Source organism: Ancylobacter crimeensis (assembly GCF_023016805.1).
GTDB classification, from domain to species: domain Bacteria; phylum Pseudomonadota; class Alphaproteobacteria; order Rhizobiales; family Xanthobacteraceae; genus Ancylobacter; species Ancylobacter crimeensis.
In genome coordinates this window covers 57,142-112,780 of record NZ_JALKCH010000012.1, presented here as the reverse complement: position 1 = coordinate 112,780, position 55,639 = coordinate 57,142, and the positions used below count along the sequence as shown (strand labels likewise).

Here is a 55,639-nt window from a genome sequence, read left to right as displayed (position 1 = left end):
GTTATCTGGTGCCGTTCGACTGGGGCACCGAAGGCATCACCTGGGATTCGACCAAGTTCGACAAGAAGTCGGGCGAGATTTCCTATGGCGACCTCTGGCTCCCCGGCCATGACAAGCAGACCGCGATCCGCCAGAAGTCGGTCTTCAACGGCGTGGCGCTTTATCTCGACTCGACCGGCGAGCTGAAGTCCAATCGCGGCCTCGACCTCTACAAGTCGGAAGCCGATGCCCGCCGCGTCTTCGATGGTTGCCTGAAGTTCATCACCGCTCACAAGGGCAATATCGGCGCCTTCTGGAACAACGCCACCGAGGCGACCGCCGCCTTCACCGACGCCGGCTGCACCATCGGCCAGACCTGGGACACCACCGGCATCCTGCTGAACCGGAAGACCGACAAGAAGTGGTCCTACGGCATGCCCAAGGAAGGCGGCCTTGCCTGGACCGACACCTTCGGCATCCCCTCGGGCGCCGAGAATGTCGAGCAGGCCTATGCGCTGATGAACTTCCTCTACGAGGCGCCGAACGGTGCGAAGTTCGCCAACACAACGGGCTACAACACCTGCGCGAACGGCGCCGAGAAGTATCTCTCCGACGAGGCCCGCACCGCCTTCGAGGCGGCCTATCCGGCCGGCACCATCGACAACCTGTTCTGGTGGCCGATGCAGACCGACTTCTATGCCAAGCTCCGCGGCGAATATGTCGAGAAGCTGACAAACGCCTGACGATGAAGGCGGGGTCCGTGCCCCGCCGCCCCTGACGTTCCGGCCCATTGCGGGCCGCCATCGCCCGTCTTCGGCGCATCCCGCGATGCGCCGAAGACGGGATCCCTGACGCGACAGCGTGGCCGCGTCGGCCCATGGCGCCGCTGCACCTTTCAGGATCTCACCTTCATGCGCGGCAAGGACGTCAGGCTCGACAAGGTCGCCATCCGCTTCGGCGGCACTACGGCCGTGCAACCCACCGACCTCGCGATCGAGGCGGGCGAGTTCTTCTCCATCCTCGGCCCGTCCGGTTGCGGGAAGACCACCCTGCTGCGCACCATCTCCGGCTTCATCGAGCCATCCGACGGACGGGTGCTGATCGGCGGCGAGGATATGGCCGGCAAGGGTCCGAACGAGCGTCCCACCGCGCTGATCTTCCAGAATCTCGCGCTTTTCCCGCTCATGAGCGTCGCCGAGAATGTCGCCTTCGGCCTGGAAGCGCGCGGCGTTCGCAAGCGTCAGCGGCTCGCCAGGGCGGAGGAACTGCTCGCCCTCGTGGCGCTGGAGGGTTATGGCGGCAAGATGCCCTCCGACCTTTCCGGCGGCCAACGCCAGCGTGTCGCGATCGCCCGTGCGCTGGCGGTCGAGCCCTCCGTGCTGCTGCTTGACGAGCCGCTCTCGGCGCTCGACCTGAAGCTGCGCCAGCACATGCGCGCGGAGCTGCGCGCTATTCAGAAGCGCGTCGGCATCACCTTCATCTACATCACCCACGACCAGGGCGAAGCGCTCACCATGTCTGACCGCGTCGCGGTGATGAGCCGGGGACGGATCGAACAGGTCGCTAGCGCGGATTCGATCTATGCCGACCCCGCGACACCCTTTGTCTCCACTTTCGTCGGCGAGCAGAACGTGTTCCCCGGAACCGTGGTGTCGGCGAACGCCAATGAGGCCGTGGTCGAAACCCCGGTCGGCAAGGTGTCCGGTCGGCCCAAGGGCGCGCTGGCACCCGGCGCTCCGGTGCTGGTGATGGTACGCCCGGAACGGCTCGCCCTCGACGGAAGGCGCGAGAACAGCTTTCCCGCCCGCCTCGCCGAACGCCATCTGGAAGGCGCCAGCGTCAACCTCGTCTTCGAGGCCAAGGAGCGCCGCATCCTCGCCGTGGTGCCGAACGGACCTGCCGCGCGCGACCTGCCGGAAGAGATGACGCTCAGCTTCGGACGCAGCGACGCCATGGTCTATCCGGAAGGGCCGCTCGCCAATGGGTAGCCTCGCCCGCGCCTATGGCCGCCCGCTGGCCGCGCTAATCATCGGCATCACGGTGCTCTGGATCCTGGCGCTGATCGTCGTGCCGCTCGGCGCGATGGTGGAACAATCGCTGTGGTGGAAGGAATCGGCGGGCGAAACCTCGCTCACCATCGACCGGCTCTACAACGACATCGCAACCCTGCAGCTCGACCGCGACAGCGCGACCGACACCGAAAAGCAGGCCGCGCTCGACGCCGAGATCGTCGCCAAGCAGGCGCAGGCGACCGAGCTGGAGGCGAGCGAGAAGAATCCGCGCAAGATCTATGGCCTCGCCAATTTCACCCGAATGAGCGAGCTGCACATCTACATCTTCGTGCGCACCATCTTCTATGCGCTCTTGGTGACGCTGCTCGCCCTCGTCGTCTGCTACCCGCTGGCCTATGCGGTCGCGCTGGCGAGCGGTCCGCGCAAGACCGTCGTACTCACGGTCGCGCTCATCGTGCCCTATGCGATCAACGAATTGCTGCGGGTCTATGCGTGGCTGATGATCCTCGACTATCGCGGCGTCATCAACGGCGTGCTGGGCTGGCTCGGTGTCGTCGATCTCGACAATCGCGGCTGGATTCCCTTCCTCGAGAACCCGTCCGCCGTCTTCGTCGCGATGATCTACACCTATGTGCTCTTCATGGTGTTCCCGATGGTGAACACGCTGGAGACGCTGGACCGCAACCAGATCGAGGCGGCCCGCGATCTCGGCGCGACGAGCTGGCGCATCCATCGCCGCGTCATCATCCCCCATGCCAAACCGGGAATCGCGGTCGGCTGCATCATGACGTTCATGCTCTCCGCCGGCTCCTATTCGGTGCCGCAGATCATGACCCGCGGCCAGGGCGGCGACTGGTTCAGCCAGCTCGTCTACCGGCAGTTCTACGAGAGCAACAACTGGAATATGGGGTCCGCCTATGCGGTGTCGCTTCTGGTGGTCTGCACCCTCTTCATCCTCCTCATGATGCGCCTCTTCGGCGTCGGCCTGCGGGACATCGCGAAATGAGTGCCGCCTCGACCGAAAGCCGCGGCGCGCAGCTCGTGCTCAACATCTATGTCGGGCTGTTCGTGCTCTATCTCTTCCTGCCGCTCGCGGTCATGTCGGCAGCGGCCTTCAACGCGTATGACTATCCCTCGGTCACCCAGTGGCAGGGATTCACGCTGAAATGGTTCGTGGCGCTCGCCCATGACCAGCGGCTGCTGCAGGGACTGTGGAACTCGCTGCTCGTAGCGCTCGGTGTGATCGTGGTGTCGATCCCGGCCGGGCTGTGCGGAGCGCTCATCCTGACCCGGCTGCAGGCGAAGACAGGAACCGCGCTCTATTCCGTGCTGGTGTCGCCGGTGCTGACGCCGGGCATCATCCTCGGCATTTCCAGCCTCATCTTCTGGCGCCGCTTCGGCGTGCCGGGCGGGCTGTTCGTGGCGGTGATGGCGCAATCGAGCTTCATCGCCTCCTATGCGATGCTGCTTTTCCTCGCCCGCCTCCAGCGGCAGGACCGGACGCAGGAAGAAGCCGCGCTTGATCTCGGCGCCGGCCACTTCATGGTGTTCCGCCGCATCACCTTGCCTTTCCTCGCGCCCACTGCCTTCACCGCGGCTGTGGTGGCGTTCCTCCAGTCCTTCGAGAACTACAACACCACGGTCTTCGCCATTGGCGGCGAATGGACGCTCGTCACCGAGATCGCCTCGCGGCTGCGCTTCGGACTGTCACCTGTCATCAATGTTGTGGGTGTCATCTTCGTCGCCCTCACGGTCGCAGCCGCTGTCACCTATGTTCTGCTGAACAGCCGGAAAAAGCAGGCCTGAGCGCCGAGCCTCTCGGCATAGGCTCTCACTCGATCGTGAAAGCCGTGCGCGGTGACCCGATGGGGCCCCGGCTCTAGCCTGCGGACGCGTAAACAGAGGTACGACATGACGGATTTTTCCCGCCGCACGCTCTTCGCCGCCGCTGCGGCCCTTCCGGCCTATGGCGCGCTGTCCTCGATGCTGCCGGCGCCAGCCTTCGCGAGCCTGTCGCAGTCCGGCCAGCAAGTGCCGAGCCTCTACCGCTACAAGGTCGGCGACCTCGAGGTCACCGCGGTCAGCGACGGCGCGCGCGTTTCCCCGCTTGCGGAAGGCTTCGTCAAGAATGCGAGCCTTGCCGACGTGAATGCGGCATTGAAGGCAGCCTTCCTGCCCGAAGGCCAGATCGTCTCGCAGTTCAATCCTCTGCTGGTGAACACCGGCGAGAAGCTGATCCTGATCGACACCGGCAACGGACCGCAGGCCGGCACGGCGAGCGTCGGCAAGCTCATGCAGAATCTGAGTTGGGCCGGGGTCAAGCCGATCGACATCGACACCATCATCATCACCCATTTCCACGCCGACCACATCAACGGCCTGCGCGACGACGATGGTGGCCTTGCCTTCCCCAATGCGGAAGTCATGGTGCCGGCGGCGGAATGGGCGTTCTGGATGGATGACGGCCAGATGAGCCGGGCTCCGGAAGGCCAGCAGGCCGGCTTCAAGAATGTGCGCCGGGTGTTCAAGGATATCGAGACCAAGGTGAACCGCTTCGAGGCGGACAAGGAGATCGCGCCGGGCATCACCTCCATGGCCACCTATGGCCATACACCCGGCCACACCTCGCTGGTGGTCGCCTCGGGCAAGGAGAAGCTGCTGGTGCAGGGCGACGTCACCAACCTGCCGGCGCTGTTCGTCACTCACCCGGAATGGCAGGTGCAGTACGACATGGACCCGGCGAAGGCGACGGAAACCCGCCGCAAGGTCTATGACATGCTGGCCGCGGAGCGCATGGCGGTCACCGGCTATCACTTCCCCTTCCCGGCGCTCGGCTTCGTCGCGAAGGACGGTGACGGCTACCGCCTCGTTCCCGCGGCGTGGAACCCGGTGCTCTGACGCTCGAAGCCCTGCGCGCAAGCGGGAGGTTGGCTTACGGACCGGAGCCTATTATGTCTCCGGTCCCTTCCCGCGCCGGCGCGCGGGTATCGATGCCAAGGAGCCGAGCCGATGGCGCAGACCCTTCCCGACCGTCTCTCAACCGACCCTGCCAGCCCGTTCTACGATGCGAAGCTGCTGGAACAGGGCATCGGGATCAAGTTCAAGGGTGCCGAGAAGACGAATGTCGAGGAATATTGCGTCAGCGAAGGCTGGATCCGCGTCTCCGTCGGCAAGGCGAAGGACCGCGCCGGCAACCCGATGACGGTGAAGCTGAAAGGCCCGGTCGAGCCCTATCTCAAGGGCGCGGAAGGCTGATCCTTCTGGGGCAGTTTCTCACTCGTCGGTCGCCGCGTCGATCCAGTCGAGATAGGCCGGATCCCCTCCATCGACCGGCAATATGAGAATCGCCGGCGTCTCGTAGGGATGGCGCGCCCGCACCGCCTGCGCGACCGGCTCGGCGAGGTCGGCCCGGGTCTTGAGGAACATCACCGCTTCCTCCGCCCGCTCGATCTCCCCCTGCCACCGATAGAGCGAAACCGCGCCGGGCAGGATGTTCACCGCGGCGGCGAGCCCGTCGGCCACGATCGCCCGCCCCGCCGCCTCGGCGTCGAGCATGGATGGCCACGTCGTATACACGACGATTGTGCTATATGCGTTGTCCGGCGCCGCCATTTGTTCCTCGTGCTCCGGGCCTGTCCGATGACCAACGCCGCCCGCCCCCGTTTCACCACCCATTCCGGCGACGGCCGATTCGTTGCGGACGTGGCGGGAACCGAAATGCCAGCATATGGCCGAATCGCCTTCGTCGCGAGCGAGGCGCAGGACGCCGGCGAGGCCCGCACCGTTCTGGCCGCGCGCTATGGCGGCGTGCCGCCCGATGATGCCGACGTGGTGGTCGCGCTTGGCGGCGACGGCTTCATGCTGCAGACCCTGCATCGCTTCCGCGACACCGGCATCCCGATCTACGGCATGAACCGCGGCTCGGTGGGCTTTCTGATGAACGCCTATCACGCCGAAGACCTGCCCGCGCGCATCGCCGCCGCGCAGCGCGTGGTGATCCATCCGCTGATGATGGAGGCCACCGACAGCAAGGGGGCGATCCACCGCGCTCCGGCGATCAACGAAGTGTCGCTGATCCGCCAGTCCTACCAGGCCTCGAAGCTGCGCATCGCGATCGACGGCAAGGTGCGGCTGGAGGAGCTCATTTGCGACGGCGTGCTGGTTGCTACTCCGGCCGGATCGACCGCCTACAACCTCTCGGCCCAGGGCCCCATCCTGCCGATCGGCACGCCCCTTCTCGCGGTCACGCCGATCTCGGCCTTCCGCCCCCGCCGCTGGCGCGGGGCGCTGGTGCCGGACCATTGTTCGGTCGAGATTTCGGTGCTGGAGGTGGAGAAGCGCCCGGTCAACGCCACCGCCGATCACTACGAGGTGCTCGGCGTCGTCTCGGTCCGCGCGCAGCTCGACCCGACCTCGTCCATGACGATGCTGTTCGACCCGGACCATTCCAGTGATGAACGCATCCTGCGCGAGCAGTTCGACTATTGCTGACTTCGCCCGGCCGGCTCAGTCCTGCCCGCCGCTATCCGAGCCGCCGCCATCGCCCGAGGAGTCGCCGGAGGGCTGCTGCGGCAGGCCCTCATTGGCGGTCAGCGTGAGCTCGACTGACTGGTCCTTGCCGGCCTCGACGTCGAACTCCTTGCTGTAGGTCTTGCCGTCATGGCGGGCGATAGCGATGTAGCCGCCTTCCGCCAGCACGAAGGCCGGGGTCGATCCGCCGGCTTCCTTGATGGAATCGCCGCCGGGGGAAAGGATCGACCACTGGGTGTCGCCCAGCGGCGTGGTCCCGGCCTGCGAAACCAGTTTCAGCGTGATCTCGGCGGCGCGCTGGTGGATCGTGGCGTCCGTCAGCTTTCCGTCCTGAACGGATAGGTCCGCCTGGATGACGGCATTGCCGTCACCATAGGTGGCCACGACATGGTAGTTGCCGGATGGCAGGATCAGAACCTCGCCCGAGCCGATGCCCCGAAAATAGGGTCGGCTCGACGGCTTGCCCTGCAGGAAGCTGCCTTCGAAGAGATCGAAGCTGATCTTCTGGGCGGGAATCAGCTTGTCGTTGACGTCGGCCTGCAGCTTCATGGCGCCGGCGTCGAGCACGAGCTGCTCGCGTCGCGAGCTGGCTCCCACGATGATGCGCTGCGCGGCACTCGCGAGGCCATAGGCGACGTGCACCACATAGCCGCCCGGCGACAGGAAGAAGACCGGCGAGGGATCGACCGCCTCCGCGACCAGCGGATAGGCGCCCGAGGCCTCGGGCTTGTCGGCGAAGACCCGCCACACCAACCCCCGCGGAATGACTGCGCCATCTGCGCCGAAACGCGCGCTCACACCGATCGCCGCCTTGCCGGACGGGGGTTGCGGCAGCACCGTGTGCGGATCGCGGCCCGGCGCGTCGGGCGCGGCCGGCGGCCCGTTCGGGTTGAGCACCGGCACCTGCGACATGCCGGGCATCGCCCGCAGCCCGCCAGCACCGCCGGTCGCGCCGGAAAACGGCATCGCCTGCGGCAAGCCGGGCAGCGGACTCATATTGACCGAGCTGTTGAAAGAATTGTCCTGCGCGAAGGCCGGCACGGCGCTGGCCAGAACCAGCCCGACCACCGCAAGGCGACGACCCCGCGGCGCGCGGCAAGAGGCCGTAAGGGAACAGGCCACGCGGGCAGAGGCTACGCGGGACGACATCACGGAAAAGCTCTGGTCATCGGACGGCATAGGCGATGTCGTGCCTCCAAACCCGGGCGAATTCAAGTCGCGCCGGCATACGCCCTCACCGTTCCGCGCCTTGGATGCGGCGCATCCCCGTGCTACCGCGACAGCAAATGAGGAACCGATCATGACCGATGCCCGTGCTTTGCTCGAAACCCGCAAGAGCCCGAAAGTCTTCGACCTCACCACCCCGGGCCCGACTCCCGCGCAGATCGACGAAATCCTCACCATCGCATCCCGCGTGCCGGACCATGGCAAGCTCGCGCCGTGGCGCTTTATCGTGTTCGAAGGCGAGGGCCGCCAGCGCGCCGGCGAGCTCATCGCCGGCATCTTCGCGCAGGACAACCCGGACGCCGATTCGCAGCGCGTCGAGATCGAACGCACCCGCCTCTCCCATGCACCTGTGGTGATCGCGGTGGTTTCCCGCGCCACCCCGCATGCGAAGATTCCCGAGTGGGAGCAGCTCCTGTCGGGCGCCGCCGCCTGCACGCTGCTCCTGCTCGCCGCCCATGCGCTGGGCTATGCCGGCACCTGGCTGACCCAGTGGTACGCCTATGATGCACGGGTGCGCGCGGCCTTCGGCCTTTCGGAGAACGAGCGCATCGTAGGCTTCGTCCATATCGGCACGCTGGCCCGCCCGCAGGAGGATCGCCCCCGGCCCGCCCTTACCGATATCGTTACCCGCTTCTGAGGAGGAACGATGTTCTACGAGCCGCGCCTCGACAATCACGGCCTGCCGCACCGCCCGCTCAAGGCCATCGTCACTCCGCGCCCGATCGGCTGGATCTCCACCCTCGCCCCGGACGGCACGGCGAACCTCGCGCCCTATTCCTTCTTCAACCTGTTGAGCGAGGAGCCCGACATCGTCGGCTTTTCGAGTTCTGGCGCCAAGCATTCGATGCGCAATGCCGAAGCGAGCGGGGAGTTCGTCTGCAACCTCGCAACGCTGCCGCTGCTCGAACAGGTGAACCTCACCTCGAAGCCGATCCCGGCCAGCGCCAGCGAGTTCGACCTCGCCGGGCTGGAACAGGCGCCCTCCCGGCTGGTGAAAGCGCCGCGCGTCGCCGCCGCCCCCTGCGCGCTGGAATGCCGCTATATCGAGACGATCCGGCTGAAGGGTGCGGACGGGCGCGAGGCCGGCACCTTCCTCGTGCTCGGCGAGGTGATCGGCGTGCATATCGACGAGCGCTTCATCGAGGACGGGCTGCTGAAAGCAGAGCGGATGCAGCCGATCGCTCGTGGCGGCTATTTCGACTATTCGTGGGTCGATCGGGTGAAATCTCTCCCACGCCCCGCAGGGGGTGAATGAATGGGTACCAAGACACCTCTGCGCCGCAGACTGTGATCGCCGAACCGGCTTTTGCACGCACACGAAAGGCGCTGCGTGTCGCCGGTGCAATATCGGGCGGGCCCCGGAACGTTTAACATCGCGTAACGTCCTGATTCCGGAGCCTTTCCCGTCCATGTCCCATTTCAGCCGCCGCTCGTTCCTTACCGGTGTTTCGATTGCCGGAATCGGGTTTGCCCTCGCCGGGTGCCAAACCACCTCCACCGCGACGCCGACCGCCTATATGCCGACCGCCCAGCCGCTCTCGGGATGGATGGATTCGCCCGTCACCTCGTCTCCCCTCGACACGACCGGCCCGCTCGGCTTCGTCGCGGCGGATTACGGTCCGGTGCAGGACAAGTTCCCGATCGCGGCGGTCGACACCAAGAGGATCAACCCGAAATACCAGCGGCAGGAGGTGAGCTACATCACCACCGAGCCGGCCGGCACCATCGTCGTCGATCCCCAGAACAAGTTCCTTTATTACGTGGAAGGCGGCGGACGGGCCATCCGCTATGGCGTCGGCGTCGGCAAGCAGGGCTTTTCCTGGTCCGGCGTCGCGACGATCAACTCCAAGCAGGAATGGCCGGACTGGTATCCGCCCAAGGAGATGATCGAGCGCCGCCCCGACATCAAGCCGGCCCTCACCCAGTTGCAGAGCGGCACCGGCATGCATGGCGGCCCTGGCAATCCGCTCGGCGCGCGCGCCATGTATCTGTGGCAGAACAACAAGGACACGCTGTACCGCATCCACGGCACGGTTGAGCCCTATTCCATCGGCTCGAACGTGTCCTCCGGCTGCATCCGCATGATCAACCAGGATGCGATCGACCTCTACAGCCGCGTCACCCCCGGCACTCGCGTCGTAGTGCTGGGTCCGAACGCCAAGACCTCCTGACCGAACGCGCGAACGCCCTGACGTTTCAAGCCTTCCCGGAACGGGGCCCGGTCCCGTTCCGACCTCCTGCGAGATCTTGCAGGCACCGCGGCACGATGCCAGCCTGACGCCCTGCGGCAACGCCTCCGGGCTGTTGCGCCTGGCGTTATTCGAAAACGGGGCGGAGCGTGGCGGGCAAGGTCATCACCATCGCACAGCAGAAGGGCGGCTCCGGCAAGACCACGCTGGCCGCCCATCTCGCCGTTGCCCTCGCCCGCGCCGGCATGGGCACGCGGGTCGCGCTTCTGGACTGCGATCCGCAGGGCAGCCTCGGCGAATGGTTCGAAAGACGCGAGACGGCGCTCGGCGAAGACGGCACGGGGCTCGATTTCCGCACCGCCAGTGGCTGGGGCGCCCGCCGCGAAGCCCGCAGCCTCGCTCGCGACTATGATGTCGTGGTCATCGACACCCCGCCGAAATCCGATATCGAATCCCGTCCGGCGATCGAGGCGGCGAGCCTCGTCGCGGTGCCGGTGCAGCCGACCCCGATCGACCTCTGGGCCACGGCTCCCACGCTGGAGATGATCGCGAAGGAAGGCACGCCCTCCCTCATCGTCATCAATCGCGCGCTCTCGCGCGTCGGACTGACCGAGGAGATGAGCACGGCCATCCGCGAACTCGGCCACCCGGCCGCGCAGACCCGGCTCGGCAATCGCGTCGGCTTCGCCGCCAGCATGGGGCAGGGCCGAGCCATTCAGGAAACCGAGCCCGGCTCGAAAGGCGCGCAGGAAATCACGGCGCTGGCCGAGGAAATCCGCCTGCTGCTGGGTTGAAACGCTGAATCAGTTTGCGCAGAAAGGCCCTCAAGACCTTGAAGAGACAGCAGAAAGGGCGACGCTGAATACGCCGCCCTTCGCCTTTGTCACGCCGCGCCGCGCACCAGATCCGGCGCCACGGCCTCGGCCGTGAGGCTCATCATTGCCTCGTCCAACGTCATCGCCGTCTGGTTCGGGCTGCCGAGGCGGCGGATTGAGACGGTGCGCTCGGCCGCTTCCTTGCGCCCGACCACGATCAGCGCCGGCACCTTGGCCAGAGAGTGCTCGCGGACCTTGTAGTTGATCTTCTCGTTGCGCAAGTCGAGTTCCACCCGCAGCCCCGCCTTGCGCGCCAGCGCGGCGATCTCGGCGGCGTAGTCGTCACCCTCGGAGGTGATGGTCGCCACCACTGCCTGCACCGGTGCCAGCCAGAGCGGGAAATGCCCGGCGAAGTGCTCGATCAGGATACCGGTGAAGCGCTCCATCGAACCGCAGATGGCGCGGTGGATCATCACCGGCGTCTTCTTGCTGCCGTCGGCGTCGACATAGAAGGCACCGAAGCGCTCCGGCAGGTTGAAGTCCACCTGCGTGGTGCCGCACTGCCATTCGCGGCCGATGGCATCGCGCAGGGTGTATTCGAACTTCGGCCCGTAGAACGCGCCTTCGCCCGGCAGGATACCGGTCTTGATCTTGCTGCCCGACTGCTCCTCGATCTGCTTGAGCACGCGGCCCATCACCTCTTCGGCATGGTCCCACACGGCATCGGAGCCGACCCGCTTTTCGGGCCGGGTCGAGAGCTTCACTACGATCTCCTCGAAGCCGAAATCGGCATAGGTCGAGAGGATCAGGTCGTTGATCTTCAGGCACTCGGCCGCCATCTGCTCCTCGGTGCAGAAGATGTGGGCGTCGTCCTGGGTGAAGCCGCGCACGCGCATCAGCCCATGCAGCGCGCCGGAAGGCTCATAGCGATGCACTGCGCCGAATTCGGCAAGCCGCATCGGCAGATCGCGGTACGACTTCAACCCATGCTTGAAGATCTGGACATGGCCGGGGCAGTTCATCGGCTTCAGCGCATAGACGCGGTCATTGTCGTCCGCATCGCCGGCCGGCTGAACCTTGAACATGTTCTCCTTGTACCAGCCCCAATGGCCGGAGATCTCCCACAGCGACTTGTCGAGCACCTGCGGGGCGTTCACCTCGCTGTAATCCGCCGCAAGGCGCCGGCGCATATAGGCGACGAGGCCCTGGAACAGGCTCCAGCCTTTCGGGTGCCAGAACACGACGCCCGGCCCCTCCTCCTGGAAGTGGAAGAGGTCCATCTCCCGGCCGAGCCGGCGATGGTCACGCTTCTCGGCTTCCTCGAGCTGGTGCAGATAGGCGTCGAGCTCTTCCTGCGTGCGCCACGCCGTCCCGTAGATGCGGGTCAGCATCGGGTTCTTCGCGTCGCCGCGCCAATAGGCGCCGGCCACCTTCATCAGCTTGAAGGCGTTGCCGATCCTGCCGACGCTCGGCATGTGCGGGCCGCGGCAGAGGTCGAACCACTCGCCCTGTCGGTAGATCTTGATCGACTGGTCGGCGGGGATGGCATCCACCAGCTCGACCTTGAACGCCTCGCCCTTCTCGGCGAAGACGCGCTTGGTCTCGTCGCGGGTCCACACCTCCTTGGTGAAGGGCGCGTCGCGGGCGATGATCTCGCGCATCTTCTTCTCGATCGCGGCGAAATCCTCCGGGGTGAAGGGCTCGTTGCGGAAGAAGTCGTAATAGAAGCCGTTCTCGATGACCGGGCCGATCGTCACCTGCGTGCCGGGCCACAGGGCCTGCACCGCCTCGGCGAGCACATGGGCGGTGTCGTGGCGGATCAGCTCCAGCGCCTCGGGGCTTTCCCGGGTCACGAGCTCGAAACGCGCATCGGTGGTGATGGGGTCGGCAAGGTCGCTCAGCACGCCGTCGAGCTTCATTGCGATCGACTTCTTGGCGAGCGACTTGGCGATGGAGGCCGCAACCTCGGCACCCGTGGTGCCCGGAGCATAGTCGCGGACGGCGCCATCGGGGAATGTCAGGTGGATCATCGTCTTCTCTCCGGCCCACTCCTGCGAACCACGCAGGTAGGCGTGTTGGTCAGGCACCCGTATGTATGGGGATACATACTACTCTTCGCGCGGCCTATTCTTCGCGGGTCTTCGGCCGCCGCGCATAGCGCCACGGCATATACCAGCGGGCATCGCGCGGCAATTCCACCGGGACCGCCTCGAAGCCCGAGCCGCCCCAGGGATGGCAGCGGCACACCCGGCCCGCCGCCATCCAGCCGCCCGCCCAGGCCCCATGCCGGCCGAGCGCCTGCTCCGCGAATTCCGAGCAGCTCGGCAGATAGCGGCATTGCCGGCCCATCACCGAGGACAGGGTGTAGCGATAAGCCAGCACCAGGCCGCGCAGCGCATATTCCGGAAGACGGGAAAGCTGCGCCCTCATCTGAAGCATCGCTGCACCCATGCGCGCGAAACCGTCGCCGGTCGCCCTCCCCTTCGGGAACCACGTACCGGCCGGCGCATTGACGCTGGCCAGACCGGAACGGTCGACACAGGATCGAAGGAGCCCATCATGCCGAACCGCATCACCGCGTCGCTGCCGCGCCCCTCCGCTCCGGCCTGCCGGGCGCTCCTGACGGCGGTCCTGCTCTCGGGTGTGACCATGCCCGCGCTGGCACAGACCGCGGCCCCGGTTCCTCCGCCCGCTCCCGCCCCGCAGGTCGCCCCGGCGCCCCCCGCCAAGCCCGACGCCGCCAAGGTGCCGGAAAAGGCTCCTGCCCCGCCCGTGAAGCCCGCCGAGGCCGAAGCGCCGAAGCCCGTGGGGGGTATGCAGCCGGAGGTCGAGGACGCGGCCATGACGCGCGACATGCAGCGGGTCGCCGCCTGCAAGGAACAGGCGCTGGCCCGGCTGAAGCAGAAGTCGCCCTCGATCGCGGATATCTTCATTGATGTCGACGGGCTCACCATTGCGGAGGCCAACCAGAAGCTCGGGGATACGGAGGTGAAAGGCGTTCTGATGGGCGAGGCCTATATCCAGCGCGACCGCACGGACCACGCCAACCGCTTCCTCTGCCTCACCGGCGCGGACGGCAAGGTCCTCTTTACCTTCTTCACCGAACGCTGAGCAGCCTCAACACTGGACAGCTTCACTCGGCGGCGTCGGCCTCCACGTGGGCCGTGCCGCGCCTCTCGATCTGGTCGATGGCGTCGACCACCGCGTCGAAGGTCAGCAGCGTGGACGCGTGGCGCGCCTTGTAGTCGCGCACCGGCTCCAGCACCGCAAGCTCCGCCCAGCGCCCGGCCGGGGGGGTGCCGTTCTCCTTCAACATGCGGCGCATGGTCTCGCGTACCTCGCGCAGTTCGGCGGCCGTCGAACCTACGACGAGGTCGCCCATGACCGAGGACGAGGCCTGCCCGAGCGCGCAGGCGCGCACCTCATGGGCGAAATCGGTCACCACACCGTTCTGCATCGCGAGGTCGATGGTGACTGTGGAACCGCAAAGCCTGGAATGCGCCGTTGCAGTGGCATCCGGCGCCGCAAGACGACCCAGCCGCGGAATATCTGCGGCAAGCTCGAGAATCCGGCGGTTATAGACATCGTTGATCATCGTTCGGCTCGTTCAACGCAGATCAGCTACGTATAAGGGTAGGTTGCGGGGCCCCGCCGGTCCCTTATATAGGAAAGCGTAACCGGGGACGAAAGACGCCGTGCGTTCGCGCATACGGCAACCTTCCGGCTTCGGGCGGGTTTACGGCCTAGTCAGGTGGCGCGGCCGGCATATGCCGGTACTGCCTCCACAGGACGACCAAACCGGTGACACCCCGGCGCTCCGGTTGGATAACGCGCCGTCGAACGGAGTTCGTCATGGATGCAGTGCTGAAGTCGCTGATGGAGCGTGCGAAGAACGAAGCCGAGGCCCGTACGGCCAATCGCGTCGGCGACCGGCCGAGCCGGGAGGACGCCGAGGCGGCCGTGCGCACCCTTATCGCCTGGGCCGGCGACGACCCGAGCCGTGAAGGCCTGCTCGACACGCCGAAGCGCGTGGTGAAGGCCTATGAGGAACTTTTCAGCGGCTACCGCATCCCGACCGAGAGCGTGCTGGACCGCACCTTCGGAGAGATCGGCAATTTCGACGACATGGTGCTGGTGAAGGACATCACCTTCCACTCGCATTGCGAGCACCACATGGTGCCGTTCGTCGGCAAGGCACATGTCGCCTATTTCCCGGTCGAGCGCGTGGTCGGCCTCTCCAAGATCGCTCGCGTGGTCGATATGTTCGCCCGCCGCCTGCAGACGCAGGAACACATGACCTCGCAGATCATCAGCACGATCGACGAGGCGCTGAAGCCGCGCGGCGTCGCCGTCATGGTCGAGGCCGAGCACATGTGCATGGCGATGCGCGGCATCCAGAAGCAGGGCGCCTCCACCATCACCACGCAGTTCACCGGGCTTTTCCGCGACGACCCGCAGGAGCAGATCCGCTTCCTGAGCCTGGTGCGCGGCGTATCGCTGAGGTGATGGTGTCCGACGCCCCGTATTTCGCCCCGGCCGCGGACACGCGCGAGACCGAGGAAGGCGACCGCCTGCGCCCGAAATTCGACGCCAGCGGCTTGGTCACCGCCGTCGCCGTCGCCGCGAGCGATGGCGAGGTGCTGATGGTCGCGCACATGAACGCAGAAGCGCTGGCGCTCACCATCGAGACCGGCGAAGCGCATTATTACAGCCGCTCGCGCGGGAAGCTCTGGAAGAAGGGCGAGAGCAGCGGCCACACCCAGCGCGTGATCGAGCTGCGGGTGGATTGCGACCAGGACGCTGTGGTGATGCGTGTCGAGATGGCCGGAACCGGCGCGGCCTGCCACACCGGACACCGCTCCTGCTTCTTCCGGTCCGTGCCGCTCGGCGCGCGCCCGACGCCGGAACTGGCGCTCACGGTCAACGACGCCGGCAAGCTGTTCGACCCGCAAGCGGTCTACGGCACGCCCGCCCCGAGCGATACGCCGCGCTTCTGAGCGTCACCGTCGAGCCGCGAATGTGCCGGGCGGAGCCTCCGCCCGGCACATTCTCATGCCGTCAGGATATATTCGCGCAGCGCGTGGCTCTCCCGCTCCATCTCCGCCACGCGATGCTTCACCACGTCGCCGATCGAGATGATGCCGACAAGCCGGGCATTCTCCACCACCGGGATATGACGGAAGCGTCCGGCCGTCATGGTTCCCATGATCTCCTGAACCGTGTCGTTGCCGCTGCAGGTCACGACCTTGCGGGTCATCACCTGTTCCACCGGGTCATCGAGCCGTGCAGGTCCGTCAAGGCCGACGACGCGCACCACGTCGCGCTCGGACAGGATGCCGACGACGCGCCGCATGGCGTCCACCACCACGATCGCGCCGATCCGATGTTCGCCGAGCAGGCGTGCGGCTTCCCGCAGCGGCGTTTCCGGCACGATGGTGAGCACGTCATGGCCCTTCGCGTCGATGATCGATCGCACCGTCATGGTCTTCCTCCTTGAAAGGCGCGCGATCATGAAGGCGTCGCACGCTCATCCCGGCACGGCGACCGGCCGTACCTTGGAAGAATGATTGATCCATATGGACGCGAGGGCAAGTCTGACGCGGAGGAAGCGGTATCCCGAGCCTGGAGGTGCGGCAGGCTTACGCGGCTCTGCAACGCCTCAATGCGGCTCGCGGCTGACGAAGGGATCCTCGAAATCGTCGCTCATCCGCGGCACGGGGTCGAACAGCGGGAACAGAAGCAGGCCGGCGAGAAAACCGCCGATATGCGCCTCCCACGCAACGGTGCCGCCCTCGCCGAGCCCCGAGGGCATCCCGAACCCGAAGGCGAGGTTCACGAAGAACCACACCGCGAGGAAGCCGATCACCCGCCGGTCGCGCAGCACCAGCGAGAGCGGCGGCGCGGGCTGACGCACTGCCATCTCGAAACCATGCGGCCCAAGCCCGAAGCCGGGATGGCTGAAGATGAACCGCACCGCTGCGGCCATACAGCCGCTGATTGCTGCGGAAGCGCCCACCATGGGCAGCATCTCGCCCCAGTGCCCCGCCAGATGGGCGAACGCCCCCGCCACCGCCGTCACGGCGAAGAAGACGAGGAATCGCACCGTGCCGAAGCGCCGGGCGACCGGACTGCCGAAAGCCAGCATCCACAGCACGTTCACCCCGATATGGGTGAGGTTGGCGTGGAGAAAGGCATAGGTCAGGAAGGTCCAGATATCGGCGCCGATCGACTCGCCGATGAAATTCGCCTCGTAGCGCGCCGGAATGAAGGCAAACCGCACAAGGAGTTCGGCATCGAGCTCCGGTCCCATCAGCGCCCGCGCGCCATGGATGAGGAGCATCGCAGCGCCCAGCGCGGCGATCACCGCTGGCACGTTGAGAATGGGCTGGCGCCGCGGCCGGTGAAGCGAGCTGGTATCGAGCACAAGGCTGACATAGGCGCCCATCGCGCCGACCGCAAGCGACAGCGTTACGCCGACCGCTCGAATATGCGCCAGCGCGGTAAGGATGCGTTGATATCTTGGAAAGAACTTCGCAACATTAACGCAATCCTATTGGTTAACGTCAAGCAAAACAGGAATTAACAAGTCCTGTCTCAGGTATCTTCGAATTGCCGTATCAGCTTAGATCAAGATAAAAACCGACGTGCAAATATGTCCTCATCGACAGGGATGGGGTACGCGATGAAGAAGAGGCTTGAACTGGCCCTGATCGCAGCACTGGCGGGAATCGTCCTGGGGGGCGCTTTCGCCGTCAATGCCGCGAACGCCGCAACAACCTCCGGCACGCCGGGCACGCAGCAGCGCAGCGCCGCCACACGGGCACAGGGCATGCACCTTGCCATGCTGCCGCCGGCGCAGGCGGCCGTTGCCAGCATGTCCACCGGCCGGGAAACCGGAGCGCCGATCGGCTATGCCAATTTCTGCCGCGCCCAGCCCGGCGAATGCGGCCCCGGCAATGGCCATGGCGGCCAGGTGGTGCTGGATGAGGAAACCTATGCGCAGCTCTCCTCGGTGAACGAGGACATCAACACGCGCATCAAGCCGCTCTCCGACCTCGAGCATTACGGGGTCGAGGAGCTGTGGACCTATCCCGACGACGGCTATGGCGATTGCGAGGACTATGTGCTGCTGAAGCGCCGCACGCTCATCGGCCTAGGCTGGCCGGCGGAGACGCTCCTCATCACCGTGGTGCGTGACCAGCATGGCGACGGCCATTCGGTGCTCACGGTCGTGACCGACCATGGCGACCTCGTGCTCGACAACCAGGACAGCCGCATCCTGCCCTGGTTCCAGACGCCCTATCGTTATGTGAAGCGTCAGGTGCAGGGCGAGCCGGACCGCTGGGTCTCGCTCGGCAACGTGATTGCGCCGGCCATTGTCGGCGGCAACTGAAACGAATGTGCCGGCCTTCAGCCTATGGCGGCGAGACCGGTGGAGAAGCGCCGCCAGTTGCGGACGTAATGGGCGGCAGTACGCCGCATCCGGGCGCGGGCTTCGTCGTCGAGTTCCCGCACGACCCGCGCCGGTGAACCGACGATCAGAACGTTGTCCGGGAATTCCTTGCCCTCGGTGACCAGCGCCCCGGCGCCGACAAGGCACCCCGCCCCGATCCGTGCGCCGTTCAGCACGGTCGCACCCATGCCGACGAGGCTTCCCGCGCCAATGGTACAGCCATGCAGGATCGCCTTATGGCCGATGGTGCAGTCGCCCCCGATCGTCATGGGAAATCCCGGATCGGTGTGGAGCATGGACAGCTCCTGCACATTCGCCCGGGCGCCGAGCGCGATGCGCTCATTGTCGCCGCGCAGCACCGCGCCGAACCACACGCTCGCTTCCTCGCCGAGCCGCACATTGCCGATCACCACCGCATCGGGGGCGACCCAGTAGCGGCCGGGGGCGGGAAGCTCCGGCGCGATGCCGTCGAGCGCGTAGATCGTCACGATGGGCCTTTCGGGCTCAGTCTTCGAGATCGGTGTCGAGGATCGCCATCTGGAAGTTGTAGGACAGGTCGCCGTCTTCCTTGTCCTCGAACATCACGCCGATGAACTCGTCGCCGATATACACCTCGGCGGAATCCTTCTTCTTCGGACGCGCGACGACCTTGATCTGCGAATTGGCGAAAAGCCGCCGCATATAGGTCTGGACGCGCTCGAGGTCCTTCTTCTCCAAAGCCGTGCTCCTGAAATGATGGCGTGGACGGGCGCAGGCTTGCCAGCTTTGCCGCCCCCGCGCAAGCGAAGAGGACGGCAGGACCGGCCCCCGCACCGATATGGTGGATGACGGGGATTCTTCTCCGTCTTGCCCGATTCGGGCCCGGATGCCGGGCGGGAATCGGTGTTCGCAGGGCGTGCGAAAAGGGCGGCAGGCCGCCCGTGCCGCTCAGGTCAGATCGCCTCGCCGAGGAACGGCAGGTCGTAGATGTCGAACATCTGGTTCATCTGCCGGGACGGCTCGCTACAGCCTGCCTCCCCGACCACCTTGGCCGGAACGCCCGCGACCGTGGTGCAGGGCGGCACCGCCTTCAGCACCACCGAGCCGGCGGCAACGCGAGCGCAATGGCCGACCTCGATATTGCCGAGCACCTTGGCCCCGGCGCCGATCAGCACGCCGCGGCGGATCTTCGGGTGGCGGTCGCCATGCTCCTTGCCCGTGCCGCCGAGCGTGACGCCCTGGAGGATCGAGACGTCGTCCTCGATCACCGCGGTCTCGCCGATGACGATGCCGGTGGCATGGTCGAAGAACAGCCCCCGCCCCAGCCGCGCCGCCGGATTGATGTCGACCTGATGGATCGAGGAGGAGCGGCTCTGCAGATAGAGTGCGAAGTCGCGGCGCCCGTTGCTCCACAGCCAGTGCGCCAGGCGGTGGGTCTGGATCGCGTGGAAACCCTTGAAATAGAGCAGCGGCTCCAGCGCCCGCGTGGTGGCGGGGTCGCGGTCGCACACCGCCATCAGGTCGGCGCGAATGGCATGGCCGATATCGGGATCGTCGGCGAAGGCCTCGTCGAAGGCCTGCCGGATCAGCTCGCCCGGCACGTCGACATTGTGCAGCCGCTGCGAAATGCGGTGCGCGACCGCGCGCTCGAGCGTCTGGTGATAGAGCACGGTCGAGAAGATGAAGCTGACCAGCGCCGGCTCGCGCGCCGCCATCTCCTCGGCCTCGGCCCGAATGCGGGCCCAGACCGGGTCGATCTTGTCGAGCGGACGTGACGGGATTTCCGCCACCTGAAGGGAATTCTGCGCCATGAGTCACCCGTGCAGAGAACGGGAAGGGTGCCGTCGCCGGCGCGCCGTCCCGCAAGTTGCGTCCGTCTTAACACAGCTGGGCAGTGCTGCCCAAAGCGTCCACCCGCGAAACCGTTGCGACAGCCATGCGGAAGACCGATGCCTCACGGCCGACGGTCGAGGAAGTCCAGCACCGCCGCCTTGAACACCTTGTCGCCCACCGCGACCATATGGTCCCGGTTCGGGATGTCGACAACCTCGGCACCGGGGATGAGCGCGGCGAGTTCCGCGGCCGAGCCGGCGACCGTGTCCTTCGTGCCGACCGCGATCAGCGTCGGGACGAGGATCGCGGCGACATCGGCGGGTGCCAGCTTGCGCCGCGACCCGATGATGCAGGCCGCGAGCGCGGGGCGATCGCTCTTCGTCTGGTCGGCGAAGGCGCGAAAGGTACGCCCGACCGGATCGGTGATGCTTGCCGGATCCTCGGCCAACAGCGCGTCGGCGATGCTGGTCGGCAGGCTGACGCCCTCCACCAGATGAATGCCGATGCCGCCGAGAACGAGCGAGCGCAGCCGCTCCGGCGCCATCACCGCCATGCAGGCGCCGATGCGCCCGCCCATCGAGTAGCCCAGCACATCGGCCCGCGCGATGCCGAGATGGTCGAGCAAGGCGAGCGCGTCCCGGGCCATGATGTCGGGGTCGTAGGCGTCCGCCTCATAGACCTTGCCCGACGCGCCATGGCCGCGATTGTCGAGCGCGATCACCCGCCGTCCGGCGCGCACCAGCGTCGAGACCCAGCCCGGCCCGACCCAGTTCGTCTCCTTGTTGGAGCCAAAGCCGTGCACCAGCAGCACCGGATCGCCGTCGCCCTCGTCGAGATAGGCGAAGTCGAGGCCGTCATGGTGAAAGGTGGGCATCGGCAGGCTCCCTCGGACATGTCGTCCCCGGCGTAAAGGAGCCGCCTGCCCGCGGCAAGAAGCCGGCGGCGCCGCAGGCGCATAAGAGCAATGCGTGGACGAGGGATCGAACTGTCTCAGGGAAGGCCCGCCGGTCCCAGCCCCGGCACCGCTGCGGCGAAGCCCGCCCGGCGCCGGCGCCAGAGCGGACGCACCATCTCGACGATGAAACGGTTCAGCGCCGCGACGAGGCCGACGAGGTTGACCAGCGCGGCGATGATCAAGAAGCCCAGCTTCATCGCCATCTCGGAAAGGAACAGCGCCCCGCGTCCGAGCTTGGTGAGGATGGCGAGAGTCGCCGGTCCCTTCTTTTCCGCCAGTCGGGCGAGGCGCGTCGTGTCGCCGGCGCTATCGAGCACCTTGATGCCCTGAAGCGTCGCGCGGGTGCCGGCCTTCGCCTGCACCATGCCAAGGTCGCCGGCCATGCGGACCAGCGAGCGACCTGCGGCGCCGGCGGTGGCGCCGGCCTTCGCGCCCGTCTTGGCCCCGATGCGGGCGATATCCGCGCCCTCAGCGGCAACCGGCAGTGCCGGGCGCGCCTCGCGCAGCAGACGCGCGACGTCGCCGACGAAGCCGGCCCCCATCACCCCCGCCCGCCGTGCCACCTTGAAGGTCGTCAGCCCCGCGCGCATGGGCGCGAGCACCAGCCCGCTTCCGAAGGTCGCGGCGGTCGCGGCAAGGCCGACCCCGGCAAGGCCGACCACCAGCGGATCGACCGGCACGCCGGTTGCGGCGTGGTAGCCCTCGCGGGTCAGGTCGCGCACGTCGCCCCAGCCGATGAGATCGCCGGCGGCCGAACCCGCGAGGCTCGCCCCACCATCGACCTCGCCAGTCAGGAAGCCGTGCCCCGCGCTCAATGCCGTGGCTAGCATCGAATGGGCCTGTGCCGATTCGTCCGCGACACGCGCCCTGACCGCGGGATCGACCGCAAGGCCGCGATCATCCGCCAGCGCGACGAAGCTCGCCGCAAGCTCGGTATCCCCGCCCGCGAGCGCGCTTTCGATGTCCTGCGCGAGGTTGTCCGGCGTCAGCGTGGCCGCGAGGCGCGCATCGGCGATCCGCGCCGGATCGTCCCGCGAGGCCACCAGCTCGAACGCGCTGCGTCCCAGCGGCAGCAGCCAGTTGGCGCAGGCGGCAAAGGCGAGCACGAGGCCGAAGCTGGCAGCGAGGCGGCGCATGATCGTTCGGGGAAACCTCATCCGCGCTCCATGCGGCATGCCGGAGCGTCAGCATCACGCGCTCCATATGGTGCGGCATTGTGGCGGGCAAAAGGGCGCGCGGCCCTTTGACCCGCCGGCCGGAACCGCTATGTTCGCGACCGGCGCCGGCCGGGCGCCATCCGGCTGCACCGCGCCGCCGGACACGGGCACACCGCACCGGGGCGACCCGGTTCGAACGAGAACAGAGCGCATCATGGCGGGCCACGTCGTTCCTCACTTCCACAATTCGGCGGGCGTTCCGATCATCCGTATCGGCGCGAAGGAATTCATGTGCGTCGGGGCCAAGCCGCCTTACGACCATCCGCATGTCTTCCTCGACATGGGCTCGGACGACGAGATCATCTGCCCCTATTGCTCGACGCTCTACCGTTTCGACCACGCGCTGCACGGCACCGACACCGTGCCCGCCGGCTGCGCCCTCGACATGACCGACGCCGCGGCCTGACCGTCTCGTCGCCTCCGGGCGGCATCTGGATGCAATTCATCGTTTCACGGAATCGATGAATCGCTCCACTTCGCTCGAAAATGCTCTAGCGGGAGCCGCAATGGCGTCGAACCGCATCGTCATCGCCGGGGCCGGCATTGGTGGGCTCGCGGCGGCCCTCGCCGTCGCCCGCACCGGACGGCCGGTCACCGTGCTGGAGCGCGCCGTGGCGCTGGAAGAAGCCGGCGCCGGCGTCCAGCTCGCCGCCAATGCCACGCGCTGCCTCGCCGCGCTCGGCGTGCTGGATCGGCTGCGCGACGCTGCGGTCCATCCCCGCGCCTTCCGCATCTGTGACGGCATCAGCGGCAGGTTGCTGGCAGAGGCCGACACCGCCCGCGACGCCGAGGCCCATTATGGCGGCCCCTTTCTCGTGGTGCATCGTGCCGACCTGCAGCGCGCGCTGCTTGAGAAAGCGGCGGAGATACCGGAGATCGAGCTGAAGCTCGGACGCACCGTCGAGGATTTCTCCGACCCCGAAGGCAAGCCCTTCCTCACCGTCTCGGTCTCCCATGAGGGCGAGCGGGAGGCGATCCGTTGCGCCGCCCTCATCGGGGCGGACGGCCTGCGTTCCACCATCCGTGCCCGCCTCTCCCCCTCCGCGATCCCGGTGTTCCGCAAGCGCGCCGCCTGGCGCGCCACGCTGCCGGTGGACGAGGTGCCCGGCGCCTTTGTCGAGGGCGGGCTGGTGGCGCCGGTGGTGCGCCTGTGGATGGGACCCGGCGCCCATATGGTCGCCTATCCGGTGAAGGCCGGGCGCGCGCTCAATCTCGTGGTGGTGACCGCCGACGAGCGCGCCGCCCATGGCTGGGGCTTCGGCGCGGCACGCGAGGAACTCGTCGCACTGTTCCGGCGATGGCATCCGGAACCGCGCAATCTTCTCGCGGAACCCGATGCGTGGCTGCGCTGGGCGCTGTGCGATCTCGAACCGCTGCACCAATGGGGTCTCGGCCGGGTCACCCTGCTCGGCGACGCCGCCCATGCCATGCTGCCGTTCCTCGCGCAGGGCGCGGCACAGGCGATCGAGGATGCCTGCGTGCTCGGCGCCTGCCTCGCGGTGAAAGGGCGCGACGAGCATGTCGCGCTGCGCGCCTATGAGCAGGCCCGCAAGGCGCGCACCCGCCGGGTGCAGAAGGCGGCGCTCGGCATGGACCGCATCTACCACCTCGGCGGGCCGGCGCGGCTGGCGCGCGATTTCGTCATCAGGAACCAGTCCGGCGCCTCGCTCTATCGCCGCTATGGCTGGATCTATGGCTGGACCCCGCCGCCGCTGCCCTGACGCGCTTACGCCATCTGCATCTTGAGGCCGACGATGCCGGCAAGGATGGCGAGCACGCACACGACCTTCATCACCGACAGCGCCTCGCCGAACAGCATCGCGCCCAACAGGACGGTACCCACCGTGCCGACCGCCGCCCACGCCGGATAGGCGATGCTGACGGGTATCGAGCGCATCGCGAAGGTGAGGAAGGCAAGGCTCGCCGCGCCCGCCGCGAGGGTGATGAGGCTCGGCACCAGGCGGGTGAAGCCGTCGGCTTCCTTCAGCCCACCGGCAAAAACGATCTCGAACGCAGCGGCGATGGCGAGATAAAGCCAGGCCATTGTAACCTCCGGGCGCCGCCTCCGGACGACGCTTTTGCATGAGAAAAACAAGGATCGTCGCTGGCACGCGCCAGCCGTTTTGCCTTATAGTTTCTTATGATAGGCGACGACAAACGCGGAGTTCTCACCTGATGGATGAAACAGCCTCATCCATAGCCGCATTCCGGCGCGGCTCGTGACCGCCCTGCCCGCGCTCGGTGCGCTGCGCGCCTTCGAGGCCGCCGCGCGGCTCGGCAGCTTCAAGCGGGCCAGCGTCGAGCTGGCCGTCACCCCCACCGCGATCAGCCACCAGATCCGCCAGCTCGAGGCCGATCTCGGCGTGGCGCTGTTCCTGCGCCAGACGCGGAAGGTGGTGCTGACCGAGGAAGGCCGCGCCCTCTACGAGCCCGTCCATGCCGGTTTCACCGGCATCGCCGCGGTGGTGGGGCGGCTGCGCGCCGGGCGCGGCCGCAAGGTGGCGACGCTGTCCGCCACGCTGTCCTTCACCGCCCGATTGCTGGTGCCGCGTGCCGCCCGTTTCCGCGCCCGATTCCCGGACTGGGACCTCCGGCTGAACGCCGCGGACGCCAATGTCGATCTCGCCGCCGGCGAGGCCGATGCCGCCATCCGCTATGGCGCCGGTCCCTGGCCCGGCCTCGACGCGGTCGAGCTGATGCCGGAGAGTTTCGCCCCGGTCTGCGCGCCGCAGCTCGGCATCAGGACGCCGCGCGATCTCGCCCGCGCCACGCTGATCCATATCGAGCCGCTGTCCTTCGCGCCCGACGCCAGCGCCCCGAGCTGGCGCGCCTATGCCGAGGCGTCCGACCTGCCCGGGATCGAGGGTGCCGCCGGCGTCACGGTGAATGACGAGAACAGCGCGATCCAGGCGGTGCTGCTCGGCCAGGGCGTCGCGCTGCTGAGCCTTGCCCTGATGAGCGCCGAACTGGCTGCCGGCACGCTGGTCGAACCCTTCGGCTGCGTCATGCCGGGCCTCGCCTACCATTTCGTCGCCCCTGCCGGAGCCGCGGCCCGCCCCGGCGCGGCGGTGCTGCGCGACTGGGTGGTGGCGGAATTCGGCGAACACAGAAGCATCGACCACAATTGACCCTAGGGAAAGACAATCGGATCATTTAGCGAACGAAGGAAGTACATGAAGGCAACCTCGCCGCGTATTGGCAGCAGGAATGCTTCTTCGGCTGAACGCTAAGGCTCTCCTCGGCTCCTCCACCTGCTCGCCGCTCAGGAGCCGCGGGCGGTGGCCGATCCGCAGGAACAAGCTGGCGGTCTCCTCGTGTTCCCCGGCCGCATACCGCGCCTCCGCCGGCGAGGCGCCGACTCCCATCGGCCGTGACTTGGCAAACAGTATCGCCTCGGGCCCTTCCGCAACCGAGCCGACCACCTCTACCAGCCGGCGATCCTCGGGCGGAAAGCATCGCCTCTCGCGCCTGTCCTCCAGCCGCAACCGCGCGCGTGCATCTGCCCCCCGTTTCGGCAGCAGCCCCAAGCTCAGAAGATGCTGCCCGCCACCTCTCCAACGGCCATGTCCGGCTGTTGCGCGCCTGCTGGCAGGCTGGAGCGAAAGAGTTTGCCGGCCTGCCCTCGGGAGAGTGCGGGCGCCGCCTCTCGCCGCGCGCAGGGGAGAGCTAACCGATCCGCACCGGCGGCACCCGGCCGGCGACCAGCAGGTCGTCGCTCTCGTCCTTCAGGTTCACGCCGGTCAGGCGGCGCGCCAGCGCCTCCTTCAGCAGCCAGCTCAGCTTGAAGGCGGCGTGCGCGTGGGACAGCCCCTCCCCGCGCACATTTGAGATGCAGTTGCGCTCCGCGTCGGTGCGCCCGACCTTCGGGTCGAAGGTGAGATAGAGGCCGAGACTGTCCGGCGAAGAGAGGCCCGGCCGCTCGCCAACCAGTACCACCACCGCCCGAGCGCCAAGCAGCGCACCCACTTCGTCGCCGAGCGCCACCCGCGCCTGGCTCGCCACCACGACCGGCGCGACGCGCCAGCCATGCTCGGCGATGCGGGCACGGAACGCTTGGAGGAACGGCACCACCTGCACATGGATGGCGGTGGAGGACAGCCCGTCCGCCACCACGATGGCGAGATCGGGGGCGAGGTCCGGCGCATTCTCAGGCGCCCCCCGTCCGGCCAGCGCGCGCCAGTCGGCCAGCGCGGCCCGGCTCTCGTCGGAAAGCCGGCGCCCGAGATCAGGCCGACGCAGATAGATGTCGCGCCCGCTCGCCGCCGAGGTGACCGCCAGCGTCGGAAAGCCGAGCCCCGCGAGGCCGGCCTCCACCTCGGACGCATCGAAGGGCGCGTGCACCGCATCGCGCGCCTGCGCGTGGGCCAGCGAGAAGCGCAGCACTTCGGAGGTCGGCAGCCCCGCGCCGGCCCGCCCGAGCGCGATGCGCGCCGGCGTCATCGCCGCCAGCCGCCGCCAGCTGTCGCGCTGCACCGAAGGCTGGTCCGCATCGGCGGCGGAAACCTCTGCGGCATTCGCCTCCATGCCCTTCGCCTCTATGCCCTTCGCCTCCATGCCCTTCGCCTCCGTCACGCCGCCATCCCCGGCGCGGCGGCGAGCAGCGGATGGTTGGCGCCCTGCGGCCGCAGCTTCCCGTCGAGATCGGTGATGCCCATCTCGGCCAGCCAGCGGGCGAATTCCGGCGCACGCTTCAGGCCCAGCACCTCGCGCAGATAGAGCTGGTCGTGGAACGAGGTGGACTGGTAGTTCAGCATCACGTCGTCCGAACCGGGAATGCCCATGATGTAGGTGACGCCCGCCGCACCGAGCAGCGTCATCAGCGTGTCCATGTCGTCCTGGTCGGCCTCGGCATGGTTGGTGTAGCAGACGTCGCAGCCCAGCGGCACGCCCATCAGCTTGCCGCAGAAATGGTCCTCCAGCCCGGCACGGATGATCTGCTTGCCGTCATAGAGATATTCCGGCCCGATGAAACCGACGACGGTGTTCACCAGCAGCGGCTGGAACGGCCGGCACACCGCATAGGCGCGGGCCTCCAGCGTCTGCTGGTCGACGCCGTGATGGGCGCCGGCCGAGAGCGCCGAGCCCTGCCCGGTCTCGAAATACATCACATTGTCGCCGAGCGTGCCGCGCTTCAGCGAGAGCGCCGCCTCGCGGCCTTCCTTCAGCACCGCGAGGTCGATACCGAACGAGGCGTTCGCCGCCTCAGTTCCCGCCACCGACTGGAACACCAGATCCACCGGCACGCCGCGATTGATCACTTCGATCGAGGTGGTCACATGGGTGAGCACGCAGCCTTGGGTCGGGATGTCGAAACGCTGGATGATGCCGTCGATCAGCTTCAGCAGGTCGGACAGCACGGGCAGACTATCCGAGGCCGGGTTGATGCCGATCACTGCATCCCCGCAGCCATAGAGCAGCCCGTCGAGGATCGCCGCGGTGATGCCGGCGGCATCATCGGTCGGGTGGTTGGGCTGGAGCCGCACCGCCATCGTGCCCGGCAAGCCGATCGTGTTGCGGAAGCGGGTCACCACCCGGCATTTGCGCGCGACCATGATAAGGTCCTGGTTGCGCATCAGCTTGCAGACCGCCGCCGCCATCTCCGGGGTGATCCCCGGCGCCAGCGCCGCCAGCACCGCCGAGCTCGCCCGCTCGGAGAGCAGGAAGTCGCGGAAATCGCCCACCGTCATGTGCGACAGCGGGCGGAAAGCGGCGGCATCGTGGGTGTCGATGATGAGGCGGGTAACCTCGTCGCCCTCGTAAGGAACCAGCGCCTCGCTGAGGAACGTCGAAAGCGGCACCTCGGCGAGGCACATGCGGGCGGCGACGTTCTCCTCCGCCGAGGTCGCGGCGATGCCGGCCAGCATGTCGCCGGAGCGCGGAGGCGTCGCCTTGGCCATCAGCTCGCGCAGATCGGCGAAGACATGGCTGCGCGTCCCGATCATGTGGCGATAGGCCATTGGCATCTCCCGGCGAGAAGGCGGGGGCGAAGCCTCATTCGCAGGCAAGCCTCCTTCGCGGGCATTGTGACCGCGAGGCACCGCGCTGCCAAGCCTGATTGCCGGCGGCAGCGGACTGGACGAGCCGGCGCGCGAAAGCTACCAACCGGCCAGACTCGCGCGGCGACACTCGCACGGCATGACACGGAGCAGACCCATGGCGACCTTCATCCTTATCCACGGTTCCTGGCATTGGGGCGGTTGCTTCGTGAAGGTGGCGAACCTGCTCGCCGCACAGGGCCATGCCGTCATCATGCCGGACCTCGCCAGCCACGGGTTCAACCCCACCCCGACCGCCGCCGTCACCGACATCGCGATCTATGCCGCGCCGGTGAAGGCCGCCCTGGAGCGGGTCGAGGGCAAGGCCATACTGGTCGGCCATTCGGTCGGCGGCGCGACCTGCACATGGCTCGGCGAGCTGATGGCGGAGAAGATCGAGGCGCTCGTCTACCTCACCGGCTTCATGGCGCCGGCCGGCAAAAGCGCGCGCGATTTCGTCATGACGCCGGCCTATCTCAAGGATCCCGCCATCGTCGCGACGCAGGGCATGCTGCGCATGGGCCGGGAGGGGCTCGGCATCGACCTGTCCAAGCGCGACCTCATCGTGCGCTCGCTCTATTCGGATTGCACGGAGCGCGACATCGAGGTGGCGCTCGCCAATCTGGTGAAGGTCACCCCGCACGCGCCCTTCGCCGCGGTTTCCGCCATCACGCCCGGCCGCTATGGCAGCCTGCCGCGCCATTATGTCGAGTGCCTGCACGATCAGGCCCTGCCCCTTCCCGTGCAGCGGGAGATGCAATCGGCGGTGCCGGGGGCGGCGATCCACCAGATCAATTCCGGCCACTCGCCCTTCCTTAGCGAGCCGGCCGAGATGGCGGACATCCTCGGCCGGATCGCCGGCGCCTGACGCGGCTCAGCGCGCGGAGCCGGCCTTCAGACGCAGCGCCGCTAACGCAAAGGCGGCGCAGGCCATGGCGACGAACAGCACCAGCCCATGCGTCGTCACCTGCATCGCCGCGCCCGCCAGCGTCGGGCCGATCAGCGCGCCGACGCCCCAGAACACGCCCATGCCGGCGTAGATGCCGATGATCTCGCTGCCCGAAAACCGGCTGCCGACGATGGTGAGCATGATCGTGTAGATGCCCACGAACAGCCCGCCCCACACGAAGAGCAGCGGGTAGATCGCCCAAACCGAGCCCAGCGCGAAGGGCCACGCCAGCGCGCTCGCCGCCGAGAGCACGGCGAGCCAGATGATGAGGCGCTCGCGGTCCATCTTGTCGCCGAGCCAGCCAATCGGAAGCTGCAGCACGATGGCGCCGAACATCATGCAGGTCATGAGCTGGGTGGCCTGCGTCTCCGCCCAGCCGAGCGACATCGCATAAAGGGTGAGGAAGGTGAGGCCCGCCGTCTCCACCGCCGCGTTCAGCGCCGTCGCCGCCATCGCCACCGGGGCGAGGCCGACATAGCGCAACGGATTGGAGTGGGCGTGCCCCTCGATACGCGGCGCCACCACCGCCGGCGAAACCACGAGGCCCGCCGCCCCCGCCGCAAGGCCCGCGCCGATGAGATAAGGCAGGAAGCCGTCCGAGCCGGCGAAGGACAGGATCAGCGGTCCCAGCGCGAAGCCCACCGAGAGCGCTGCCGTATAGGCGCCCATGGTGCGGGCGCGCGACTGTTCCGAGGACAGGGCGTTCAGCCACGTCTCCGACAGCACGAACAGCACCTCGGACGCCATGCCCAGCATGAGCCGCAGCGGGAACCAGAGCCACACCAGCGGGAAGGACGGAAACAGGCACAGCAGCACCGCGGCGCTGAGGAGCGCGCCGATCACCGTCGGTCGCAACCCGAAGCGCGCGGTGATGTGCGGCAGCAGCACCGCCGTCACCAGAACGCCCACGGCGTGCATGGCCGCATTTGCACCGATCAATGCCTCGCTGAGCCCGCGCTCGGCGAGATCGAGCGCGATCAGCGCCGCGCTGAGGCTGTAGGTCAGTCCGAAGATGGTCGCGGTGGCGATGACCGCGGCCCGCGCCAGAAGGGTGTGGCCGGCGAGCGGGGCGGTTCCCTCATGCAGGGTCATGGGCGGGCCTCGCGGGGGTGGGAGGTGGTCGCAGCGGGGCGCGGCGTCAGTTCCATGATGCCGGAAATGGCCCGCGCATAATCCAGCACCATGCCCGGCGTCCATGCCATGGCGGCGGCGCGGCGGCGCATCAGCCCCCCGGCCCACAATTCGGGCATCAGCACGAGGCGCGCCACGAACCAGGGCGAGCGGCCCTCCCGCTCGAACAGGCCTTCGACCGCCGAATCGACCGCCTTCGCCACCGCGCTTGAACAGTTGCGGTTGGTGAGGTTGTAAGTGGTGTCCGTGCTGTACTCCGCCCAGAAGCCGCGCAGCGCCTCGACATTGACGCCGGCAAGTTCGACCTGCCGGGTCGAGGGACACCATTCCGCGCTCTCGATCGCGTAGCTCGGCTGAAACTTGCCGGGCACGTCATTGTCCTGTGTCGCGCGCAGGGTACGGGTGAACTGCGACTGGTCGCGCTCGATCTCCACCGCCGGGTAGTGGCTTACATAGACATCCCCGCCCGCCTCCAGCGCCGCATGACCGGTGGAGACGACGCCCTTCGCGTCCAGCGCGGCGACATAGCGGGAGACGCCTATATTGGCGAGCGTGCCGGTCGGGGTCCATACATGGACGGTCAGCGTGCCGGACGGATTGAACGGATGCTCCTCGCCGAGGACGGTGCCGGAGCGCGGCCAGCCGTCGCTGAACAGCGTCGCCATCCGCACGCCATGCGGCAGCCGACGGATGCGCAGCGCCAGCACGATCATGCTGACGGCCATGACCGCTATCAGCGTTCCCACGTCGATGCCGACCGAGCCGCGCCACTGGGTCGGCCAGGGCACGAAGGACCAGATGCCGAACGCGAACTCGAACCCGGCCAGCACGATCTGCCGTCGCCACTTCGAGAAGCGCACCACCCAAGCGCTCGCCGCGCGCCAGGCACCATCGGCGATGATCACGATACCGGTCAGGATGCCGATGATCATGTCGCTGTGCGGCGTGTGCGCCATGATGAGCGCGCAAATCGCCAGAAGGAACGCCGCCTTGACGAGGCGCATCGTGCGTCGCGTGCCCTGTGAGGCAATGCCGGCAATGACAGAAACCGTCGCGTCGATCAGGAGAGGCACCGCGAACAGGCTCGGCGAGATCCGGTATTCGTCATAAAGCGCGTTGACGACGAAGAAGAGCCCGATTGCCAGCCAGATCACGCCCAGCGCCGCCAGCACCCACCATTTGCGGCGGATGAGGCGGGCACCGAGCAGCACCATCAGGAATTCGATCATCGGCATGCCCATGCTGAACCCGCCTGCCGGACAGGTCGGCGGCGAACGATAGGCCCGCAAGGCAGGCCATGCGAGACACCATGCGACGGTGTTTGACCCAATGCCGCAGGGGCAGCAACCGTTTTATGGTCGCACTGGCATGATTTTGGTTGAGGTATCGCGTGCCGGCGTCAGGAGGTCCATCGCCGGCATCGGCTTTCCTCATGGGGCGCATCGAAACATCGCGTTTCACCCCGCGCCGGTTCTGCGCCTATGGTCCGCGCCCCGAGCCAAGGCCCCGCAGATGAGCGAACCGACCACATCCGGCCCAGCCGCCACTCGACCGGCCGCCACCGCCGCCACGCCCTTGGCCGCACCCATGGCCGCAGCCGCGCCGGCGCCACGCACCTTCCTGCCGCTGCCGCTGCTGGTCGGGCTGTTCTGCATCCTGTGGTCGTCGGCCTTTGCCGGGGCGAAGCTGGCGCTTTCCGCGAGCCCGCCGCTCATCCTGCTCACCGCCCGCTTCGTGTTGGCCGGCGTGCTGATGCTGGGTCTCGCGCGGCTCGTGGACGGCCCGCTGCGGCTGCGGCGGCGTGACCTCTATGCGCTCGCCTTCATCGGTGCGCTCAACAATGCGCTCTATCTCGGCTTCAACTGGGTGGGACTGACCTACGCTTCCTCCGCCTATGTCGCGGTGCTGACCAGTTGCTTGCCGCTGGTCGTCGCCTTCGCCGCCGGCCCGGTGCTCGGCGAGCGCCTGACGCTGGCGAAATGGCTCGGCATCGGGCTCGGCCTGGCCGGCGTCGCCATCGTGCTGCGCTCGCGCCTTGCCGGCGGGCATGAGAGCCTGTTCGGCACGCTGCTCATCGCCTGCGGCTGCCTCTCGCTCGCCGCCGGCACCATCGCCTTCAAATATCTGAAGCCGCAGGGCGGCGTCTGGCTCGGAACGGCGATACAGAGCCTTTCCGGCGCCGTCCTCCTGCTGCCCGTGGCGCTTGCGAGCGAGAATCTGCACGAGGTGCGGCTCACGGCCGATCTGCTCTACGGCCTCGCCTATCTGGTCGTCGCGGTGTCGATCGGCGGTTACGGGCTGTGGTTCTACCTGCTCACCCGCTCCAGCGCGACGGCGGCCTCCAGCCTGCACTTCCTCATGCCGCCGCTCGGTTTGTTCTTCGGTTGGCTGCTGCTGGGCGAGGCGATCCCCCCGCTCGACATCGTCGGCATCGTGCCGATCGCCGCCGGCATCTGGCTGGTGACGCGGCCGGGCAGGCCCGCCGCGTCCTAGCGCATTTTCAAGCGAAGCGGATACCGGTTCGCGTGAAGAAAATTCGTTCTATCAATAGCTTAGAACCATTCATCGATTCCGTGAAACGATGAATGGCTCTAGCCGGAGACCGGCACGCCCGAGACCAGCGAGTCGCGCATCTGCGCCAGCAGGTCGTAGGAGCGCTTCTTGGCCGCGAGGTCGTGAACCGGGGTCGCGATCATCAACTCGTCTGCCAGCGTGGTGGCGAGAAAGCGGTTGAGCCCCTCCGCCACCTTTTCCGGGCCGCCGACCAGAACCCGGTCGCGGTTGCGGTCGAGGAAGCGGCGGTCGGCCTCGGTGTAGGGGTAGGCGGCCGCCTCCTCCGGCGTCGGGATCGGGGCGAAGACGCCGCGCTGCCGGTTGAGATGCGACAGGTCGATGGAGCCCGCGAGATACTCCGCCTCCGCATCGGTGTCCGCGCAGACCACCGAAAGCGCCAATATCGCATGCGGCTTCATGAGCCGGCCCTGATGGGGCTGGAAGCCGGAGCGATAGCTCAGCATGGCGTCCAACACGTCATGGGTGGCGAAGTGGTGGGCGAAGGCGAATCCCACCCCGATCTGCGCCGCCAGACGCGCGCTGTAGCCGCTGGAGCCCAGCAGCCAGATCGGCGGCAGTTCCACATCCACCGGCATCACCCCGATGTTGCGGAAGGGATGGTCGCTCGGGAAGGTGTGCTCGTCATAGGCCATGAGTTCGCGGAGCCGATCGAGGAAATCGTCCTCGGGCTCGACATTCTGGCGCCGCCGCAAGGCGATGGAGGTGAGGTGATCGGTGCCGGGCGCCCGGCCGAGGCCGAGATCCACGCGGTCCGGGTAGAGTGCCTCAAGCACCTTGAACCGCTCTGCAACCATCAGCGGCGCATGGTTCGGCAGCATCACCCCGCCGGAGCCGACCCGGATGCGCTGCGTACGCGCGAGAATCTGTCCCGCCATGATGTCCGGAGCACCGGAGGCGACCGAGGGCAGGTTATGATGCTCGGCGACCCAGAAGCGGGCATAGCCGAGCGCATCCACATGCGCGGCAAGGTCGAGCGTGCCTCTCAGCGCGTCCGGCCCGCTGTGGCCGGAGGCGACGAAGGACAGGTCGAGGACCGACAGCGGCACGGCGGAGCCTTGTGGGCGTGAATGTGCGTTCATGGTCAGGGAGGTGGGGCGCCGGCTTTTCGCCCGCAAGGGTCGCGCACGATAGAATACGACGGACAACCGGTCTTCATCGGGTTGCACCTCTCCTTACATTTTTCCGCACGAAAGGTTGCACCTTCGATGACACCGGGTTGCACCCATGCTAGGAAAACGCATTCGGGACGGCAAAGCGGGAGCGGGACATGGCGACCACCACCATTGGCGTGAAGATCGACGAAGATTTGCGGGCGCGTCTCAAGACCGTGGCAGAAACCCATGGCCGGACCGCTCATTCCATCGTCAAGCAGGCGTTGCTCGACACGCTTGACCGTCTGGAAACCGGCGAGACCTCGGCGGGAGAAACCTCGGGTGACGAGGTTGCACCTCTCCTTGCCGACACGGCCAATCGCTTCCTTCCCTTCGCCACCGGTGTCCTGCCTCAGACCGTGCTGCGCGCCCGCATCACATCGGCCTACCGCACGCCGGAACCGGATTGCGTTCCCCTGCTTCTTTCCGAAGCCGCGCTGAACGCGGATGAGGCCGCCCGGGTGAAGGCCCGCGCCGCCGCCCTCGTGCAGACCCTGCGCGACAAGGGCCAGAAGGGCGCGGTGGAAGGGCTGATCCACGAATATTCGCTCTCCAGCCAGGAAGGCGTGGCGCTGATGTGCCTCGCCGAGGCCCTGCTCCGCATCCCGGATCGCGCCACCCGCGACGCCCTGATCCGCGACAAGATCGGGGTGGGCGACTGGCAGGCCCATCTCGGCCACAGCCCCTCGCTGTTCGTCAACGCCGCGACCTGGGGCCTGCTGGTCACCGGCAAGCTGACCTCGACGACCAGCGAATCTGGACTGACTGTCGCTCTCACGCGACTCATCGGTCGCGGCGGCGAGCCGCTGATCCGCAAGGGCGTCGACCTCGCCATGCGAATGATGGGCGAGCAGTTCGTGACCGGGCAGACCATCTCGGAAGCGCTCGCCAACTCCCGCAAGATGGAGGCCAAGGGCTTCCGCTATTCCTACGACATGCTGGGCGAGGCCGCGACCACGAGCGCCGACGCCGCCCGCTATTATGCCGATTACGAGCAGGCCATCCACGCCATCGGCAAGGCATCCGGCAAGCGCGGCATCTATGAGGGCCCCGGCATCTCGATCAAGCTCTCGGCGCTGCACCCGCGCTATGCCCGCGCCAAATATGAGCGCGTTATCAACGAGTTGCTGCCCCGCGTCGCCTCCCTCGCCCGCCTTGCGAAGCACTACGACATCGGCCTCAACATCGACGCGGAGGAGGCCGACCGGCTGGAGCTCTCGCTCGACCTGCTGGAGGCGCTGTGCTTCGACGAGACGCTGGCGGGCTGGAACGGCATCGGCTTCGTGATCCAGGGCTACCAGAAGCGCTGCCCCTTCGTCGTTGATTTCCTTGTCGATCTCGCCCGCCGCAGCGGTCGCCGCCTGATGGTGCGGCTGGTGAAGGGCGCCTATTGGGACAGCGAGATCAAGCGCGCGCAGATCGACGGGCTGGAAGGCTTCCCGGTCTATACCCGCAAGGTGCACACCGACGTCTCCTACCTCGCCTGCGCCCGCAAGCTGCTGGCGGCGCCGGACGCCATCTTCCCGCAATTCGCCACCCACAACGCGCAGACCCTGTCCTCCATCATGGAGATGGCAGGGCCGAACTATTATGCCGGCCAATACGAGTTCCAGTGCCTGCATGGCATGGGCGAGCCGCTCTATGAGGAGGTGGTCGGCAAGGATCGACTGAACCGGCCCTGCCGGGTCTATGCCCCTGTCGGCACGCATGAAACGCTGCTGGCCTATCTGGTGCGCCGCCTGCTGGAAAACGGTGCGAACTCCTCCTTCGTCAACCGCATCGCCGATCCCGGCGTGCCGATCGACGAGCTGGTGGCCGATCCGGTGGCGGTGGCGCGCGCCATCCAGCCGGTCGGCTCGCCCCACCCCGCCATCGCCCTGCCCGACCGGCTGTTCGGCGAGGCGCGGCGCAATTCCGCGGGCCTCGACCTCTCCAACGAGCAGCGCCTCGCCTCGCTCTCCGGCGCCCTGCTCGCCGCCGCCGCCACCTCGCTCCATGCCGCACCACTGCTCGGCGACGGCGTGGCGGAAGGCGTCGCCCGGCCGATAACGAACCCGGCGGACCGGCGAGAAACCGTCGGCATCGTCGAGGACGCGACGCCGGAGATCGTCGCCCGCGCCATGGAACAGGCGCTCTCCGCCGCGCCCATCTGGCAATCCACCCCCCCGGCGGAGCGAGCCGCCGGACTTGCCCGCGCCGCCGACCTGATGGAAGCCCGCATGCCGGCGTTGATCGCGCTCGCGGTGCGCGAGGCCGGAAAGTCCATTCCCAACGCCATCGGCGAGGTGCGCGAAGCCGTTGATTTCCTGCGTTATTATGGAGCAGAGGTCGCCAGCCGCTTCTCCAACGACACCCACCGACCGCTCGGCCCGGTGGTGTGCATCAGCCCCTGGAACTTCCCGCTCGCCATCTTCTCGGGCCAGGTCGCCGCGGCGCTGGCCGCCGGCAATGTGGTGCTGGCGAAGCCCGCCGAGGAAACCCCCCTCATCGCCCATGCCGCAGTCCAGATCCTGCGCGAGGCCGGCATTCCGGCCGGCGTGGTGCAGCTTCTGCCGGGGGCGGGCGATGCCGGCGCCGCGCTGGTGGCGGACGAGCGCACGCGGGGGGTGATGTTCACCGGCTCCACCGAGGTCGCCCGCCTCATCCAGAAGCAGCTTGCCGGCCGCCTGAGCCCGGAAGGCCGGATCATTCCGCTCATCGCCGAAACCGGCGGCCAGAACGCGATGATCGTGGATTCCTCCGCCCTCGCCGAGCAGGTGGTTGGCGACGTCATCGCTTCCGCCTTCGATTCGGCCGGCCAGCGCTGCTCCGCGCTGCGCGTACTCTGCCTGCAGGAAGACGTCGCCGATCGCGTGCTGACCATGCTGAAGGGCGCGCTGGATGAGATCGCCCTGGGCGACCCCGCGAAGCTCTCGACGGATGTCGGGCCCGTGATCACCGCCGAGGCGCAGGGCATCATCGAGGCGCACATCGCCCGCATGCGAGAGGCCGGCCGACCGGTGCACCAGCTTGCCGTGCCGGAGGAGTGCCGCACCGGCACCTTCGTACCCCCGACCCTGGTCGAGATCGACGATATAGCCAGCCTGAAGCGCGAGGTGTTCGGCCCGGTGCTTCATGTGCTGCGCTACCGTCGCGATCGGCTCGACCGGCTGATCGAGGCCATCAACGGCACCGGCTACGGTCTCACCTTCGGGCTGCACACCCGCATCGACGAGACCATCGCCCATGTGACGGAGCGGATTGAGGCCGGCAACCTGTACGTGAACCGCAACATCATCGGCGCGGTGGTCGGCGTGCAACCCTTCGGCGGGCACGGACTTTCCGGCACCGGACCCAAGGCGGGCGGCCCGCTCTATCTGCAGCGCCTGCTGGCGACCCGGCCGGCGGACCTGCCGCTCGCGAACCTGCCGCTGACAGGCAAGTCCCTCGTGCCGGAGCCGGCCCGGCTGTTCGTCGAAAGCCTGAAAGAAGAGCCGATCCGCCTGCGTTGCGCGGCGCTGCTGGACGCCGCCCGCCATGGCGCGCAGGTCGAGCTGCCCGGCCCGGTCGGCGAGCGGAACGTCTATGCGCTGGAGGGGCGAGGCACCGTGCTCTGCCTGCCGGCGAGCCCGCTCGGCTTCGCACTTCAGGTCACCGCGGCACTCGCCACCGGTAACCGGGTGCTGCTGCCGCCGGTTTATGCCGAGCAGATTCCGGCGGGGCTTCGCGTGGTGACCGGGACGGCGAGCGATCGCACCACCGCGCATTTCGACGCCGTGCTGTTCGAGGGCGACGGCGATGCCTTGAAGGCGCTCAACGAGGAGATCGCCACGCGCGCAGGCGCCATCGTGTTGGTGCATGGCGCCTCGCCGGCGGAGTTCGAGGCCGGCGAGTACCCGCCGCTCGACCTTCTGGTGCTGGAGCGCTCGATCAGCACCAACACCGCCGCTGCCGGCGGCAATGCGAGCCTGATGTCGATCGGCTGAAACGGAACAGGCGGGGATGGCCGTATCGACGCCGCCCCCGCTTGCTCTGCCCCCGACAGACCGCCAGACGCCAAAGAGAGCGTCCGGGGACGCCGGTTTCACTTCGGCGGCAGTGTGTCGGCCTCCGGGAAGGGAGCGAAGTTCAGCGCCGCATTGCGACAGCCCGCAGCGTTCTCCATGAAGCCGACGGTGTAGCTGTTCTGCATCTTGACCGACACCAGCACGCCTTTGGCCTCCGCGCCGTCCCTGCCTTTCGTGTCGAACCTGACGCAGACCGCCCTGATATGGTTCGCCGCATCCAGCGTGACCACGCCCGAGATTTCCGCGTTGTGCACGGCGGTGGGATCATCGGAATATTTCCTCAGCTCACCGAGGACGATCTGCTTGACGCCCTCATCCGCCGGCTGCTGGGTCGCATAAATATCTCCGGCCCACACCCGGACGACACCCAGTCCCACCAGCAACCCGCAGACAGACACGGCCAGGCGACGCTTCATGATGCTCTCCAGGAAAAGTGGTGCGGACGACGGGATCAAAACCCATCGTTCCGCAAGTCTTTGAAATCTCCGCAAAACCTTGCACTCACGAGGTTTCTCCCTTAGCTTCTCCCGGAATTTCTCCCGGAATTTTGGAAGCGCCATGGCGAGCAAGACGCGGAATTTGCAGTTCAAGGACGGACGATATTACGCCCGGCTTTCGATCCATAAGGCGCTTCAACCCATCCTCGGCAGGAAGGAATTTGTAGCGCCCCTCGGCGCGGATCGGACTGCGGCACTCGACCGCCTCCCCGCCGCCATCGCCGGGATGAAAGAGGAAATCGCCATCGCCAAGCGGCAGCTCGGCACGCAGCAAAAGCCGACCTATCGGCCGAAGCCCTCCCCGCGACGGCAGCTTGAGCCTGTCGAGATCGCCGCTCCATTCCTGCAATCCCGGCTCAAGCTCGACGACGAAGTACGCAATAGCGGGCATCCGCTGGCTGGCCTCGGCTATCCCGACCACGATCATATCGACCAGCTTCGGCAGATTGTCGCCGGGAAGCGTCCGGCCATCCTGCCAGCCTCCCTTGCCTTCGCGCTCGACCATGCGCGCGCTACGGGCAATCTCAAGAATGAAGGTGCAACCCTTCGGTTGCTCGCTCAAGCCGAGCTGGTTGCAATCGACACTGAGATGTCGCGTGACGAGGGGGAACCCGATCCGCCAATACCGGCCAACCTCATTGCCCAGCCAGCGCAACCTGCACCGGACAAGGCGACATCGGCACGCATCCTTTCAGCAGATTCAACGAAGACGCTTAGCGAGCTGGTGCCGCGCCTGATACGTGAGCGCCAGCCCTCCCCGGCTACGGCGCGGGAATATGAGGTGATGGCGCGCCAGTTCGAGGAATTGGTTGACCCTGTGCCGGCCGTTTACGAGATCACCCGACGCCACGTTCAGCGCTTCAAGGACCGCCTGCTTGAAACGCCCTCAAGCGCGACCAAACGCTTTAAGGACATGACACTGCCGGAAGCCATCGAGGCGAACAAGAAGCGCGCACAACCCTATGACTGCCTCGACCCAAAGACCATCAACGACAAGACCCTGATGCGGCTGACGGGCCTTCTGAATTGGGCCATGCGGCAGGACATTATCCCCGACAACCCGGCGACCGGCGTGCGTGCCGAGATCACGGGCGGCAAGGTGAAGGCGCCGCCACGTGTGCACTTCAACCCCGGCGACCTGACAAAGCTCTTTGCCCCTCGCCTGTTTGCCCCGACCGGCCGGCTTGGTGAGACGCAATGGGCGATGCTTATCGGCCTCTTTGCCGGCCTGCGCCCATCCGAAAGCGCGCAAATGCGGCTTGATTCCGTCATCCATCAGCGCGGCGTGCTCTGCCTGACGGTAGAGGAAGAAACCAAGACCGAGGGAAGCCGGCGCATCGTGCCGGTGCATTCCACCCTGATCGCCCTCGGCTTTGAGCAATATGTGGAGCGCCTGCGCCAGACCAAGGAAACGCACCTCTTTCCGAAATGGTATGAGGACGGGATGACGGCGAAAGCCGAGGCCACGGCCAAAAGCAAGACCGTGCTCAACCACTATTTCCCGCGCTTCATCCCCCGGCGGTTCAACGTCACCTATAAGAAAAACGCCGGCATCGCCGATCCGCGCAAGGACTTCTACAGCTTCCGCCATACCTTCAAGACCGGCCTTTCAATGGCCGGCGTTGAGCGTGGCGTGATGGATCAGCTTTGCGGGCATAGCGATAACACCGCCGGCGCGGTTTACGTGCACGGCGTGTCTGTGGAAGCCCTCAAGGAAGCTGTCGAGCGCCTGCATTACGACGGGCTCGACCTGAAATCTTTTATGTGAGTGAACGATCATTCACTTTTTGTTGATCCGCGATTCGCGGTATGAGACGATTCTCGTCAAGTTAAATATTGACGCGAGCATCGTGTGTTTGAGACGGCAATCAATTTTGTGAAGAGGTCTTTCGGCTCGCGTGAGCTGAAAGCCCTCACTCTGATGGACTTCGGAAGCTATGGGCCGATCCCGACCGATTCCGGCGTCTTGGTCGGCCGCTCGACCGCACTGCACGTCCCGGCTGTAAAACAGGCCGTTACCTTGATTCACAATGACCTGATTGGCCTGTTGCCGGTTTCGTGGACACCGAGATAAGGTATTCAACGGGACTGGAGAGCGGGAATGCAACGACGGAGGTTCAGCCGCGCGTTCAAGCTTGAGGCTATGAGGTTAGTGAAGGATCGGGGCGTTGCCGTTGCGCAGGCTGTCCGCGACCTGGATGTCCACGAGAACGTGCTGCGTAAATGGATCCGCGAGGCGAAGATTGATCCTCAGCATGCCTTTCCCGGACAAGGTCAGATGAAGCCCGAGCAGCTTGAGATTGACCGGCTGCGCAGGGAATTGGCCAAGCTGAAAGCGGAGCGCGACATCCTAAAAAAGGCCGCAGCCTTCTTCGCCATGGAAGCGACATGAGGTTCGCCTTCATCGCGAAGCACCGGAGCATCTGGCCGTTGGCTTGGCTATGCAACGCTTTGGATGTCTCCCGATCAGGCTTTCATGCCTGGCTCAACCGCAGCCCGAGTGCGCATGCCCGGCACGATGACGTGCTCGCGACGGTGATCGACCGCAGCTTCAAGAGCAGCGATCGAACCTATGGCGCACGACGCGTCTGGCACGATATGCTGGCGGAAGGGCTCTCCTGCGGCCTGCATCGAGTCGAACGGATCATGCGGGAGCATGGATTGCGGGCTCGGCCGCGCCGTCGTCTGCCGAAGGATGTCGGCGTGCGGGCCGCCGCGTTGGACAAACTGCTCGACCGCGCCTTCGAGGCCTCGGCTCCAACCAGAAATGGGTGGCGGACTTCACCTACATCTGGACTGCGGCGGGCTGGCTCTACGTTGCCGCCGTCGTCGACCTGTTCTCACGACGTGTCGTCGGCTGGGCAATGAAGGCGGAGATGACGGCACAACTCGTCGCCGATGCCCTCATCATGGCGATCTGGCGCCGCGGTAAAACATGGGTCACTTCTCGATGGAAAAATCCGCTCCTGCCGGGTCAGATCTCAGCGGAAATCAACAACTTATCGACATTTTCGAGCCAGCCGAATGCCGCAACTACTTCAATGCCGCAGGATATGATGCAACCTGATCGGAAAATGTTCTAGGCGCCGCAATTTACGCATGCGGTCACCGTAGCCGATATCGTCCTTTCCGCCTCGACCCCGTAAATGAAATCGACGCATTTGCCTTTAGCCCGGCTATGTCCCGTTTGGCCGTCTTCTCGGAGATGCCGAACCGGGACAGCAACTCTCGGGCCGAGACCCGCCTGCCGCTGGCGAGCTCGGCAAGGAACCAGCGTTGCCGCTCGTTCGGAACGAACGCTTCATCAGGGTCAAGTTCAGGGTCGTCAATAGGGTCGGGACCAGGGTAATGGTGGAGTGAGGTTTTCCGACGCGGACTCCGATCCTCTGGCCGCTTTCCCGAGTGCTCGTCGGCGCTCGATCCCGAGCGATTCATCAACATCTCAACAATATCGAACCGCCGGCTGGCGAGCAGAAGCATGTGCAGCATCGTATCGGAGTGGATGAGCATCGCGATGAGATGATCTCCATCCGGGCCGCAGGTGCCGGCAATCCAGTTCTTGACCGTGCGTTCACTGGCCCTCGTCCAGCGCTGAACCGTCTTGATCGTCCGGCGGCTGTCGTCGAGCTCCGTCTTCAATGCGAGAGAGACGATCTCGGCATAGCGTCGGGGCGGGCCGTCTCCCTCCGATCCCGGCGGCAATGATCTGCCCTTCTTCTGCAACATGCTTCTTCTCCGTGGAGATACACTGAGAGAAGCAGAGGATTTCCGGCGTAGGAACGTCAACACAACGGTCGATTGCTTGGCGCGCCGGTAAGACGGGTATTGACCGCCAATGACAGAGTCGCGCGACGAGACTTCTTCCGATCTTCCCCAGATTCGGGCCGCGCAGTACGTGCGGATGTCGACCGAGCATCAGCGCTATTCGACGGAGAACCAGGCGGATGCCATCCGTGACTATGCGGCCCGCCACAACTGCACGATCGTCAGGACCTATGCCGATGAGGGCAAGAGCGGCCTCAACATCGATGGCCGCGCCGGCCTGCAGAAGCTGATCGCCGACGTCACCGGCGGACACGCCGATTTCGAGATCGTGCTCGTCTACGACATCAGCCGGTGGGGGCGTTTTCAGGACGCCGACGAGAGCGCCTATTACGAATATCTCTGCCGCCGCGCCGGCGTGCGGGTCGAGTACTGCGCCGAGCCCTTCGACAACGACGGCAGTCTCGGCTCCGACATCCAGAAGATGCTGAAGCGCAAGATGGCCGGTGAATACAGCCGTGACCTGTCGGTCAAGGTCTTCGCCGGTCAGTGCCGTTTGATCAGGTTGGGCTTTCGCCAGGGTGGTCCCGCCGGCTTCGGCCTGAGGCGGCAGCTCGTCGATGAGGCCGGCCGCAGCAAGGCGCTGCTCGCGCGCCTCGAGCACAAGAGCATCCAGACCGATCGGGTGGTTCTCGTCCCCGGCCCCCAGGATGAGGTGGAGGTAGTGCGGCGCATCTATCGGAGCTTCGTCGAGGACGGCCGCAACGAAGGCGAGGTCGCCGCCATGCTGAACGCGGACGGCATCCGGACGGATCTCGGTCGCACCTGGACACGCGGAACGGTCCATCAGGTGCTGATCAACGAGAAGTATATCGGCAACAATGTCTGGAACCGCGGCACTGCGGCCTTGAAGCGGAAGCGGACCCGCAACGAGCCGTCCATGTGGATCAGAGCGGAGGGCGCCTTCCTGCCCATTGTTGATCGCCTTCTGTTCGACGCAGCGCAGGCGATCATCCGCGGCAGGTCGGCGAGGCTTTCCGACGCCGATATGCTGGATGTGCTGCGGCGCCTGCTCGCCGAGCACGGCTATCTCTCCGGCCTGATGATCGACGAGGCGTCTGGCTGTCCGTCGAGCAGTGCTTATCGCAGTCGGTTCGGCAGCCTGCTGCGAACCTATTCGCTGGTGGGATACGCGCCGGATCGCGACTTCGCCTATGTGGAGAGCAACCGCCGGCTTCGGCTGCTCAATCCGACGGTGGTCGACGAGGTGCTGGCGGCGCTGCGGGCGGCGGGTGCCTCCGTTGCCGTCGATCCCGAAACGGGGATTCTCACCATCAATGAGGAGGTCACCGCATCGCTGCTGCTGTGCCGCTGCACGCAAACGGCGGCGGGATCGCTTCGCTGGCTGATCCATCTCGATGGAACAGCGCCGCCCGACATCACCATCGCGGTGCGCATGGAGCCGGGCGAGGAAGCCGTCCGCGATTACTATCTGCTGCCGTCGCTCGACGGCATGGCCGCGCGTCTCCGCCTCGCCGAGCGGAATGAGGCGGGTCTCGATACGTTTCGTTTCGCGACGCTTGAGGCGCTTTACGAGCTGATGCGCCGTGTTCCTCTTGCGGAGGTGGCGTAATGGCCCGAGACCGGAAGGAACACGTTCCTCACCATGTCGGTGGCGTACAGGAGATCCGGTCAATCCCGGTCGACAATGTCCGCGTCGTCAATCCGCGGGCGCGGAGTCCGAAGATCTTCGCCGGAATCGTCGAGAGCATCGCCACAGTCGGCCTCAAGCGGCCGATCACCGTCACGGAGGGCCGGCGCGAAGGCAGCGAGCCGGGATACGATCTCATCTGCGGACAGGGCCGGCTGGAAGCCTTCAAGGCCCTGGGGGAGACGCAGATACCCGCTCTCGTCGTCCGGGCGTCGGAAACCGAGCTCTATCTGATGAGCCTCGTGGAAAACCTGGCGCGTCGGAAGCACTCCAACCGGGATCTGCTCACGGCCGTGCGCGTGCTCGAGGATCGCGGTTATGGTCCGGCCGAAATCGCCCGCAAGACCGGCCTCGATGCCGGATACATCTCCTGCATCATACAACTGCTGAAGGCTGGCGAGGAACGCCTGATCGGTGCGGTCGAGAAAGGCTGGCTGCCGCTCTCGCTGGCCACCGATATCGCCAAGGCGGCCCCGGGCGAGCTGCAGATTGCCATGATGGAGGCCTATGAGACCGGCCTCCTGCGCGGCGAGCAGCTTCTCAAGGTTCGCCGGCTGATCGATCGGCGCCAGGCGCTCGGCAAGACCTACGGCTCTTGGAAGCGCAAGGGTGAGCAGCCGCTCACCGCGAGCAAGCTGGCACAGACCTTCCAGGCCGAGGTCCGACGGCAGCAGCTCGTGGTTCGCAAGTCTGAGGTCGCCGAACAACGGCTTCTGTTCGTCGTGACGGCGCTGAGAAGGATGCTCGCGGATGAGCATTTCCGTACCCTCCTGCGGGCTGAGAGCGTCGGCGATATTCCGAAGCCGCTCGCAGACCGGATCGGCGGGGAGGTGCTGCCGTGACGCGACACGCCTTTCAAAAGAAGACGATGAGGGTCGCGATCGGCGACATTCTGCCGACCCGCACTTTGGCGAAGGATATCCGCGATACGCCGAAATTCCGGACGATCCTCGCCTCGATCCAGGAGGTCGGCATCATCGAGCCGCTCGCCGTCCACCCCGAGCCCGCTGGCGGCAAGGGCTATATCCTGCTGGACGGGCATCTGCGCCTGGAGGCGTTGAAGGCGCTCGAGGCGACGGAGGCGGTCTGCCTCGTCGCCACCGACGATGAGGGCTTCACCTATAACCGTCAAATCAACCGTCTCAGCGCGATCCAGGAGCACAAGATGATCCTGCAGGCGATCCGCAAGGGCGTGCCGCCCGAACGGATCGCCCAGACGCTCAGCGTCAATGTCGAGCGTATCCGGGAGCGCGAGCGGCTGCTCGACGGCGTCGTGCCCGAAGCGGTGGAACTGCTGAAGGACCGCATGGTCAGCCGGGGCGTGTTCGCCATCCTGCGCAAGATGAAGCCGCTGCGCCAGATCGATGCGGCCGAGATGATGATTTCCGCCAGCCGGCTGAACGTGCCCTATGCGAAGATGATCCTTGCCGCCTCCCGGCCCGACATGCTCATCGAAGTGAAGAAGCCTCGCCAGCTCGACGCGACGCCGGAGGATATTGCCCGGATGGAGCGGCAGATGGAGAAGCTCTATCTGGACTACAAGGCGGTCGAGGATACGCTCGGCGAGACGCTTCTGGTGCTGGTGGTCGCGAAGGGCTTCGTCGCCCGCCTGCTGCGTAACAACGCGATATCGGGGTATCTGAACCGCTATCATCAGGATCTGACCGGTGAGCTTGCCACGGTTATGGAGGCTGTCGGCGCCGATGCGCGGACGCCGGGAAGGGAATGAAGAGATTGTGAAAACCGGACGCGATCACGACGTTTATCTCGAACCTGTACTGGTTGATTGCTCCAGATGATACACAGTGTGTCCAAGGCAATGGTCGGACGTTGCTTGTTGTTCCGTCCGTCCACAAACTCAGGACTTTCCAGCCATGTCGCTCAGGCTCAGACGATAGCGCGTATATCGGCGCTCGCCGGTTCGCGTCAGGGCGCCTTTCTCGACCAGATCGTGCAGGTCACGCGTGGCGGTCGGACGAGAAGTGCCGGTGATCGCGATGTAGTTCTCCGCGCTCAGGCCACCCGTGAATCCGCCGGGGCCTTCACGGAATAGCCGGGCGATCACCTTCTCCTGGCGGTCGTTCATTTTGTCGTGGAAGCGATCGTAAAAGTGCGTCTTGGCGATGTGGAAGGCGACGCGGCCCAGTGTCGTCCGCTGGGCTGTGATGATCGTCTCGGCGAAGTAGGCCAGCCACCCCGTGATATCGAGTGTCCGCTGGTGGACCTCGAGCTGTTCATAATAGGCCTTGCGGTGCTGCTCGATGGTATGGGCGAGTGCGATCAGCGTCGGTTGGCCGATGTTCTGCGCGAGGGACTTTTCCGCGACGGCGCGACCAATCCGGCCGTTGCCGTCCTCGAAGGGGTGGATGCTCTCGAAATAAAGATGCCCGATTCCGGCCCGAGTGAGGGCGGGCAGCGGCGTGCCACCGTTCGGTGCCGAGCGGTTGAACCAGTCGAGATAGGCGGTCATCTCCTCGGGAACACGGGAGGAGGGTGGCGCCTCGAAATGCACTCTCGGTCGATCGTAGCGGCCGGATACGATCTGCATCGCATCTTCATGATGGCGGTACCCGCCGATCGTCTCCAGATGCCGGCTGTCCGCCATCAACATGCTGTGCCAGCGGAACAGGGTATCGTCGTCCAGCGGATTCGCCCAACTCCGGTACAGATCAGCCATCATCTGCGCGATGCCGCGCTCCTTCGGCTTCACGGTGCGATTGTCGGTGTCGAGGCCGAATTGCCGGCGCAGGGAGGATTGCACACTCATGCGATCCAGGGCCTCGCCCTCGATCGCACTGGTCTTGACCGCCTCCTCGCTGAGAAGCTCGATCCGCAGCATGTCGCGATCATCGTCACCTACATGCCGGACCGCGCCGATCACCTCACCGGAGAGCAGCAGGAAGTGCCGCTCCAGCGACTCAAGGGCGGCTGGATCATAGGTAAAGTGCGGCCAATGGGGCTGCGTCCAATTCCATGCCATGAGCGATAGAGTCCTCCTCTATAGCTCGCATATTAGCAGATATATGATTTATAGAAAGTCGTCCTATCGCTCACATGGCCTACGGGGCCGAAGTGCATTGTGGAACGAAGGGCGCAGCTTTCTCCTCCTTGGCGCCGAAAACGCAATATGATGACGCGGATCAAGGATGGGACATGGGATTCGGCGTCTTCATTCACCGCTCGGACTCGATCTACGATGACAGTCCGGCGGAGCGATATCAGTTTCCACCACAGTATCTCGGGCGGGTCGAGGCCTGTGTCGGCGACTGGATCGTTTATTACGAGCCACGGAAGATCGCAGAGACACGCGGCTATTTCGCGATCGCCAAGGTTGAACGTGTGGTGCCCGATCCGACGGCGCCCGGCATGTATCTGGCGCTGATCAAGCCCGGCAGCTATCTCGATTTCGTCCATCCGGTGCCGTTCAGCGATGCGGATGGTGTCATCGAGCGTGGCGTGCTGAATGAAGAGGGGCGGATTTCAGGTCGCGCACAGGCCGCCGTGCGCGCGCTCTCGCCGGACGATTTCTATCGCATCATCCGGCTCGGGCTGGATGACAGCGAACCGTTGCTTCCGCGCGTCGACGATGACGCGCCCATTGCCGGCTTTCATGAAGAGCAGGCACCGTTCACATTCGAGCAACCCCGGGAACGCGTCAGCAGCCTTTCATCGCGGATCGTACGGGATCGGATCTTCCGGCGGGTGGTGCTGCGCGCCTATGACGAGCGCTGTGCGATCAGCGGGCTCAAGCTGATCAATGGCGGAGGACGGGCCGAGGTCGCTGCGGCCCATATCCGACCGGTGGAAGCGAACGGACCCGACATCATCAGCAACGGCCTGGCATTGTCGGGCACTGCGCACTGGATGTTCGATCGCGGTCTGATCAGCCTCTCGGATGATCTGGAGATCCTCATCTCCCGGCAGGCCAACGACCCCGATGGCGTGCGGGCCTTCGTCAACCGGAGCGGCCGCGCCATCGCGCCAAAAAAGGCGTTCGAGCGGCCACATCCGCACTTCCTGCAATGGCACCGAGAACACTGCTTCAAACAGTGAAGCGGTGCCGCTACGCCGCCTCCCAGACGCGATTGAGGATCTGTGCGGCGAGCGCCGCCTTGTCCTGCGGCAGGAAGCGCCCATAGTGCTTGGCCACCATATCGGGCGTATCCTGGATGGCGTAGCTCGCCTGCTCATAGGAGCCGGTCTGCTTCAGGATATGGGTGGCGAGCACGTCGCGGACATTGTGCGGTCCATGAGGCAATAGCCCCTGATGGCGCCGCGACCCGTATAGGGGTTGTGGATGCCGTAGCGCTGGATCGCGAGCCGCCACGCCTCATAGAAGGTGTTCTGGTCGTATGCGGCGTCCTTGCTGGTGAGTTTCACCGTCTTTACGAACAGCGTGCCGGGATCGGCGGCATTCTTCAGCAGTGCTCTCCGGTGCCGGTCGATATAGGCGTCGAGATAGTGGTAGAGACCGCCGAGGTCCGGTAGGATCAGCCGGAACGGCTTGCTGCCGAAGAAGGACGAATTCGCGTTCTTGAACGCGACGGAGGGGATGAACACTTCCCAGCCTCGATCGCGTTCGCTCCAGCGCAGTTCACCGCGCTTCAATTCCGTAAGGCGACGTTCCGAGCTCGGAATGTGTCCGCGCGGACAGACAAGGAGCTGACGCAGATTCTTCTGGCGTAACCCGAGATGCAGGCCGAGCCGGAGCATTAGGAAAGCCCTCACGGCTTCAGCGGCGGCGCGCGGGTAGCGCTTCTCGTCCGGCATCAGCCGCAGGATCTCCTCGGTGATCTTGCGGTACTCGCCCACAGGACTGTCGGCTTCCAGCACGACCATGATCGGCTCGAAGGGATCGCGATGGATGCGCGCGACACGTTGGACTTCCCTGGCGCGGGCAAGTCCGTGCTTGTGCATCTGCTCGCAGGCGCCGGCCCAGTCGGCGCGGACCGTGGCGATGTCGCGCTCGGTGATGAGATTGGGAATGGGTTTGATGCCAGCCTGATCAAGGCGGATGCGAACAAGCAGCGCTCTGCGGAGGGCTCGGAAGAGGTCGAGTGGAACGCCCTCGCCGAAAGCCGCCGCTCGGTTCGGGAATATCTCGACACGCTCGACGAGGCGGCCTGGGGTGCGGCCAGCGAGGTGAAGCCGAAGTTCGTCTCAAGGTCCGATCCAGCGGCACAATGGACTGGAGCCCTGAAGGGACATGCCTTCTTCGCCTAACGGGTCCATAATCGAGCGCCAGATCGACGCAAGTATTCGGGTGGTCGGCCAATAAGCCTGCAACGACGCGTCAATCGGGACACGCCGAAGGACCGCGGCACGTTGGTCCTTAACAGGCCGCGCGGCGTGATTTGGCCCTCGGCGACAGTGTCCGGCGCGTGCCGATCTTCTCGCGACGGTCTCTCTCACGTTGCTTACATCGCCGGGTGTCTGATTCGCCAAGGGCTGGCGCTCAACGGTCGATCCGGCTGACGGACGCCTTGCCCGGCGCAACGTCCTGGAACAGATTCGTCCGTCGCAGCACGCCGATGAAGTCCAGAACGTTCTCCGTGCGTGGGACCTGCCAGTAGAGGACCATGACATCGTCTTGGCCGGATTGTTCGCAGGCAGTTTCAGCGGCGTAACGGAGGTCTTGATCGAGCTGGGTCGGTGCACCGATCAGGATGGACAGGCAATGGCGCCGGTCGACCGGGCCGACAGTGTAGCCCGTTGTGAAGAAATGCCCCGGAGCCCGTGCGACTTGGGCAAATCCTCTGCGCAGGCCGCGCTCGACCTCGCGCTGAGCGTCATAAGGCACGGAGTGCAGGCGGTGGGCGAACCGGGTCCAGCCGACAGGCCGTTGCTCTTCGAGCATTGCGAGCACGTCCCGCCAAGGCGCGACGCGCGGTATCGGGAAGGAAAGCGTTCCCGCCGCGCGGCGCTCCGAGTATCCGACGGCGACCGCCTGCGACTTGCCGTAGAGGGTCAGGTCGCGGGCGCTGAACTCGGCCTCCCCGATGTTGAACTGCGTCTCGAGATAGAAGGCGAGAAGGTCGAGTTCGTCAGCTATATAGCGCGCGCTGCGCTCGATCTCCGTGCGGCGGGTGAGGTAGTGGCAACGCTCGCTCTGAAGGGTGAGCGCCTCGAACACGGTCTCTAGTTCGAACACGCTCATTGACGGCGCCATGTCCTCATCCACGGGGATGAGGCCGGCGGCTTTCAGCTTGGGCCAGTGCGCCGACAAGGGACCCAGGGTGTCGAACAGGATGTTCACCCGTACAATGTTGCGCACGAATTTCGGATCGATCTCCAGGGGGCCGCTGGCAGTCGTCAACGCGATGGGCGCGACGGCGGATTCGATATGCTGCTTCAGGCGCAGCGATTGCCGGGACGGTTCGACCAGGAGTTTGGACAGATCCCCCTTCAAGCTGTTAGCGGCCCCGCGCAGGGCGGCCGGGTCGATCCCGCCCGACTTGGCCTCGAAGATGATGATCGTCTTGTCGATGAGAACGACCACGTCGCTTTCGCGCTCCTCATGGTCAATGTGATCCTTGCGCTTGACGGTGTGCCGGACGTCCGCGTTGGGAAACGCCGCGACGACCACCGAGTGGAGCTTGTGCTCGAGCCAGTCGGCCTTGGCCTTTTCGAACCGCTTCTTGAGGGGGGCGGTCTCGGCGCACAGACGACCGAGGCCTTCGACCATGTCCGCAGCGAGTCCCTGGGGGAGGCAGCAGAAATAGGCACTGGCCTCAAGGCGGATGAGGGGGCGCCCCCGCACCGGATTGGCGAGATGGACGTGTTTCAGGTCCTCGATCCCGAGGTCTCCGAACGCATGGGCGAAGCGATCCAGGATCGCCGCCATCCGGTCCTTGTCCGCTCCGGCCGCACAGACGTCGTCAATCGAAAAGCTGAACAGCGCGACATACTCTGCCTCGCTGCGGACGAAGAGGTCCCGATGGACCGACTTGGCGGAGCGAGTGGCGCGTGGATGCGCCTCGCGGATCGCCTCGGCCTCGGCGTCCGGCAGACCGGCGACGAACGCCTCGATCATCGCGGTGGCCGTCGACTTGCGGAACCAGGTCTTGAGCTTGTCGAGGAACGCTTTGAACCGCGCCTCGACGAAGGTGACGACCGTGTCGACAGTGTCGAGGACCTGGGACGCGAAGACGCCATGAGTCGATGCGAAGGACTGGTCGAGGCGGCCGGCGATCCAGCGGGTCGCCTCCTGGGTCTGATGCAGGTGGCGCGCGCTTCGCACGGCCAAGGTCGCGCCCTGCATGAGCCAGATCAGCTCGCCGCGCTCGGGGCTGGAGGATGCAAGGCCCTTGGCGCGGTGCAGATCGATGAAGGTGTGACCCGCCCGCTTGGCGAGGTCGCACAGGGTCTGGGCCGTATCGGCGAACGGATCGGACCCGTCGGTCTGGCCGACGCGCCGGGGAGCGGTCAGGCAATAGGCCTGGGCCAGCTCCAGATGGAAAAGGTCGAGCGGTTCTTCCTTCCGCGTCCTAGTCGACGGCAGCATCCCCAAGGCCATCCAGACGCCGAGTCTCGCCAGGATCTCGACCTGGTCGGCCCGGATGGCGGCGGACGAAAGGTCATGGACCGCGATCTCGAGGATCCGGACTTTCTGAGACAAGCTCGAGGCTTCTTCGTTGGTATCGGCCACTTTGCCTCGGCGTGCAGGATGGAAGAGCCGATTCTATCGCGCGGATTTGAATTCGCCAGCGCGTCCGGCACTGGATTCGACGCCTGGATCGGGCGTCCCGGCTAGCGTGGCCAGCTTTGGCCGAACCTCGTCCGCCGGACTATCTCAACGTATCATTTCTGGGAACTGCCACCGGTCCTGACCCAGAGGCTTTAACGTTCAATGTCGCCCTTCGAGAGAAGGGTTGATGACCGCTGTTGGCGCCGAGCCGAATGACTGCTCCTGGCGCATCCCGCTGGTTCGATTCCCTCCACCTCAGCGCACTTGAACGAGCATCTTGCTGATCGCGCTTCAACGGCAGCAAAGCGCCAGTGCCATCTATCGCGCCCTGCTCCATTCGACATGAGCGATTCGGCTTGCTATCCATCCGCCCACGATGAGCCCGGCAAAGCCGGGTTGAGAGGGGGTAGGACAGAAATCGGCCGGCCAGCGCGACGCTGCCGACGAAGGGCGTCGAGGCGTGCCAGCAGCTCGCTCGCGTCGATCTTGCTCCATGGCGCGGCATGGCCGCCGAACAGGGCCGCGCGCAGCGGCGTGGCCTCCTCATCGGCGGCCCGGCGCTGCGCCGGTGGCAGCAGAGCCGCCCAGACGGCAAAGCGGCGATAAAGCTCGCTTACCTCGCCGGCGCGGCAAGCATGACGCAAAGCGGCGAACGCAACGCGTTCCGGCTCGGCCCGTCGTGCCCGCAAATGTCGCAGCAGCGTCCGCCCGAGGAATGCCAGCACGATAAGGCCGGCGACTGCGAGCGCCGCCCCCGCGAGCCCGCGGACGTTCCAACTGCGAGAGGTGCCGGTAGTCGCCACGGCGGCTGGATCCACATGCACGCTCGTCTCTGCCACTCCCGCCGTCTTCAGTGCGTGCGTGCCGAGGTCCCACCAGGGCTGCGCCACCGCCGGCAGGCGGAAATCGCCGCCGTGCTCGAACACATAAGTGACGCGGTCGACGCGGCGGCCGGTGACCACCCCACGGCCGACGCTGTCGCGTATGTCCGGCGGATCGGCATAGGCGCGCACGCCCTCGGGCGCAGCGAGGTCGAGATCGAGCATGGCGAGGCCGGGCACGTCCTCAGCGCTGCGGGTGATGGTGCGCACCACCGCGTCGCCCGGCTTGAACGGCCCGATCGGCATGGGCTGCCATTGCTGGTCGAGCGTCAGCCGGCGCGTCGCGACGACGGGTTTCGAGGCATCAATGCCGGGCGGCACGCCGATATCCAGCCGGAGCGGCTGTCCCGCGGCATGCCCGGTCTCGCCGCCGGCACTATCGAGCAGCGTCACCGTGGCGGGTGGGATGTCGAAGGCGCCGCCGCGGCGGGCATAGAGCGCGAAGTCGAAGCGCTGCCCGACATAGGGCTTCCCGCCAATGCTCTCGCGCATGGTGGTGCCCTGCGTCTCGAAACGGATGACCTGCAGGCCCGGCACATCAGGCACGCTCACCCGCGGCGGCCTCGGCATGGTGCTGGCGAACAGCACGTCGACGTGCAGCGTCACATGCTGGCCGACCACCGCGCCCGAGGCCGGGTCGAGCCCCTCGCGCACCACGACGTCCGGCGCGGTAGCGTCCTGTGCCATGGCGGGGACGATGAGCAGCAGGAGAAGCGCGATCGCCAGCCTCATGGTGCACTCCCCTGTTTGCTGGCGGGCGCCTGCTGCTGCAGCTGAAACGTGAAGCGCGCCCGCAGGAAATCGGCTGGCTCGGTGTGCACCCGCTTCAGCCACAGTGCGCGGGCGGCCGCATCGTCCATCGGTGCGCCGGTGGCCTTCGTCTCCTGGCCCTCGGGATTCCTGGCGTCCTTGTCGTAGACGATCTGGTCGGCGCCCTCGCGCTGGTCGCCAGCATCGGCGCCGGGCGACTTCAGCCGCGCGGCGCGCAACTCGGCGATATGCTGGTTGGCCTGCGCCTCCTTCCAACCCGGTCGCAGCTCCAGCGCATGGGCGTAGCGCTTCACCGCGTCCTCATATTTGCCGAGCAGCACCAGCGCATTGGCCTGATTGTAAGCGCCCTCGGCGGTGTCGATACCGGCGAAGTTCGCCTCCGCCGCCTTGAAGTCGTCGGCGCGGAACTGCGCCACGCCGCGCCATAGCGGATCCGCGAAGACGGCCCCGGCATCTGTCCAGCGACCGCGCTCGGCGAAATAGCGCCCGCGCTGATCGGGACTGGCCCATAGCCGCTCCCACCCGACGCGCCAGACGCCGATGCCGAGCGCGGCGACCAGCACCAGAGCAAGCAGGGCGAAGGCGCGCACGGTGCTCATGCCAGCATCCATCCGCGGCGGAACCAGACGAGCGCCAGCAGTGCCAGAACCGGCGTCAGCCAGTATCCCGCCTCCTCCCAACGGGCGCCTTCGCCGGACGCGGGCGGCGGCGGGCCGGCGCTGGCGAGGCGATGGGCCAGTGCCGACACGTCCCTGTCGTCGAGGCTGAGCTCGACCCGGTCGGCGTGGAGGGTAGTTGCCGCCGCTTGCAATGACGGTTCGGTCGCGGCGCGCTCGGGCGGCAGTATGGCGTAGAGCGTAACCGGAGCGCCGGCCGAGCCGTCGGAAAGAGCAGGTGCGGAGTCGGCGAAAACGAGGATGGAGCCGCCCGCTCCCCCGCGTTGCAGCGCTTCGGATGCAAGCTTGACCGCGTCGCCCAGCGCATCGCCCGGGCGCGGCATCAGGTCGGGGGCGAGCGCACCGGCCATGCTGGTCAGCACCGCGGCATCGGGTGTCGGCGGCAGGACGAGATGCGCCGATCCGGCATAGGCGACGAGACCGGTCGGGGCGCCCTCACGCAGCTTCAACAGGTCCGCCATCTTCTGCCGGGCGCGGTCGAGCCGGGTCGGGGCGAGGTCGCGCTCCTGCATGGAGGGGGTGACCTCGAGGACGAACATCGCAGGCCGCGCAGCCTGCGCGAAAGGCGAGGGCACCTGCCGTCCTGTCGGGCCGGCGACGGCGAGGATGCCGACGATCCATCCCGCCAGCAGCAGGTTCTCCGGGCTCAGCCAGCGTCGCGCTTCGCCGTCGACGATCAGGTGCCGCAGGAGGGCGGGATCGATCACCATGCGCCAGCGCGCGGTGGTGTCGGCCTCGCGGCGCTGCAGCCACCACAGGCCGAGCGCAGGCAGGATCAGCAGCAGCCACCATGGACGGAGGAAATGGAAATGTGCGAGCGCGTCGGTCATGGCGCCGCCTCCGCCGCTCGCCGGCGCGGCAAGCGCACGAGACGCAGCGCCTGCACCAGCATGGACAGCAGCGTGAGCGCCGCCAGCGGCAGCCAGAACAGTTCGACCTTGGGCTGGAACGAGACGGTGTCGACCTTGCGCGCCTCGACTTGATCCAGCCGGGTGTAGATCTGCGCGAGCTGGTCGCGGTCGAGCGCGCGGTAGAAGCCGCCGCCGGTCAGCTCGGCGACCTGCTTCAGCGCGGCTTCGTCGAGCTTCTCCTCGCCGGCCGCGGCGGGATCGCCGACCGCGACGGTGTGGATAACGATGCCCTTGTCATGCGCCACCCGCGCCGCCTCGGCGGGAGGTACCTGGCTCGCCGTGTCGTTGCCGTCGGTCAGCGCGATGATGGTCTTGGCCGGCACCGTCGAGGCGGCGAACAGGTTGATGCCGAGCCCGATGGCGTCGCCGAACGCGGTACGCGGCCCGGCCATGCCGACCTGCATCTCGCCGAGCAATTGCCGAGCGAGGCCGAGATCGGTGGTGAACGGCACCAGCGCGAAGGGGGCATTGCCGAACACCGCGACGCCGACCCGGTCGCCCTGCCGGCGGGCGAGGAAATCCTCGAGCACCTGCTTCACCGCGACGAGCCGGTTGACCCTATTGCCGGAGGCGTCTGTGAAATCCTGCGTGTCCATCGAGGCGGAGAGGTCGACCAAGAGCAGCAGGTCGCGCGCCGGCCGGTCTTGATGGATCGGCGGCAGCACCC

52 protein-coding genes and 3 pseudogenes (2 of these 55 running past the window's edge) are annotated in these 55,639 nt (G+C 66.4%); 28 read left to right on the top strand and 27 right to left on the bottom strand.

Features of this window, described 5'->3' with window-relative positions; genetic code table 11:
• The 6 genes from MWN34_RS16985 to MWN34_RS16960 form a co-directional block, all read left to right on the top strand.
• Positions 1 to 722, top strand: the 3' portion of a protein-coding gene (locus MWN34_RS16985) for an extracellular solute-binding protein (protein ID WP_247030496.1). Its footprint begins 403 nt before the window's first position; the window shows 722 of its 1,125 coding nt (coding positions 404–1,125); its start codon lies beyond the left edge, outside the window; it ends in the stop codon at positions 720 to 722.
• 168 nt (positions 723 to 890) lie between these two features.
• Entirely contained in the window at positions 891 to 1,967 is a 1,077-nt protein-coding gene (locus tag MWN34_RS16980) for an ABC transporter ATP-binding protein (RefSeq protein WP_247030495.1), read from the top strand.
• Positions 1,960 to 2,997: an ABC transporter permease gene (locus MWN34_RS16975; RefSeq protein WP_247030494.1), complete on the top strand. Its 1,038-nt coding sequence runs from the start codon at positions 1,960 to 1,962 to the stop codon at positions 2,995 to 2,997. Before MWN34_RS16980 ends, MWN34_RS16975 begins: the two co-directional genes overlap by 8 nt.
• The gene (locus MWN34_RS16970; RefSeq protein ID WP_247030493.1) at positions 2,994 to 3,797 is read left to right on the top strand and encodes an ABC transporter permease; all 804 of its coding nucleotides are present in this window, start codon (positions 2,994 to 2,996) and stop codon (positions 3,795 to 3,797) included. The genes MWN34_RS16975 and MWN34_RS16970 overlap by 4 nt, the downstream gene beginning before the upstream one ends.
• 105 nt (positions 3,798 to 3,902) lie before the next feature.
• Positions 3,903 to 4,889 carry an MBL fold metallo-hydrolase gene (locus MWN34_RS16965; protein WP_247030492.1) on the top strand — a complete coding sequence of 329 codons (987 nt, stop codon included), beginning with the start codon at positions 3,903 to 3,905 and terminating at the stop codon, positions 4,887 to 4,889.
• A gap of 111 nt (positions 4,890 to 5,000) precedes the next feature.
• Positions 5,001 to 5,246 (top strand): DUF3297 family protein, encoded by a 246-nt coding sequence (locus tag MWN34_RS16960; protein ID WP_247030491.1) that lies wholly within the window; start codon positions 5,001 to 5,003, stop codon positions 5,244 to 5,246.
• 18 nt (positions 5,247 to 5,264) lie between these two features.
• On the opposite strand, the gene cutA is transcribed toward MWN34_RS16960, so the two are convergent.
• A complete protein-coding gene (gene cutA / locus MWN34_RS16955) occupies positions 5,265 to 5,603 on the bottom strand; it encodes a divalent-cation tolerance protein CutA (protein ID WP_281503064.1) in 339 nt (112 codons plus the stop codon).
• Positions 5,604 to 5,708: 105 nt separating this feature from the next.
• Between cutA and MWN34_RS16950 the strand changes: the two genes are divergently transcribed.
• Positions 5,709 to 6,482: an NAD kinase gene (locus MWN34_RS16950; RefSeq protein ID WP_247030516.1), complete on the top strand. Its 774-nt coding sequence runs from the start codon at positions 5,709 to 5,711 to the stop codon at positions 6,480 to 6,482.
• Positions 6,483 to 6,497: 15 nt separating this feature from the next.
• On the opposite strand, the gene MWN34_RS16945 is transcribed toward MWN34_RS16950, so the two are convergent.
• Positions 6,498 to 7,589: a hypothetical protein gene (locus MWN34_RS16945; protein ID WP_247030489.1), complete on the bottom strand. Its 1,092-nt coding sequence runs from the start codon at positions 7,587 to 7,589 to the stop codon at positions 6,498 to 6,500.
• A 232-nt stretch (positions 7,590 to 7,821) separates the two neighbouring features.
• Between MWN34_RS16945 and MWN34_RS16940 the strand changes: the two genes are divergently transcribed.
• The 4 genes from MWN34_RS16940 to parA all read left to right on the top strand — a co-directional run bounded on the left by MWN34_RS16940 (position 7,822) and on the right by parA (position 10,731).
• The gene (locus MWN34_RS16940; protein WP_247030488.1) at positions 7,822 to 8,385 is read left to right on the top strand and encodes a nitroreductase family protein; all 564 of its coding nucleotides are present in this window, start codon (positions 7,822 to 7,824) and stop codon (positions 8,383 to 8,385) included.
• A 9-nt stretch (positions 8,386 to 8,394) separates the two neighbouring features.
• Positions 8,395 to 9,003, top strand: coding sequence for a flavin reductase family protein (locus MWN34_RS16935; protein WP_247030487.1), 609 nt, complete (start codon positions 8,395 to 8,397; stop codon positions 9,001 to 9,003).
• A gap of 154 nt (positions 9,004 to 9,157) precedes the next feature.
• Positions 9,158 to 9,919, top strand: a complete 762-nt coding sequence (locus MWN34_RS16930; RefSeq protein WP_247030486.1) for a L,D-transpeptidase — start codon at positions 9,158 to 9,160, stop codon at positions 9,917 to 9,919.
• Positions 9,920 to 10,086: 167 nt separating this feature from the next.
• Positions 10,087 to 10,731 carry a ParA family partition ATPase gene (parA, locus tag MWN34_RS16925; RefSeq protein WP_247030485.1) on the top strand — a complete coding sequence of 215 codons (645 nt, stop codon included), beginning with the start codon at positions 10,087 to 10,089 and terminating at the stop codon, positions 10,729 to 10,731.
• 89 nt (positions 10,732 to 10,820) lie between these two features.
• Here parA and thrS read toward each other — a convergent pair whose 3' ends face one another.
• Positions 10,821 to 12,782: a threonine--tRNA ligase gene (gene thrS / locus MWN34_RS16920; protein ID WP_247030484.1), complete on the bottom strand. Its 1,962-nt coding sequence runs from the start codon at positions 12,780 to 12,782 to the stop codon at positions 10,821 to 10,823.
• 94 nt (positions 12,783 to 12,876) lie between these two features.
• Positions 12,877 to 13,203, bottom strand: coding sequence for a membrane protein insertion efficiency factor YidD (yidD, locus tag MWN34_RS16915; RefSeq protein WP_247030483.1), 327 nt, complete (start codon positions 13,201 to 13,203; stop codon positions 12,877 to 12,879).
• A gap of 108 nt (positions 13,204 to 13,311) precedes the next feature.
• Here yidD and MWN34_RS16910 point away from each other — a divergent pair, with 108 nt between their 5' ends.
• Positions 13,312 to 13,863, top strand: a complete 552-nt coding sequence (locus MWN34_RS16910) for a hypothetical protein (protein ID WP_247030482.1) — start codon at positions 13,312 to 13,314, stop codon at positions 13,861 to 13,863.
• A 22-nt stretch (positions 13,864 to 13,885) separates the two neighbouring features.
• Here MWN34_RS16910 and MWN34_RS16905 read toward each other — a convergent pair whose 3' ends face one another.
• On the bottom strand, positions 13,886 to 14,347 hold the full coding sequence (locus tag MWN34_RS16905) for an iron-sulfur cluster assembly scaffold protein (RefSeq protein WP_247030481.1): 462 nt from the start codon (positions 14,345 to 14,347) through the stop codon (positions 13,886 to 13,888).
• Between the two features lie 257 nt (positions 14,348 to 14,604).
• Between MWN34_RS16905 and folE the strand changes: the two genes are divergently transcribed.
• Together folE and hisI are read left to right on the top strand one after the other, a co-directional pair.
• Positions 14,605 to 15,258 carry a GTP cyclohydrolase I FolE gene (gene folE, locus MWN34_RS16900; RefSeq protein WP_247030480.1) on the top strand — a complete coding sequence of 218 codons (654 nt, stop codon included), beginning with the start codon at positions 14,605 to 14,607 and terminating at the stop codon, positions 15,256 to 15,258.
• A 2-nt stretch (positions 15,259 to 15,260) separates the two neighbouring features.
• Complete coding sequence (hisI, locus tag MWN34_RS16895; RefSeq protein WP_425532137.1) at positions 15,261 to 15,749, top strand: phosphoribosyl-AMP cyclohydrolase; 489 nt, start codon at positions 15,261 to 15,263, stop codon at positions 15,747 to 15,749.
• A 53-nt stretch (positions 15,750 to 15,802) separates the two neighbouring features.
• Here hisI and MWN34_RS16890 read toward each other — a convergent pair whose 3' ends face one another.
• Both MWN34_RS16890 and MWN34_RS16885 read right to left on the bottom strand, forming a co-directional pair.
• A complete protein-coding gene (locus MWN34_RS16890) occupies positions 15,803 to 16,234 on the bottom strand; it encodes a CBS domain-containing protein (protein WP_247030479.1) in 432 nt (143 codons plus the stop codon).
• 177 nt (positions 16,235 to 16,411) lie between these two features.
• Positions 16,412 to 17,197, bottom strand: coding sequence for a rhomboid family intramembrane serine protease (locus MWN34_RS16885; protein ID WP_247030478.1), 786 nt, complete (start codon positions 17,195 to 17,197; stop codon positions 16,412 to 16,414).
• A gap of 237 nt (positions 17,198 to 17,434) precedes the next feature.
• On the opposite strand from MWN34_RS16885, the gene MWN34_RS16880 reads away from it, so the two are divergent.
• A complete protein-coding gene (locus tag MWN34_RS16880; protein ID WP_247030477.1) occupies positions 17,435 to 18,145 on the top strand; it encodes a transglutaminase-like cysteine peptidase in 711 nt (236 codons plus the stop codon).
• 17 nt (positions 18,146 to 18,162) lie between these two features.
• On the opposite strand, the gene MWN34_RS16875 is transcribed toward MWN34_RS16880, so the two are convergent.
• From MWN34_RS16875 to MWN34_RS16855, 5 genes are all read right to left on the bottom strand, one after another.
• The gene (locus tag MWN34_RS16875; protein ID WP_247030476.1) at positions 18,163 to 18,693 is read right to left on the bottom strand and encodes a gamma carbonic anhydrase family protein; all 531 of its coding nucleotides are present in this window, start codon (positions 18,691 to 18,693) and stop codon (positions 18,163 to 18,165) included.
• A gap of 16 nt (positions 18,694 to 18,709) precedes the next feature.
• Positions 18,710 to 18,922, bottom strand: a complete 213-nt coding sequence (locus MWN34_RS16870) for a DUF3126 family protein (protein WP_247030475.1) — start codon at positions 18,920 to 18,922, stop codon at positions 18,710 to 18,712.
• Positions 18,923 to 19,137: 215 nt separating this feature from the next.
• Positions 19,138 to 19,995, bottom strand: coding sequence for a serine O-acetyltransferase (gene cysE, locus MWN34_RS16865; protein ID WP_247030474.1), 858 nt, complete (start codon positions 19,993 to 19,995; stop codon positions 19,138 to 19,140).
• 143 nt (positions 19,996 to 20,138) lie between these two features.
• Positions 20,139 to 20,891, bottom strand: a complete 753-nt coding sequence (locus MWN34_RS16860) for an alpha/beta fold hydrolase (protein WP_247030473.1) — start codon at positions 20,889 to 20,891, stop codon at positions 20,139 to 20,141.
• 116 nt (positions 20,892 to 21,007) lie between these two features.
• Entirely contained in the window at positions 21,008 to 22,129 is a 1,122-nt protein-coding gene (locus MWN34_RS16855; RefSeq protein WP_247030472.1) for a hypothetical protein, read from the bottom strand.
• Positions 22,130 to 22,343: 214 nt separating this feature from the next.
• Between MWN34_RS16855 and MWN34_RS16850 the strand changes: the two genes are divergently transcribed.
• Both MWN34_RS16850 and MWN34_RS16845 read left to right on the top strand, forming a co-directional pair.
• Positions 22,344 to 22,595, top strand: coding sequence for a zinc-finger domain-containing protein (locus MWN34_RS16850; RefSeq protein WP_247030471.1), 252 nt, complete (start codon positions 22,344 to 22,346; stop codon positions 22,593 to 22,595).
• Between the two features lie 100 nt (positions 22,596 to 22,695).
• Positions 22,696 to 23,910 carry an FAD-dependent monooxygenase gene (locus MWN34_RS16845; protein ID WP_247030470.1) on the top strand — a complete coding sequence of 405 codons (1,215 nt, stop codon included), beginning with the start codon at positions 22,696 to 22,698 and terminating at the stop codon, positions 23,908 to 23,910.
• A gap of 5 nt (positions 23,911 to 23,915) precedes the next feature.
• On the opposite strand, the gene MWN34_RS16840 is transcribed toward MWN34_RS16845, so the two are convergent.
• Positions 23,916 to 24,233 (bottom strand): DMT family transporter, encoded by a 318-nt coding sequence (locus MWN34_RS16840; RefSeq protein WP_247030469.1) that lies wholly within the window; start codon positions 24,231 to 24,233, stop codon positions 23,916 to 23,918.
• A 175-nt stretch (positions 24,234 to 24,408) separates the two neighbouring features.
• Between MWN34_RS16840 and MWN34_RS16835 the strand changes: the two genes are divergently transcribed.
• Positions 24,409 to 25,317, top strand: a complete 909-nt coding sequence (locus MWN34_RS16835; RefSeq protein ID WP_247030468.1) for a LysR substrate-binding domain-containing protein — start codon at positions 24,409 to 24,411, stop codon at positions 25,315 to 25,317.
• A gap of 538 nt (positions 25,318 to 25,855) precedes the next feature.
• On the opposite strand, the gene eutC is transcribed toward MWN34_RS16835, so the two are convergent.
• Both eutC and MWN34_RS16825 read right to left on the bottom strand, forming a co-directional pair.
• The gene (eutC, locus tag MWN34_RS16830; RefSeq protein WP_247030514.1) at positions 25,856 to 26,713 is read right to left on the bottom strand and encodes an ethanolamine ammonia-lyase subunit EutC; all 858 of its coding nucleotides are present in this window, start codon (positions 26,711 to 26,713) and stop codon (positions 25,856 to 25,858) included.
• Positions 26,714 to 26,757: 44 nt separating this feature from the next.
• Positions 26,758 to 28,146 carry an ethanolamine ammonia-lyase subunit EutB gene (locus tag MWN34_RS16825; RefSeq protein WP_247030467.1) on the bottom strand — a complete coding sequence of 463 codons (1,389 nt, stop codon included), beginning with the start codon at positions 28,144 to 28,146 and terminating at the stop codon, positions 26,758 to 26,760.
• Positions 28,147 to 28,342: 196 nt separating this feature from the next.
• On the opposite strand from MWN34_RS16825, the gene MWN34_RS16820 reads away from it, so the two are divergent.
• Positions 28,343 to 29,092 carry an alpha/beta fold hydrolase gene (locus MWN34_RS16820; protein WP_247030466.1) on the top strand — a complete coding sequence of 250 codons (750 nt, stop codon included), beginning with the start codon at positions 28,343 to 28,345 and terminating at the stop codon, positions 29,090 to 29,092.
• Positions 29,093 to 29,098: 6 nt separating this feature from the next.
• On the opposite strand, the gene MWN34_RS19655 is transcribed toward MWN34_RS16820, so the two are convergent.
• Together MWN34_RS19655 and MWN34_RS16805 are read right to left on the bottom strand one after the other, a co-directional pair.
• On the bottom strand, positions 29,099 to 30,265 hold the full coding sequence (locus tag MWN34_RS19655) for an MFS transporter (protein WP_281503063.1): 1,167 nt from the start codon (positions 30,263 to 30,265) through the stop codon (positions 29,099 to 29,101).
• Positions 30,262 to 31,539, bottom strand: coding sequence for an HdeD family acid-resistance protein (locus MWN34_RS16805; protein ID WP_247030465.1), 1,278 nt, complete (start codon positions 31,537 to 31,539; stop codon positions 30,262 to 30,264). The genes MWN34_RS19655 and MWN34_RS16805 overlap by 4 nt, the downstream gene beginning before the upstream one ends.
• A 277-nt stretch (positions 31,540 to 31,816) precedes the next feature.
• On the opposite strand from MWN34_RS16805, the gene MWN34_RS16800 reads away from it, so the two are divergent.
• Entirely contained in the window at positions 31,817 to 32,797 is a 981-nt protein-coding gene (locus MWN34_RS16800) for a DMT family transporter (RefSeq protein ID WP_247030464.1), read from the top strand.
• A 98-nt stretch (positions 32,798 to 32,895) separates the two neighbouring features.
• On the opposite strand, the gene MWN34_RS16795 is transcribed toward MWN34_RS16800, so the two are convergent.
• Positions 32,896 to 33,924 (bottom strand): LLM class flavin-dependent oxidoreductase, encoded by a 1,029-nt coding sequence (locus MWN34_RS16795; RefSeq protein WP_247030463.1) that lies wholly within the window; start codon positions 33,922 to 33,924, stop codon positions 32,896 to 32,898.
• 221 nt (positions 33,925 to 34,145) lie between these two features.
• Here MWN34_RS16795 and putA point away from each other — a divergent pair, with 221 nt between their 5' ends.
• A complete protein-coding gene (putA, locus tag MWN34_RS16790) occupies positions 34,146 to 37,994 on the top strand; it encodes a trifunctional transcriptional regulator/proline dehydrogenase/L-glutamate gamma-semialdehyde dehydrogenase (protein ID WP_247030462.1) in 3,849 nt (1,282 codons plus the stop codon).
• Positions 37,995 to 38,092: 98 nt separating this feature from the next.
• Here putA and MWN34_RS16785 read toward each other — a convergent pair whose 3' ends face one another.
• Positions 38,093 to 38,491 (bottom strand): hypothetical protein, encoded by a 399-nt coding sequence (locus tag MWN34_RS16785; protein WP_247030461.1) that lies wholly within the window; start codon positions 38,489 to 38,491, stop codon positions 38,093 to 38,095.
• Between the two features lie 142 nt (positions 38,492 to 38,633).
• Between MWN34_RS16785 and MWN34_RS16780 the strand changes: the two genes are divergently transcribed.
• Together MWN34_RS16780 and MWN34_RS16775 are read left to right on the top strand one after the other, a co-directional pair.
• Entirely contained in the window at positions 38,634 to 40,340 is a 1,707-nt protein-coding gene (locus tag MWN34_RS16780) for a site-specific integrase (protein WP_247030460.1), read from the top strand.
• A 333-nt stretch (positions 40,341 to 40,673) separates the two neighbouring features.
• Positions 40,674 to 41,505, top strand: a pseudogene (locus tag MWN34_RS16775) (IS3 family transposase); the annotation flags it as partial.
• 172 nt (positions 41,506 to 41,677) lie between these two features.
• Here MWN34_RS16775 and MWN34_RS16770 read toward each other — a convergent pair.
• Entirely contained in the window at positions 41,678 to 42,298 is a 621-nt protein-coding gene (locus tag MWN34_RS16770; protein WP_247030459.1) for an HTH domain-containing protein, read from the bottom strand.
• A 109-nt stretch (positions 42,299 to 42,407) separates the two neighbouring features.
• On the opposite strand from MWN34_RS16770, the gene MWN34_RS16765 reads away from it, so the two are divergent.
• From MWN34_RS16765 to MWN34_RS16750, 3 genes are read left to right on the top strand one after another with little or no spacing between them, the layout of a single operon-like run.
• The gene (locus MWN34_RS16765) at positions 42,408 to 43,967 is read left to right on the top strand and encodes a recombinase family protein (protein ID WP_281503062.1); all 1,560 of its coding nucleotides are present in this window, start codon (positions 42,408 to 42,410) and stop codon (positions 43,965 to 43,967) included.
• Positions 43,967 to 44,887, top strand: coding sequence for a plasmid partitioning protein RepB C-terminal domain-containing protein (locus MWN34_RS16755; protein WP_281503061.1), 921 nt, complete (start codon positions 43,967 to 43,969; stop codon positions 44,885 to 44,887). Before MWN34_RS16765 ends, MWN34_RS16755 begins: the two co-directional genes overlap by 1 nt.
• Before the next feature lie 26 nt (positions 44,888 to 44,913).
• Positions 44,914 to 45,774, top strand: a complete 861-nt coding sequence (locus MWN34_RS16750; RefSeq protein WP_247030457.1) for a plasmid partitioning protein RepB C-terminal domain-containing protein — start codon at positions 44,914 to 44,916, stop codon at positions 45,772 to 45,774.
• Between the two features lie 129 nt (positions 45,775 to 45,903).
• Here the strand turns inward: MWN34_RS16750 and MWN34_RS16745 are convergent, their stop codons facing one another.
• Positions 45,904 to 47,025, bottom strand: a complete 1,122-nt coding sequence (locus MWN34_RS16745) for a Fic family protein (RefSeq protein WP_247030456.1) — start codon at positions 47,023 to 47,025, stop codon at positions 45,904 to 45,906.
• 173 nt (positions 47,026 to 47,198) lie between these two features.
• Here MWN34_RS16745 and MWN34_RS16740 point away from each other — a divergent pair, with 173 nt between their 5' ends.
• Entirely contained in the window at positions 47,199 to 48,098 is a 900-nt protein-coding gene (locus MWN34_RS16740; RefSeq protein ID WP_247030455.1) for an HNH endonuclease, read from the top strand.
• A 10-nt stretch (positions 48,099 to 48,108) separates the two neighbouring features.
• Here MWN34_RS16740 and MWN34_RS16735 read toward each other — a convergent pair.
• A pseudogene (locus MWN34_RS16735) lies at positions 48,109 to 49,040 on the bottom strand (hypothetical protein); the annotation flags it as partial.
• On the opposite strand from MWN34_RS16735, the pseudogene MWN34_RS16730 reads away from it, so the two are divergent.
• Positions 49,026 to 49,265, top strand: a pseudogene (locus MWN34_RS16730) (IS5/IS1182 family transposase); the annotation flags it as partial. The pseudogenes MWN34_RS16735 and MWN34_RS16730 overlap by 15 nt on opposite strands.
• Positions 49,266 to 49,500: 235 nt before the next feature.
• Here the strand turns inward: MWN34_RS16730 and MWN34_RS16725 are convergent.
• The 5 genes from MWN34_RS16725 to MWN34_RS16705 all read right to left on the bottom strand — a co-directional run.
• Positions 49,501 to 51,693 (bottom strand): hypothetical protein, encoded by a 2,193-nt coding sequence (locus MWN34_RS16725; protein ID WP_247030454.1) that lies wholly within the window; start codon positions 51,691 to 51,693, stop codon positions 49,501 to 49,503.
• A 398-nt stretch (positions 51,694 to 52,091) separates the two neighbouring features.
• Positions 52,092 to 53,345: a BatD family protein gene (locus MWN34_RS16720; protein ID WP_247030453.1), complete on the bottom strand. Its 1,254-nt coding sequence runs from the start codon at positions 53,343 to 53,345 to the stop codon at positions 52,092 to 52,094.
• The gene (locus tag MWN34_RS16715; protein ID WP_247030452.1) at positions 53,342 to 53,983 is read right to left on the bottom strand and encodes a tetratricopeptide repeat protein; all 642 of its coding nucleotides are present in this window, start codon (positions 53,981 to 53,983) and stop codon (positions 53,342 to 53,344) included. The genes MWN34_RS16720 and MWN34_RS16715 overlap by 4 nt, the downstream gene beginning before the upstream one ends.
• Positions 53,980 to 54,891: a VWA domain-containing protein gene (locus tag MWN34_RS16710; protein ID WP_247030451.1), complete on the bottom strand. Its 912-nt coding sequence runs from the start codon at positions 54,889 to 54,891 to the stop codon at positions 53,980 to 53,982. Before MWN34_RS16710 ends, MWN34_RS16715 begins: the two co-directional genes overlap by 4 nt.
• Positions 54,888 to 55,639 carry the 3' portion of a VWA domain-containing protein gene (locus tag MWN34_RS16705; RefSeq protein WP_247030450.1) on the bottom strand. 289 nt of this gene lie beyond the right edge of the window, so 752 of the gene's 1,041 nt are visible here — the last part of the coding sequence; its start codon lies off the right edge, out of view; it ends in the stop codon at positions 54,888 to 54,890. Before MWN34_RS16705 ends, MWN34_RS16710 begins: the two co-directional genes overlap by 4 nt.

Excerpts from the sequence above, each read along its gene's own strand:
- MWN34_RS16980 (WP_247030495.1), top strand. The coding sequence starts at position 891 with ATGCGCGGCAAGGACGTCAGGCTCGACAAGGTCGCCATCCGCTTCGGC.
- MWN34_RS16975 (WP_247030494.1), top strand. The coding sequence starts at position 1,960 with ATGGGTAGCCTCGCCCGCGCCTATGGCCGCCCGCTGGCCGCGCTAATC.
- MWN34_RS16970 (WP_247030493.1), top strand. The coding sequence starts at position 2,994 with ATGAGTGCCGCCTCGACCGAAAGCCGCGGCGCGCAGCTCGTGCTCAAC.
- MWN34_RS16965 (WP_247030492.1), top strand. The coding sequence starts at position 3,903 with ATGACGGATTTTTCCCGCCGCACGCTCTTCGCCGCCGCTGCGGCCCTT.
- MWN34_RS16960 (WP_247030491.1), top strand. The coding sequence starts at position 5,001 with ATGGCGCAGACCCTTCCCGACCGTCTCTCAACCGACCCTGCCAGCCCG.
- cutA (WP_281503064.1), bottom strand. The coding sequence starts at position 5,603 with ATGGCGGCGCCGGACAACGCATATAGCACAATCGTCGTGTATACGACG.
- MWN34_RS16950 (WP_247030516.1), top strand. The coding sequence starts at position 5,709 with ATGCCAGCATATGGCCGAATCGCCTTCGTCGCGAGCGAGGCGCAGGAC.
- MWN34_RS16940 (WP_247030488.1), top strand. The coding sequence starts at position 7,822 with ATGACCGATGCCCGTGCTTTGCTCGAAACCCGCAAGAGCCCGAAAGTC.
- MWN34_RS16935 (WP_247030487.1), top strand. The coding sequence starts at position 8,395 with ATGTTCTACGAGCCGCGCCTCGACAATCACGGCCTGCCGCACCGCCCG.
- MWN34_RS16930 (WP_247030486.1), top strand. The coding sequence starts at position 9,158 with ATGTCCCATTTCAGCCGCCGCTCGTTCCTTACCGGTGTTTCGATTGCC.
- thrS (WP_247030484.1), bottom strand. The coding sequence starts at position 12,782 with ATGATCCACCTGACATTCCCCGATGGCGCCGTCCGCGACTATGCTCCG.
- yidD (WP_247030483.1), bottom strand. The coding sequence starts at position 13,203 with ATGGGTGCAGCGATGCTTCAGATGAGGGCGCAGCTTTCCCGTCTTCCG.
- MWN34_RS16910 (WP_247030482.1), top strand. The coding sequence starts at position 13,312 with ATGCCGAACCGCATCACCGCGTCGCTGCCGCGCCCCTCCGCTCCGGCC.
- MWN34_RS16905 (WP_247030481.1), bottom strand. The coding sequence starts at position 14,347 with ATGATCAACGATGTCTATAACCGCCGGATTCTCGAGCTTGCCGCAGAT.
- folE (WP_247030480.1), top strand. The coding sequence starts at position 14,605 with ATGGATGCAGTGCTGAAGTCGCTGATGGAGCGTGCGAAGAACGAAGCC.
- MWN34_RS16890 (WP_247030479.1), bottom strand. The coding sequence starts at position 16,234 with ATGACGGTGCGATCGATCATCGACGCGAAGGGCCATGACGTGCTCACC.
- MWN34_RS16885 (WP_247030478.1), bottom strand. The coding sequence starts at position 17,197 with ATGGGCGCCTATGTCAGCCTTGTGCTCGATACCAGCTCGCTTCACCGG.
- MWN34_RS16880 (WP_247030477.1), top strand. The coding sequence starts at position 17,435 with ATGAAGAAGAGGCTTGAACTGGCCCTGATCGCAGCACTGGCGGGAATC.
- cysE (WP_247030474.1), bottom strand. The coding sequence starts at position 19,995 with ATGGCGCAGAATTCCCTTCAGGTGGCGGAAATCCCGTCACGTCCGCTC.
- MWN34_RS16860 (WP_247030473.1), bottom strand. The coding sequence starts at position 20,891 with ATGCCCACCTTTCACCATGACGGCCTCGACTTCGCCTATCTCGACGAG.
- MWN34_RS16855 (WP_247030472.1), bottom strand. The coding sequence starts at position 22,129 with ATGAGGTTTCCCCGAACGATCATGCGCCGCCTCGCTGCCAGCTTCGGC.
- MWN34_RS16850 (WP_247030471.1), top strand. The coding sequence starts at position 22,344 with ATGGCGGGCCACGTCGTTCCTCACTTCCACAATTCGGCGGGCGTTCCG.
- MWN34_RS16845 (WP_247030470.1), top strand. The coding sequence starts at position 22,696 with ATGGCGTCGAACCGCATCGTCATCGCCGGGGCCGGCATTGGTGGGCTC.
- MWN34_RS16840 (WP_247030469.1), bottom strand. The coding sequence starts at position 24,233 with ATGGCCTGGCTTTATCTCGCCATCGCCGCTGCGTTCGAGATCGTTTTT.
- eutC (WP_247030514.1), bottom strand. The coding sequence starts at position 26,713 with ATGGAGGCGAATGCCGCAGAGGTTTCCGCCGCCGATGCGGACCAGCCT.
- MWN34_RS16825 (WP_247030467.1), bottom strand. The coding sequence starts at position 28,146 with ATGGCCTATCGCCACATGATCGGGACGCGCAGCCATGTCTTCGCCGAT.
- MWN34_RS16820 (WP_247030466.1), top strand. The coding sequence starts at position 28,343 with ATGGCGACCTTCATCCTTATCCACGGTTCCTGGCATTGGGGCGGTTGC.
- MWN34_RS19655 (WP_281503063.1), bottom strand. The coding sequence starts at position 30,265 with ATGACCCTGCATGAGGGAACCGCCCCGCTCGCCGGCCACACCCTTCTG.
- MWN34_RS16805 (WP_247030465.1), bottom strand. The coding sequence starts at position 31,539 with ATGCCGATGATCGAATTCCTGATGGTGCTGCTCGGTGCCCGCCTCATC.
- MWN34_RS16800 (WP_247030464.1), top strand. The coding sequence starts at position 31,817 with ATGAGCGAACCGACCACATCCGGCCCAGCCGCCACTCGACCGGCCGCC.
- putA (WP_247030462.1), top strand. The coding sequence starts at position 34,146 with ATGGCGACCACCACCATTGGCGTGAAGATCGACGAAGATTTGCGGGCG.
- MWN34_RS16785 (WP_247030461.1), bottom strand. The coding sequence starts at position 38,491 with ATGAAGCGTCGCCTGGCCGTGTCTGTCTGCGGGTTGCTGGTGGGACTG.
- MWN34_RS16780 (WP_247030460.1), top strand. The coding sequence starts at position 38,634 with ATGGCGAGCAAGACGCGGAATTTGCAGTTCAAGGACGGACGATATTAC.
- MWN34_RS16770 (WP_247030459.1), bottom strand. The coding sequence starts at position 42,298 with ATGTTGCAGAAGAAGGGCAGATCATTGCCGCCGGGATCGGAGGGAGAC.
- MWN34_RS16765 (WP_281503062.1), top strand. The coding sequence starts at position 42,408 with ATGACAGAGTCGCGCGACGAGACTTCTTCCGATCTTCCCCAGATTCGG.
- MWN34_RS16755 (WP_281503061.1), top strand. The coding sequence starts at position 43,967 with ATGGCCCGAGACCGGAAGGAACACGTTCCTCACCATGTCGGTGGCGTA.
- MWN34_RS16750 (WP_247030457.1), top strand. The coding sequence starts at position 44,914 with ATGAGGGTCGCGATCGGCGACATTCTGCCGACCCGCACTTTGGCGAAG.
- MWN34_RS16745 (WP_247030456.1), bottom strand. The coding sequence starts at position 47,025 with ATGGCATGGAATTGGACGCAGCCCCATTGGCCGCACTTTACCTATGAT.
- MWN34_RS16740 (WP_247030455.1), top strand. The coding sequence starts at position 47,199 with ATGGGATTCGGCGTCTTCATTCACCGCTCGGACTCGATCTACGATGAC.
- MWN34_RS16720 (WP_247030453.1), bottom strand. The coding sequence starts at position 53,345 with ATGAGGCTGGCGATCGCGCTTCTCCTGCTGCTCATCGTCCCCGCCATG.
- MWN34_RS16715 (WP_247030452.1), bottom strand. The coding sequence starts at position 53,983 with ATGAGCACCGTGCGCGCCTTCGCCCTGCTTGCTCTGGTGCTGGTCGCC.
- MWN34_RS16710 (WP_247030451.1), bottom strand. The coding sequence starts at position 54,891 with ATGACCGACGCGCTCGCACATTTCCATTTCCTCCGTCCATGGTGGCTG.